Genomic DNA, 42,491 nt, shown 5'->3' with positions numbered 1-42,491 from the left:
TGCATTAACATTAAGTGAAAAATACATCCAAATATATAACCGTGTTCAACGTTCAGTAAAAAAACTGATTAAGTGTTTAATAATCTAAATTTCACGTAACATATTTTTAGTTGTTATTTAAATTTTGAAATTGTTTGATACTTATCAAAGTTAAAAAAGGCTCTAAATAAATAATTATTTAGATGCTTATAAGTTTACCTTTTATTTTTAAAGAAAGTATTAAATATGTTAATCATTAAACATCAGTACTATTTATTAATACAAATTATTTTCATTTCAAATTATAATTATTAAAACCAATTAGTTAATCAAATGGATTATTTTATTATAAATCGAAATAATTCTTTAAGCATTAAAAATAATAATATATCTTAAATATATAAGGCTTTGATAACAAATTATTTTGTTTAGTTAATTAGCATTTATTACTATAATGTATTTTACTTATTGTAGAAATTAGATTCCAAATATATATATATAAGTTCTTTTAAACGTAGATCTATGTAGATCTATATGGTCAAAAAATACTATTATTAAATAATAAGGCATAATAATTTAAAAAATATAGTTTTATCACCATTTAAATATTCAAATAAAGTCAGTGAACCAATTATTAATATTTAAAGTCACGTTCTTTGTTAAAAAATACATAGCAGAAGCTTCTTGCTTAATTTTCACACAGGATAAGCAAGTTGCGGATATCTATTCTTTTTCCAACATTGGTTTCATGCCCAAATACATATCAATTAAATGTTGTACTTTTTATGTAAACGTTATAAACTAGCATCTGTAAACATATAATTATCGCAAAGGGGAGCCTATCTGTGCTGAGAATGATGAAAATCAGACCCTTCGAACCTGTTTTGTTAAGACAAACGTAGGAATTGTGATCAATTGAAAGTATTCTTTTTGCGAAATTGTTGCTGAATCGTAAAAGAATACTTTTTTATTGCCACAACCAAGTATTTATTCGGAAAGTGTGTGCAAAATGCAACAAACAAAGTTGAGTAGTTTATTTTTATTGTGGCTGGGAACAGCAATCTCAATTGCTGAAATTGTTACTGGAACCTTAATGGCTCCCCTAGGATGGGGAAAAGGTATTAGTGCCATTATTATCGGGCACTTGATTGGCTGTTTTTTATTTTTATTACCTGCAGCTTATCTTTCAGCAATTAAACAACAACCAGCTATTGCCGTCACGCAAAGTATCTTTGGTAAGGCTGGAGTTGAAATTTTCTCTGGTTTAAATGCGTTACAGTTACTCGGCTGGACGGCAGTGATGATCGTCAATGCGCAATTGGCTTTAAATAGTCTGGCACAGAAGTTATTTAATTATCATAATACCGTGGTCATGGCAGTAATTGTAGCGGGATTAATTATTATTTGGCTATTATTGAACCATCAATGGCTCTTTCGAATCAATAATTTAGTAGTTATTCTCTTAGCTATCGGGATGCTTTTAGTAGCAGGAATTTTGCTGACACATTCTTTCCCTCATGCACAGCAGCTAAAACTCACTCCGATCAGTTTTGGCAGTGCGGTAGAACTCAACGTGACGATGGTCTTATCTTGGCTACCATTGATTGGTGATTATACCTATCAAGGACAGCAGCCAGTGAAGGAAAGTTTAGTGAGCGTCCTGGGTTACTTTCTCGGTAGCTGTGCCATGTTTGTCCTAGGATTATTAGCCGTTTTAAAGTCTGGACAAACTAATTTTAACCAAACCCTAGCACAAACCAATTTGGGCATCATCGCTTTATTAATTATCATCTTCGCGACCGTTACCACAACCTTTATGGATGCTTACTCTGCAGCAACCAGTTTAGATAATATCTGGCATTTAAACCATGTCAATTATTGGGCTGTTGGTATTACGATCTTAGGCTTATTAATTGCACTCAATGTTTCTTTAAAGTACTACCAAAACTTTTTAAACTTTATCGGTGCTATTTTTACGCCATTATTTGCCATTTTATTTGTCAGTGTCTTCTTAATTAAACAAAGGCTCAACTTTTTCTGGAATTTCTGGTGGTGGTTAGTGGGCGTTGTAGCATATTACTTGCTGCAAAAATTAGACTTCATTGGCGGCACTACCTTATTATTACTGGTGATCATCACCAGCGCACTGCTCATCACGGCTACTTTCAGTAAAAAGTATGATTTTAAATGATTAATGCTGTTACATTAATTAATAGTAGCATTTTTCAAAAGTAAGATTTCTATCAAATTTAATCTCAATTTTTGATTAGTTGTTGCGATATCTATTAAATTTTATTAAAAATTAATTAAATAATAGTCATTATTTGCAATCACTAGTACTGATTTATGCTATATTTAAATTAATCTTTATGAACAAAGCTAAAGGAGTTGATATCATTAAAAGCCAGATCACACACTGAAAGAACCAAGTTAAGATTTCAACATAAAATTTAATTTGACAAGGATGAAAATTAAAAATGAAACTAAAGTTATCCAGTAGCAGCTTCTTACTTGCCCTAATCGGCTGTTTAATGTTAGCTGTACAACCAGTTCAAGCAAAAAACTACGTGACATCAGCTACTAATTTACAAGTTAGTTCCGGCAATACTGCAGTACCCTTATACAGTGATGCTGATTGCACGCAACCAACCGGGGCCACTTTATCAACTAAAATCAACAATTGGCAAGTCTTCGCCATTGGCCAAGCTAGTCCAGCAGCCAATGCTCAGCGCTTATCTTATAAACTAGGGGCCAAGGCCTGGGTCAAAAGTAGCGATGTCTTTTTAGGTGGTGTCGTTAAAAATCAAAAGCCAAATAACTTATTAGAAGCCTATTCTAACTACCAACGGGTGCCAATTTATGATTCGCCACAACTTTGGCACATTACCGGTTATTTGAATTCCAACATTGCTGATTGGAAAATCAGTAAGTATGCTAGTAACAGTGCCACCGGAAATCCCATTACGCGGGTGGACTTAGGAGCTAACCAATGGGTGGATGCCACTAATGACGTAGTGGCCGTGCGTTCGCTATATATTTTTGAAAAGGGGACTCAACTGTTTAACCAGTTTGGAACACCAACGACTAAAATCCAAGCTGACGACTTTTACAAAGTTTATGGTATTAAAAACATCAACGGACAAAATTATGTCAAATTAGGAACCAACAAACAATGGGCTAACTTAAGTGAAGCTCACACTAACTAATTATGTAAAAAACAGTCTTTATATATCAATATATCGCTTTGAATTATCAAGTTAGTATATTGATATGTAAGACTGTTTTTGGCTTTTAAAACAACTTCATTTTTAATTTGTACGAATTATAACCTTTAATATAATAAACTCCGCAATATCATCCGCACGATGATCAAAGAGTTTGTTTAAAACATCAACTGCTAATTGAGGATAAACTTTAAAAGATCCATGCTACTGATAATCGTTTTGAGCCTGCTGTTCGCCCATGGCAAAATCTGTCATTGATGCATTATTCTTGTGGGCTTTTTGTTGCTGCCAAGCCATATATGCCAATTGCACATCATCATAATTGCCAGCTTCATAGTTTCCTTTGACATAATCATAAATTTTCTTGAACATTTTTTACTTTCCTTCCGTGAACTACCTCAGCTCTATAGTAACAAATTCTTTGGTGGCAGTTTAATCATGTTCCAAAGCCAATATTAGCACATTTCAACTGAGCAGCGAGGTGATTTTTTCCCAATTCAATTACTCGTTAATCTATGCCATCAGTTTCAATTTAAAATTTGACATTTCAGCTTGATAATGTTTTAATACAAATCGTTAATTCGATATTTCCAAAAATACAAACAAGGAGTAAAAAATGAATTCTGACGAAATTAGAGTAAAAATTCTTAAAGCTTTAGCCGACGAAGGACGCTTAAAAATTATTCGAATCCTGTCTAACAGTCACCGTGAAATGACCTGTGGTGAAATTGCAGCGCATTTAAACTTAAGTGATTCCACCGTTTCATATCATTTACGAGCTATGCGGGAGGCCGGTTTAACCAAGACCCGTAAAGATGCACAAACACGTTTGATTAGCATCAACGAAGCCACCTTTGCGCAGTACTTGCCCGGATTTTTAACAACTTTGACAGACCACTAAAAAATTTTAGAGCTAATTTCGATATATTTAGAAATAGCGAATTACAACTTGATTAAATGAAACGGAAGTCTTCAATAGATGAAAAAATATGCTAGTTTATTCTTTTTAACAATGTTTTTAATTGGTACGGATACATTTTTAATTTCGCCATTATTACCTACTTTGAGCCACATTTATCATATTCCAACTGCAATTTCCGGTTGGTTAGTGAGTGCCTATGCCATTGGTTATGCAGTCTTTGCTTTAATTTCCGGCCCTATTTCTGACGGCCATGATCGCAAAAAAGTCATGTTATGGGGCTTATTAAGTTTTGCCCTCGCAACTTTACTCTGTGCGTTTGCTAACAGTTTTCCTTTAATGCTAATCTTTCGCTTTTTGGCTGGCGTCAGTGCTTCTTTTGTGACACCACAAGTTTGGGCCTCAATTCCCGTAGTGATTCCGCGAAAACAAGTAGTAAAAGTCATGGGTTACGCCACGGCAGGGATCTCTGTTGCGCAAGTCATTGGGATTCCCATTGGCAGTTATTTAGCCGCTAGTTCTTGGCACACTCCATTCTATGTTATCTCAGGAGCAGCTTTCTTGTTATTACTATTGTTATTTTTCACCTTACCCGAATTAGAAATTAAGTCCCGCCAACATCTCTCCTTTATTCAAATCTATCAACAAATTTTAACTAATCACCAAGCTCTAAGCCAATTAATCGTTTACTTAATTTTCCAAACAGGCGCGTTTACGGTCATGACCTTTGTTTCAACTTGGTTTCAGACTACCTTTCAGCTCTCTTTATCAACAATTGGTACAGCACTCTTGGTCGCTGGCCTGGGTAATTTAATTGGCTCTCTCATCAGCGATAAAATCGTTCAACATTTTGGTCTGAAAAAATCGTTCATGAGTATTGCATTACTTTTAATCATTGTAGATTTACTAACCATTACTGCCGCTAACTTTTGGTTCGCAGAAATTATTTTAATCTTAATTTATTTGTTAAACGGACTAATTTTGCCCTTATTCATGACCATGTTTCAAACTACGGTGCCCAATGCTGGCAGCACTATTTCTTCATTATCCAATTCTGCTATGTATTTAGGCGAAACCTGCGCTGGTATAATCGGGGGCCTCTTATTCAAAGCCTTTAAAAACTATCTCGGTATTGGTTTATTTGCCGCCATGATGATCATCATAGCCTTAACTATCCGTTGGGCCTTAAAATTAAGAACAGAACGTTGAGTGAAGACCTGAACATCAGCACTATTTATTTTTACTACTCAAGAAGTGTTTATAATTACGCGGGCTTCATTACTATCCGTAACCGGAATGGTAGCAGCACCTCAGCTTATAAATACAAACCGCTGAAAAGTAATGTTCGTATCTATACGAACATTTTCTTTTTACATAAATTTCTTAATTAGTCTTTATATAATCAAAAGACACATTTTAAAGCGTTTGTGCCTTTTGATTACCTTTGATAACGCTTGTAATGGTCATTATAGTATACTATTTGAACTAGCAACCTACAATCCACCAATTAAATCATGTGAAAGGATATAATAACAATGACTCAAGGAAAAACTCCATTACACTTAGCCAAAAGTACTGCAGAATACCGTTTATTAGGACAAGCAAAAAATAAAATTAATCCGTGGGAAGAGCACGTTCATTTCGACGGCTTAAAAGGATCATTTGAATGGTTTTTTACTAAAGTTGATACCACCGAAGCTAGTGTTGTGATTGGCATTACGACGGCCCCCTTTTTTCAAGGTGAGTTAGGTCTGAAACCCACTTTAGATGTGATGATTAATTTTCCTAACGGTAAAAATATTATGAAACACCTTGAATTCGATCCTGCAGACTTTTCCATTTTAAAAAATAACTCTGGGGTGGCCATTGCTCAGAATTACTACCAAAGTACTCAACTGCAACAATTTCATGCACACGCTGAAGTTGATGATCTTGTGATTGACTTAGAGGTTACACCACAAGCACCAGTCTGGCATCCTGAAACAGGACACTTTCTTTTCGGACAAGAACAAGAAAATTATTTTGGCTTTTTTGTAGTACCACCAACTCCCACAGCTCATGTAACAATTCACAGTAAAGAATTAAACCTGGATACTGATGGAACCGGCTACGTCGATCGGGGTTGGATGAATAAGCCCTTGGGGGAAATCTTAAATAACTGGAATTGGTATTACTGGAATTTCAACGAGTACACTGTGATGGCTATTAACATCACTTTTGAAAAAGAATACGGCTATCCTGAATACCCACTTTTTATGGTATATAAAAATGGTGAACTATTAGCTGGCGGGCCAGACACTCAAAATAATGAGCATTTACAATATACTGTTAATCAACAACATTACGATGCAAGTATCCAACGGAACGTGATTGATGCATTCACTTATTCCTATCATGAAGCAAACAAAAACTTTACTTTAAAAGTCCACAATGATCAACAAATCGAAGTACAAAAATGGTTTAATGTCTTACCAGGATCATTGACACAAAAGCAAGCTTCATCAGTTTGTGATGGTGCGGAAGCTCGTTTTACTGGCCGCGCAACTTTTACTTTTGAAAAGAATGGGAAAGTCATTGATCAAATCTCAATTGCTAATGGACCATTTGATGAACTGCAATATATGGGGCATCCTAAAAAATAATCCTCTGACGACCAACATATTTCTCTAAATTATACGGCTTTTTAACTGGAGCTCATCTACGCATTGTTATCTTGTTCTTATGATCCACATTGAACAGGAGACAATGCTTTTTTTATTCAAAGTACTAATCAAATGAATATTCAACGTTTTAAAATTTTCAAATTTATGCTTTTTTACAAATTATATCAAGATTTTAAATTTCTACTTTGATAGTGTACATCAACTATTTTTTTCAGCTGGAGATTATCATAATGAACTACTGGATTAAAACAACATTGTTTCCACAAACTATCGTCAATGCTCCCTAAATTAGCATCAATAGTTTCGTTTCTGATCGGAAACAACAGCGTTCCTACTGGTGAGCCAGAGACATTACCTACTAATTACTTGATAAAACTCTACAATTGATTAGCAAGCGCAAGCACGTACGCCCGAAAATCGGTTTTGAATTGCGACTGATTTAAAATTTGAACTCCCTGTCCCAGACCTAACAAAAACCGGAAACTTTCTTCATTATTAGGCAGGCTTATAGTTGCATGAAAGATCTGCCCATCCGTTTCGTTGATTACCTCCGGACCAAACCGTTCCACAAACACGTCCCGAAAACGTTCCGCAACAGCTAACCAGACTATCGTTTCCCGTTGCGGTTTAACCCCGCTATATAAGACAAGCTTCTCAGCACTAATAGATCGCGGTTCAAATGTTTCTGCTGAGTACTCGATCATGGAGAGTTTTGCAAGAGTAAAAGTTCGAAATGCCTGCCGAGTCATGTCGAAACCTTGAAGATACCAGCGCTGGGCTTTGAAAACGATGCGGTATGGTTCCAAGGTTCGCCGGCTCATTTGACCACTTCGGTCCGTATAGGTAAACTTCACGATATGATGTTGCCGAATCGCAATTAATCATGCGGTTGCTCGTCTCCGCAGGACGACCGTTTCTGGCCAGCCTTGATATTCAATGACCACTGGCATCAGTCCTTCAGATACAGTAGATAATCCCTTAATCCGATTCAAAGTTTCTCGCAGTTCTGAGGTTGCTAGTAGCGTAGTCGTATCAGATAGTGCAATGAGCAAATTATCAAGATCCGTTTGAGTCAACAACTTTTTGTCCACCTTATAATCTGACATGATGCCAACGCCACCATAACGACCCTGTTTGGTAAAAATCGGAATACCAGCCTCATTTAACGTATCCAAATCTCGATAAATGGTACGAACACTGACTTCAAATAACGTTGCCAACTTGGTTGCTGGGACTATTTCTTGTCGCAGCAGTAGGAAAACTAGACTAATTAAGCGACTTATTCTCATTCTTTCTCCAATCCTGACATAACTGTGTCATATTTTACTTGCTATACTACGTTTGTTAAATCAATTAAACAATTGGAGGTTGTAAATATGACAAAAACAGAACTAATTCCTTTTCTATCGTTAAATGGACAAGCAAGTAAAGCAATCGCCTTTTACGAAAAAGCACTAGGAGCCGAAGTCATTTTTAAAAAGACACTGCTTGAGGTCCAACAAATGGGTGCTCCCCTGAAGCTGACGCCTGAAATTGAAAATCAGGTCAGTCACTGCGTATTGGTATTTCCTACCGGTGGCAAATTAATGTTGAATGACACACCTGTTGATAAGGCACAATTTGTGATTGGCAATAATCAGAGTATTTGCCTACAATCAACGGACAAAGACCAGATTACGACCCTTTACCAGGGATTAGTGACAGCCAGTGACCAGGTTGACATCATCACACCGCTGACCAGTAACGTCTTCAGCCCCGCTTATGGGATCGTGAAGGATCCCTTCAATATTGTCTGGCAACTGACAACTTCAATTCACAATGATTTCTAATTAATCAAATACAGTATTGTATTTATACAACTGTGAAGACCGTCTTCCTTATAGAATAGAGCGGTCTTTTTTTAAACTGACTATGCTGCAAAATCGTTAAAATAAAGTACACCAATGTCCACGCATGGTTCTTAGTTAAAAATTAGTTGAAATAAAAAGCATGGCTATGATACACCCTAAAAATACACTTAACTAAAAAAATTAGAATTTTAGCTTCCGTAAATTATTGTCTTTTGAACGCTAATTTGCTATCATAATAAATATGAAGAAGATAGAGTTTGGCTATTATGATTATGACGAATTTGAATCGTTTCTAGACAGTTTAAATTATAAGATGCTGCTAAATTAGTTACTACTATTCAAAAAATTGAACAATACGGATTAAGCATTGCTATTCGTCAAGAATGGATTAAAAAATTAGAAGACAATTTATATGAAATACGTTCTAAAAGAGCTTCTAATATTCAAAGGGCAATCTATTTCCAAGTAAAAGACGACCATTATATAATTACTAACGTTTTTACTAAAAAATCTAAAAAAACTCCAGAACGTGAAAAAAAGATTGCCAAAAATAGAAGAAGGAAATTTTTAGGAGAGGAATAAATAATGACAAAAATTGATGAATATATTGAGAAAAGAAGTACTACCGATCCAAAATTTGCAAAAGCAGTAGAGCAAGAAGATATTAATTTAGAAATTGCTGTTAAAGTTTGTAGTTTGCGTGATAGTTTTGGCATGAGTCAACGAGAATTTGCTAAATTAACAAATAAACCGCAATCCACGATTGCTAGAATTGAAAGTGGCAATATGAACGCTTCAACAAAATTATTAGCAGAAATTGCTCAAGCTACAAATCAGCGATTATCAATTCAGTTTAATCCAATGTAATTAAATTTCATTATGTACAAAGCTTTCCCATAAATTAAATTAAGGAAGGCTTTATTTTCACCTTATATAAATTAAAAGGACTAACACCGATAGAATATCGGAAATTAGTCCTAAGTTAAAATTTTAAAATTGTCTTACTTTTTTGGGTTCATATCATGGCGCGACTAAGGACAGCTATTTTTTTTGATTCATGCATGGCCATCCAAACGAAACTTGCGACATCGATAATCGTAGTGATTATCTGGCAAAGATCGTGGACGTTCAAATGAAACAATTTGCTACTCCTTTCTTTAGGATCTGGGTTTACAGTTTTTACATCATAAGCACCACTCCCCTTCTAGGAATAGCCACCGCCTTAGCATTTAACTTCACTCAATAATTATACCATAAAAAAGTGGCTAAATCCTTGATTTACAAGGCTTTAGCCACTTTATTTTGTTGCTTAAAATTGTTTTGATTAGCTATTTTTGACCAAATAGTAATTCATAAAAGCAATCACTATGGTTAAAACTAAAAACACTGCTATTATTACTTGACCAAGGATTTTAGCAATATAGCCGTTGGCTATTAACAGGAACCACGCGCTGGCAGCCATTAATGTTATGTTCAAAGTATTTAAAACGAAACCTAATTTTCTATTAACTTTAATTCTAGCCACAGACAAAACGGTTGCTATGACCAAGCTAGTTGTGCTCAAAATATAAAAAATTGTCGCTGAATTGCTTGCCGTTGGATTAAGTAACGATTTTACCAACGAACAAACACTCAAAATTACCATGGCAAGATAAAGTAAGACGTCTAAATAATAAGACATTTTCTTAAGCATATGAATTCTCCTTATTCTGTAATTAACTATTCAGCAATTTAAAACGTCGTTGTTGAGTACGTTCACGATAATTTTTTTACGCTCAATCATTTTATAGGTCATACCCTGCTGGCGTAATTCATAAGCAAAGCGAATTTGCTCGTCAGTATAAGTTTTGAGGCGTCATTCTCTAAAATCCGGATCATTCTTTTTAGCGTAAGCTTTCCTTTCTTGCGTCCTTGTTACAATCATATCACGTTCGAACTGAGCAAACGCACTAAAAATAGTAAAGATTAGTTATCCTGTTGGTGTATTATCAATAGTTCCCATATTCAAAATTTGCACTTTAACACCTTGGTCGAAAAGTTTTTGAATGATTTCTAAAGCTTCTCTTGTATTTCTGGCGAAACTATCAAGCTTGGTAATGATTAACGTATTGCCAGGGACTAATATTTTTAACAGTTCATTAAACTTTGGGCGTTGAGTAGTTGTGCCGGTAAATTTTTTCAGCACCTGCTTCTTTTAATTGCTGGATTTGATTTTCTAATTTTTGGTCAGTTGTACTCACTCGTGCATAGCCTTATTTCATGTTATAAATTATTTTCTGTTATATCCTGAATAATTTGCTTAAAAAAAGTTTTTGTGTCGCCATTTGTCAAACGGCGGTCATTATATTCTAGATAATCATTATCCCACCACCATTTTTTCAAACTTGCTATTGGAAAGGGAAAATCTTTTATTTGATTATGTTTAACTGTCAGAGAAAAAGGTACGTCCAAGTAATAGACAAAAGTCCCACCACCATTTTTTCACGACCAAAAAGTTGGATTAAATTTTCTAACATTTCACCATAAACATCTTTGCGTAAAATACCCTCTAAAATAATTACATGATAATGTTTAGCCCCGTATTCGACTAATTCTTTTATTTAACTAATTGCTGGTGTACCTGGACGGTCGTTAGCATGCAATATATCACGGCGGATAACATCTTGATGAAGCAAAAAACAATTATCATAACCTAAATATTTTTGTAGATTATCAGCTAAAACTGTTTTGCCACTTCCAGAATTTCCTCGGATTAAAATAAAAATAGTTTCCATACTTTTAACTCCATTCCAAAAATATAGCAGCGTTTATGTCGGTAAGTTATGACGTATTTTAACTAGCTTAATCATAAGACAAGTAAAAAAGCGACACAACCATAAGTTATGTCGTTTTTTTATTGAATCTTCTTCATTCCTTAGCAATCTAAATTATCCATCTCCAACTTCTTAATATAATTACTAGGAATAGCCTTTAATTAACTAATCGTCATCTTTTCTTAATTCTTTATATATCAGAATTTTTCTTCAAAGAAGAATAATTCTTTGTTGAAGGTATTTTTTAAAAGATCTTTTGGGGACAGTCACTATCTTCAAATTTGGTAATCAAAATCCTATATTCTCTTTGACCAGAATATTCACTTGTATTTGTAAAGATAGCTTCTTTAAGAATTTCATTAACCCTTTTAACTTTCTCATCTTTTTTCTTTGTATCACTAATGGTCACATACTTCATAAGATCTTTATATTTATAATACTTAAAACAATCAGTATAATCAATTTTACTAGCATAAAGAGTAGTAATTGGTTATTCATATTGTTAAAGTAACTGTTACCTATCTTGGCATCTTTTAAATTGCGTGCAGTAATAATTTCATTACCATTGTTATCCAAAACGTTTCAACGAGTTATGACAATCATCAATTCCCCTGTCTTAGTAATTTACAACTATTATTAGGGAAACAGGCTGATAATTTAGCCGGTATATGGTTTAAAATTATAAATAATGATGGCAGGCTGAAACAATTAAAATTATAAATAATGATGGCAAAACAATTCGTTATAATCGACGCTATAACCAAAAAACACTCCATATAATATCTGCTCATTCTAAAGATGATGGCGTTTGTTTAGAACAAACCAGTACTGCTACTAAGTAGAATTAGATTACATAAATTCCTAATTTACTTGAAATGTTTAACGTAGCTGGCACGGTAATTACTATTGACGCCATAGTTATACAAAAAGAAATTGTCAATAAGATTAGTTCTTTAAATGTCAATTACTGCTTGGCAGTCAAACGTAATCAAAAATATCTGCAAGAAGACCTACAAACACATTTTCAAGATGTTCGTACTATAAAAGACATCAAAAACTAAAGACAATGGTTATTATAAAGTTGTCGAACAAGCAAGTAGTCAAAATTGAAACTAGGGAATATTACTACAGTAATGACATTGAATGGCTAATTGAACGTCAACCAGGTTGGAGAAACCTACAAGGTATCGGTATGACTTGTAATACAATTGAAAAAGATGGACAAATTATTCAAGAACATCATTACTATATTTCGAGTCTTAAAAATCCAGATATTAAATTTTTTTCGAGGTATGTCCGATAACATTGGGCAATTGAAAGTTTATATTGGACACTAGACATAACATTCCATGAAGATCAAAATAAAACTGCGGAACAAAACGCCGACTTAAATTTAAATATTATTTTATCCTGAAACAGCTGCAATTCAAACAAAAGTGAATAAGCTAGATTACAAATAACTATGCAAACATCAAAGTATTTTGCCCAAGTGGTTGATTTATTTCCAACAGCATTAGCAAGGAGCAATTAATAAGCAAACGTTTTATAGTTTGATGCGTTTGACGTGGCGAAATGGCTAAAATTCTTGACTACATCCAAATAACTTTTTTGTATCATCTTTAAAAGTGATAAATTTCTCATTTGGATCATAAGTTTTATCATTTTTATTACCTTTTAAAAAAGATTGAATACAAGACAAGCAAATTGTTCCTTTATAAAGATCCTCTGCATGATTATTAAATTTTATAAGGGCAATAGGTTCCTCTTCTTTTTGAGACATACTTATTTTATTCTCCTCTAAAACTGTGTCAAAAACATTTAAGTCAATAAATACTTACCTAACGCGTGGTGCTTGTTAATTTTTCTCCAAGTATCTCCCCATCTATGCCAAGAGTTTTAAAGCAAGAACAGTTAGAATGATACAGTGTTCGTTGTTTAGGGAGATTCAAAAGTAGATTAGAACAATTTTTATTTGTAAATACTTGAATAAAAATAACTAGTACAATGAATGTATATTTACTTTGACAGTTAATTTTTACTGTTCATAAAACATAGTAGAGCTCTTTTTAATTGTTTGATCTGTCAACTCTTTAATTCATTATTAGTTTCCTTATCCTAGACAGATATACTACAGTGTAAGTACAACCAAATTCTGTTTCAGTTAAACAGTGACCTTTAATTGAATTTATGTTAAACTATTCTCAAACTAAGGTAAAATCTTTCTTCATTATTTTAATTTTACACAAGATTAGTGATGCTTGGTTTTTTATCTTAGTATCTCTTATTTAAACTACTTAGATAACTTAATTTCAAAACTAGTATTAAACCAAAAAATGGAGAAACAAAAAATGATAGATGAAATACAGTTACAGAACTTTATAAATTCACATAACTATGATCTACGCAAAACGGGTAATGGTCGATGGATAGATCAAAAGTGTACGCCTGACGTAATAAGCTTCATTGCCGATTGTATTATCCAATTCATAAATGATACTAACACACCTGAAGAGTTCACAAAAAACAGTTTGTGGAATTATGACTATTCAGAAGAATTTATTACATCTTTTTTCGGCAAACCTAGCACTAATAATTCTCAAACCAAAAATGAATATGATAAATTTTTTGCACAACCGCTAAAATTATTTGCGGCCGCTGATATTTTATATGAAAGTAATAGTGGTCGACAAAACGTGTATTCAATTAAAAGCTTTGACGTTTTAGAATATATTTCAATAAATGATCGTGCCGCATTGACTTTTCTGTATTATTATTGTGAAAAAGTAATAACAGATAGTGGGATGAAAAATTTATTTGATTCTTTCTTTCTGTTTCAAGATAAAGATTCATTTAGCAAATTAAAAGAAGGATATGAAAATTTTATACGTCAATATACCGATATTAATGGTATTGACGAGCCGAGAAGAATTTTTACTAAGGTTATTAACCCGCTTGCATTTAAAAAACATAAATTTGGTACACGGAAAGGCAGTTTATCTACTAGCGTTATCTCTTATCCTGAGTTAATGTATAATAGAGAAAATTTTAGAGATTTATATGCTAAAAAGCCAAAAGATATAGCTAGGGTTGAGTGGGAAAACGATCATCCACGAGATGTAAATCCTAACTTTTATAAATACGAATCTAATCGTGCAAAAAAATTTGTACGTATTTACAATAAGACTTTTAATTTTGGACTTTCTGAAGTTACTTCTGAAAATGACAATACACCTGCAACTCAAATTCATCACATTTTTCCTGAACATACTTTTCACGAGATATCTATGTATCATGAAAACTTAATTGCACTAACACCAAATCAGCATGTTACCAAAGCACATCCTTTAAATAATACTAGAAAAATTGATAAACAATATCAAATTAAACTATTATTATCCAAAGCCGACACAATAAAAGAATATATCAAGCGATCGCCAGATGGAGATTTATACTCATTAGATAGATTAGTTGAAGTAATTAATATTGGCTTAGACAAGGATTATAACACAGAAAATAACGACTATAATTCAGTTATTCAAATTATCAATTCTCTAAATAATTAATGAAAAAGATTGTGACCAAATTATTAGCTTAAAAAATAACAACATGACAATTTTCTCTTTGATATCAGTTGTACAATCCGAAAAAATAAACTGAATTTGAATCAATATTTAAACTTCTTGTACTAAAGTTTCTAGCAATACTATAAAATTTTTCAAACACGGGACCACTGAGAAATTTTAAATTTGATTCCGTTATTGATTGACTACCAATATTTTGTAATATGGCTACTGACCCATTAGCAATCGTATTTTTGGGCTTTTTGATTACTCTAGGATAATATGTCATATTAGGACTTAAATAGACATCATCACGTTCATAATATTTTGATACAGCAAATTTATCTAAATCCGCCTTGTCTATGAAACTGTCATATCCATCTATAGAAATTAGACTAGTTCCATCTCTCAAAATATTACGACTCTTTATAACTCTGACATTACCCTTTGATTTTAACACTTTATTAGTTAATTGACGATCTCTAAAAACTTTAAAAATACCAAAATTCATATGGGAGGCTACTTCATTAAAAAAATCATCTCTATACAGTAACCAATATGGAAATTCACCGCTTGTCAAAATAGATTGTTCTTGTTTATTATATAAATCTTTTGTTACAGAATAACTAAGTGTATTTTGTGGGTTTAATTGTGTATTAATTATGATTGCAATAGTCTCGATTAAAACACCCTTAAATCCTTTTTCACCAAAATCAATTATTGACTCAATTCTGTATTTTTCAATTCTTCTTCTGGTCTCAGAAAAATCAGGATTGCTTAAGAAATATTTTGGTAATATCATAACTACTTTATCGGCAATCATCATTGACTTTTGCAAAAAAAATCCTGAAATATTCGTTGTAACATTATCACTAAAAGTAATTGAATAATCTTGTAAGCCGTTACTTCTAGTTAATTTTAAAAATGGAGGATTTCCAATAATTAAGTCGTAATTATTTTGAGGAATGTTAAAAAATGGACTTAAAAAATCCTCATTGTGATAAATAATATCAACATTTTTAGGAAATTGTCGATATTTATTTAAAGCTAAAAGTAATTTCAAACTTTTTGTATCAATATCGTTCACTTCAATAATTAATTTATCGGCAGATTTATATTTTTCAATAATCATTGGAATAAAATTTCCTACTCCTACAGAAGGCTCAAGAATACGGATTTCTTTTTTATCAATATCCGGAAGAAACTTAATTAATGTGTTTAAAATTGTAGAATCAGTATAATATGCTGCTGTGTCTACCCTATCGTTGTTGACTAATTCAGCGATTCTTGAAAGTTCCATTACATCAAGATTTTCAGGATTTACCTCGATAAAGTCTATTACCTGTTCTCTATGTTGTATGTTATAACTCTTTATTATAGTTTTTAACTTTTTTTCATTCAATCTCATTATCAGTTAAAACCACCTTTATATTTTTCGCTATTTTCTTCATAATAATGGTCGGAACTGCTTCGCCTATACTTTGTCTGATATTTATTTCGTTTTTCTTAAGATATTCTTCTTTATCTTTTATTGGCATACTATTTAGTTTTTTTTCAGACATAGTAGTCCATTTAAACGAACTCGGAATATTCATCATTAACATTAATTCACGAATACTAAATACACGATCATCAACTGGATGAACTGTATTTTGACTAGCCATAATATCATTTCGAGTATGAATACACGGAGCTACGTCTTCCCAACGTTGTCTAGTATATTTATCACCATTTTTTTGGACATTTGGAATCAAAGTACCATTTATAATTCTGTGAGGCCTTTTTTGAACATCTTCATTTTCAAAAGCTGAATGTCCAGGTTTAACATCATGAATCCAGCTACGCATATCTTTTCTATATGGTTTAAAATTATGGTAAATGTCAGTTGGATAAATTTCTCCCATATATTTTAACGATGGTAATTTACCAATTACTTGTTTCAAATTTTTGGTTTGTGAATGAGAGGGATAAAGTTGTTCAGGATTAACAATTTCATCCAAGTCTTTTCTAACTCCAATCACTAAAGTTCTTGTTCTACTACTATTTGCACCGTAATCTTTAAAATTTAAAATTCGTGAATCATAAGTATAATCAGCAGAAAGCCAATCAGCAAATGATTGTGAAATCTTTTTTTCATTATTATGGTCAATACATTTAGTATTCATAAATGATCGAACGTTTTCAGCAATAAAGAACTTAGGCTGCAATTTTTTCACAATTTCCAAAGCTTCAACTACAAGAGAATTTCTCTCAATCGTTCCACCATTCTTTTTATGATTAGCAATTGACATTCCTTGACAAGGTGCTGTAAAAATTACAACATCAATATCTTCAACTTTTTCTTCGCATTTAAAATGATTCACAGCTGAAAAAAGTTGTCGTTTAGTAGATTCTTCGGTAATATCTCCAAGGATATAACCATCCGAATATTTAACTTTTTGATTTGCTTTCTGGATATTTAATCTGCGTTCAATTAATTCCGATGTTGCTACACCATCAAAACCTTCTTGTTTAAAACCGTAACAACCGACACCTGCAGAGCTAAACAAACTTATATAATTCATAGCGGACTGACCTCTTTTCTGTACTCAACAATATCTCCCAATTCGCAGTCTAAACAATTACAAATTCTTGCCAGAGCCTCCATTGACACTGTTTGGTTTTTTGACAGTCTTGATAAGGTTGAGTTTGTTAAACCAGCTTTATCTCTTAAAGCAGTTTTATTTAAATGCTGGGAATATGCTAAATTCCACAGCCTATCGTAACAAAATGACATTTTACACCTCATTCAACAAAAGCAGAATATTTATTCTACAAATACAGAATTAATTGTACCATACTAATTTTGTTTATGGAAAGATACTTCATTTCGAATTTACCAAAAATTTTCCGCTCTGATAAGTAAAACTTGTAATTTATTTTCACCTTATATAAAACGACAAAAAAAACGATCGCTGATCGTTTTTTTATTTCCATTATTTTATTTTTCCTTGAAAAAGTTCTTTATGCGTTCCTATTCGAATTAACCTAATTACTGGATTAGTATTATGCGGCAGATAAATGATTACAACGTCTACTTTGCCTTCTGATAAGTGAAAGTCTAAAGTATCATTATATAAACCACCCCTATTATCCAGTTTATGTGGACTGTAAGAATCAGGAACACGGCCATGAAGCTGTAACTCACTTAATGCAATCCTAAACTCTGAAATTAATTCTGGATAGTGTTTTTTAAATTTTTGATAATCCTTTTGAAACTGCGGTTCGATTTTGATCTTGTAATTAACATTATTCATTGTTAGCTATCACTATTCAAAAAATCCATAATCTGACTTGTCTCCTCAAATTCAGGAGAGTTATCCGGTATTAAACCAATTTCCTTAGCTTGTGCTTCAATCAAAGCTTTATGAGTTGTATCATTGGGTATTTCGTCAGGAACTATAATTTCAAATGGAATTTTATTTTGAATAACGAACTGTTTAATTGCCATGTTAATGTAACCATTTAATGTTAATCCGGCAATTTCTAGACGCGGTTCTACAGCTTTTTTTAACTGGTCATCTATCCGAATAGTAGTTGGAGTTGTTGTCATTATAAATCCTCCTTTGTATATTTGTATTCATTATAACATACTTAAGAATACAAAAACATAAATAACAATTATAATGAACAGTACAGGCTTCGTTTTTCAATTAAAAACCAAAACGATTTTATTGACATAGAAATTATTGATTACTATGGGACCGTTTTGTAAATAACCTTGAAAAAGTAATTCTTCCAGAATCCGTCCTAATTTTTGGGGTCGGATAAAATAAAACACTAAAGAAAGAAGTAATACTGAGTTATTCTGAAATTCAATAACTACTCCAACAATTGCTAATTATTGTTTGATTTTCGTAAATAAACATATAACAAGCTATAACCTATTCCACAAACTATTGTCAACACTCCGTAAATTAACAGCAACAGTTTAGTGCCTGTTTGTTGAAACAGCAACGTTCCGACTGGTGAACCTAAGGCATCACCTACCAAAAAGCCCGACTGAGCTATGCCTAAATACAGAAAGCTTTCAGTTTTGGGAAACATATCGTATTCCATCAACTCTTTAAAGATAAAAAAGCCGGCGATACCAATTGCCATAATTGTATAAGCAATTAACGAAATATAAATGCCCTTGTCAAATTCTAAAAATGCTACCAACATACTACAACCAACAATGACTTCATTGATAAGAAAGGCCCATCCTGCAGACATCCGAAAATGTCGCCGTTGATAAAAAAGCGATGTTAAAACCGTTAAAATACTAAATATCGTCGTCCAAACAGTTACGGCACTAATTTTGAGACCAGTCTTCCGTAAAATCGCTGGTAAAATAGGATCAATCAAGGCGTTAGTTAATCCCAATAAGAACACCAACAAAAATAATAGTACCCCCGCTAACCGATTCGTTGGTAACGCCACAAACAGACTATGCGGCTTTTTTTGAACTCTACCGTCAGGAATGCTATTAGTCACTGACAGACTGCCCATCAATAAGGCCGCTATAACAATCAAAAACCAGTACATATAATTTGCAGCATGCACTACAGAAATCAACCAGCCAGCAACAATAGTGGCCATCAAAGTAGCAATTTGCATAATTGTATACCGCGACGAAACCAATGCTTCTTTAGCTGCTTCATCTTGGTCTGATTCAAAATAAATCCAAGAGCGAATTACTAGTAACGTAATACTAGCTCCGAGACCGGCAATAATACCCGAAATCAACGCTATAAAAGCGTTATTAGGAATCACTCTCAACAACATGCCCACAGCATAGATTGGCAAAAAAACTTTGACAATCTTTTTTAACCCCCAGTTGGCCAAATTGTTACTGATTAAAAAGGAAAATGATCCCGCCACTGCCATCGCCGAATAAGAGATGGAATAATTCAGCAGACCATGATTTTGTTGAAAGAACAAGATTTGAGCGTATTTGGAGACGCCCATTGCTAAATAGAAAATTAAAATAAAGACAAACATCTTCTGATATTTGTATTCATTATGGAAAAGACGTTGAAATAGTTTCACTGAACAATGACTCCTGAATCTTTAATTAACGGTATTAATGCATAACTTCAAGGCGAACATCAACCAAAAATACTTTTTTAGAAATCAAGACACTTTCTTTTGTCTCAAATCTGCTGACAAAGAATTTATTAATATCATAATCTACAAAATTAATTTTATCTATAAATCACAAAGAAATGCTCAGATAGTTTAACAACTTATCGTATGTTGCTGTTCAATTATTAAAAATGGTTAGCTAATCATAAATAATTTTTTGTTGTGCAAAACTATTATGTTGGATCACTAACGTTAGAATAGTAGTTCAAGATGTTTCTTCATTGGTGTCACCTACTATCTACATATTTAACGCACAAAAAGATAATCAATATAACTTTAATAGAACCTAGTCAACTATTGAATGAAAATGACCTCGGATCAAACTTCATGAACGCAATGTCACTGAGCGCAAACCTAAATTTTAAAATCAATTCCAGCTGGTGTTTTCGAAATTTCTAATAACCTTTTCGTGCTACACTTAATATGTCAGAGAGAGGGTTAAACGATGCAAGCAAAATTAGCGTTGATTGGCAGTTTAATTATGACCGTATTTGGTTGTTTATTGATAACTGGTCATTCGGTTAATGCCCAAGCCTATGTCACATCAGCCGCAAATTTACAAGTTAGCTCTGGAAAGGAAGCGGCACCAATCTATCGTGATGCTGCCTGTTCCCAACCAACCGGTACAACTTTAGCCACCACCATCAATGATTGGGCAGTCACTGCTGTTAGTCAAAGTAATCGTCCTACAAATGGTACAACGTACGTTCCCTTTAATTCCTTTGACCTAGGGTTTAATCAATGGGTTAAAAGTAGTGATGTCTTTTTAGGTGGCGTCGTCAAAAACAAAAAGCCCAATAACTTAATAGAAGCCTATTCTAACTATCAACAAGTTCCCATCTACGACTCGCCACAACTATGGCACATCACTGGTTATTTAAATCCTCAGATTGCTGATTGGAAAGTCAGTCAGTATGCCAGCAATAGTTCAAGTGGCGATCCCATTATCCGGGTTGATTTAGGAGCTCATCAATGGGTGGCTACATCGAGCAACGTCCTTGCCGTACGTTCGATCTATGCCTTTGAACAAGGAGCCCAATTGTTTAACCAGTTTGGAACGCCAACGACTAAAATCCAAACTGACGACTTTTACAAAGTTTATGGTGTTAAAAATATCAATGGACAAAATTATCTTAAATTAGGCAACAACCAGCAGTGGGCTAATTTAAATGCCGCTCATATCAATTAATTTAATTCAAATTATATATTTGGGAAAATTGCTAACGAAAGGGTGCAATTATTATGAAACCAACTCTAATATCTTTCAGTAGTCAATTATTGGCAACAATAATTACTGTAGCTAGTTTACCAATATTATCGACTCAAGCCGCTGTCGTTCCCAGTCATGATATTTATTATTCACATGGACAGATGAACATGACTTACCAAGATCCACAGTTAAGTCAACCCATTGGTACGAGGCTCGTTCCTCAAATTAGTGCCTGGCAAACTTATGAAAAAAAAGTCGATAATACTGGAAAAACAACGGCTTATGATTTAGGTGGTCATCAATGGGTGAGCGCACAATTTAATGCTGTCAGCCATGAAGTTAAACCCGGATCATACATCTATCAAGAAGCTTTTTCGGCTGGCCAACCTATTCCCGTGTACAAAGATCCCCAACTGACCCAACCCATCGGAAAGTTAAGTAATAAAGTAGCCGATTGGCAAATCAATCGCGTCGACTTTGCCAATCAATCTGAATATGTTTATGCCGTTGATTTAGGCAATAATCAGTGGGCAGCAGCAGACGCTTTATATCTTTTACCCAAAGCCGTGACTGTCCATGCTAACAACACTTTAGTCAACCAAAACGGTCAGCCCACTGGCCAGATCACTAACCTCAACGTGCCTTATGCAACTTATGGCGTTAAATCCATTAATCAACAAACCTATATCCGACTTGGTAGTAATCACCAGTGGTTATTAGCCAGTCAAAGCGATCCCGCACTTAATTAGTACTATAACTTCAAAGTAAATGACGCTAATAATAACTATATAAAATAAATTAAGATAGTATTGCCATCTATGTCAAAAGTTTTAAAGCAAGGACAATTAGATAGTTATACTATTTTTTAACGATAAAAACTACATAGAAGTTCATGAACGGCAGAGCAATAAAAAGAGCTTTAACAAAAAGATTTTTAACGAGGACCTAACAAAACACACCCACTGCTACTGCTCATAATTTTTATGGTTCTTATTTTTTAAAGAGAGCTTTTTTAAATAGATCAATGTATCCTTTTTTACTAATACTGTCGTTGGTTTTACTCTCACTGGACCAATATAAAATCCGAGTGTTCCAAAATCACGGTGGTCATAATTATATCTTAAATTGGCATGTCGTTCATGAATTATCATTGTACTTCTTCCCTTTAACCAGTCCGTTAAATTACAAACACTTATTTATAGTTTCTACTGTTTTCAACCTCTTATTTTTTAGATTAAACTTGTGTTTATTACAAGCTGGATTTATTATGAATGTAATACAATAGTAAACAACAATAAGGGGGGCGTATTTTCTTGAGCAATTCTACTCTTAAAGATAAAACTGTTTCCACTCGTGTTAATAGCACAATTAGTGAACGTGCTAAATCAAATTTAGCTAAACAAGGTTTAACTGTATCAGAATATATTCGACTATCTCTAATAAAGGCAGCTAATAACGAAGTCCGCTTGGTCAGCTTTTTAGATTCCTCAGAAGCTATAGCTGCTAAGCGTGAAGCTGAAAACAACGAAGTAACTGAGATTGGTTCAGTCGCAGATTTCAACGATTGGATTGACAAAATAGATGAAGATTAAGATCACAAAATCCTTCGAACGAGAATTAAAAAGACTAGCTAAAAAACATTTTCCTATTAGGATATTAAAACCATGTCTAAAAGCTATCATCGAACAAGATTCTCATATTCTTCACAAGATTAAGGATCATGCTTTAAAGGGTCAATGGCAAGGATACCGGGAATTTCACCCGTCGAGGTATGGCAATTATGGTAAAACATATGATAACTGGATCGTTATTTACAAACTAGACCACACACAATTAGTTTTGTTATTAGTAACTACTGGCTCACATCAAATTTTAGACAAGTAATCAAAAGTTACCTTATTTTTATTGCAAAGCTGTTGCGCTAATTGCGGTTAAGCCCATTTTACAAGCTGGCTTAATTAAAGCATAAAGCTAGTTTAAAAAATTAAAATCATATAAAAACCACTTAGCACTTATGACTTGAAGTCAAAACACTGAGTGGTTTTATTTTGCTGCTATAGCATTCAAAACTTTAGTTACAAATATAAAATAATCATTATTGGTTTGTTATTGGTTTACCGAAACGAATTTGCGACCTTGGTATCTGCTGCTTCCAACTCACGGGATACCTGAGAATACTCCACTGTATCGTGTTCCGCAATTGTCCCATAACGTTTAATAACTTGTTCCAATTCTTTTTCTAATTTGATTGCTTGAACAAAAGGTTTTAAATTCGTTCCAGATATATTGGTAGCTGTTAAGGATTGGGCTTGTAATTGTTGAACTGAACTGCTTGCTTGGCTCACATTTTGATTATAGTTAGCTTGAACAATTTTAATAGTAGTCATTATTTTTTCTCCGCACTCTGGGCTAATGCCAATTGGACTTCTAGTTGAGTAATTTCGACTTCTAATTGGCTAATTCTTTGTTGGATGGCACTTAAATTCTCGTCATTTTTACTTGCATTATTTTTTGTAATGGATAAGTTATTCGTCTGTAACTGTTCAAATTTATTCTTTCTCTGACCGTGCCATGGTGCTGCTGTTGCTTGACCTATTTGAATGTCTCTAACGATTTTTTGTAAGTCATCCACCTCCGCCTTAGCTTCTTGTTGTGCCTGGTGCAATTTTCTTAATAAGGCTTGCTTCTGCTTAATTGCTTGTAAAATAGCGGCAACATCCATTTCAAATTATCTCCTATCTTAAAGCTTATTATTAGTAACTACCACTTTCTTTTTAATAACTACCGCTGGCTCGAAACTTGTTGATTAAGTCTTCTGATACTGAATCAGGAATTGGGTAAACATGATCATACTTGTGAAGATAACCGTCATAATTAAAATCTGTCTTATATTTTTGTTTGCCTTCTCCTAGAAGAATTTTAGGTTCTTTCACACGCCAATTTTGATTCTTTTTTTCCAGAATGTAATCACCCGAACCAATCAAAAAGTCAGAATATTTTTTTGGAAATTCTCTTTTTACTTTATTTTTTGATGGATAATTATTCTCAATTTGATCAGGTGAAATCTTTTGTTGTATGTCTGTTGGTAATTGATTATATAATGTGGAATTTAGAGTTAAAGATTCTGGAATTATAGGCCAACTATTAATTCGTTTCAAAATAGTTGATTCATCTACATCCTTATAAGTCGAAAAATAATCTTGAATAAATAACTTAATCTTATTTTTAGTTATTTTATAATTCCCTGCATCTATTTCAACAATCATATAATCATCTCCTCCTTCTTGAGGTGTACGAACTTTAAAAGCATCGTTGTATACCAAGACAAAGGTTTGATCAGATTTTAATTTTAAAAAATATTCGCCATCTAAAGGAGAGGTAAAGGAAAAAGATTTACCGATTAAATCTTTAGTAGTTTTAATTTTAATTGCTGGCGTTAAAACCTCACCTTGATTTTTGAGCGCTTGCAGTTTCTTCGCACTCATTTTTTGATATTTCGGTGTCATTTCCGCTCTACTAGGTGGATTATTGCTCATGCCCATGGTGAAAATACTTAATCCTGCTATCATCGCCAAAAGAAAACTTTTATATATTTTTTTCATCTTATTTACCTTGATTTTTGCGATGATAATCAAAATAGCTGTCTACAGGTTGATATTTATTTTTACCTTCTTTGTCAGGAGTTAAATATAAATTATATTTAGGATTTTTATTTTTTAACATACTATTACGATTAGGCATATCCATATTTCCATAAGAGTAGTCATAATTAAAGTGTGAGCTATTTTCATTGGATAAGTTCATATCATTTTGATCAGCATAATTATACGATGGACCATTCACAAAGCCCGCTAAATCATTCGTTTGCCATTCAGCTAAATTTTGTCCACTCTTACCAATGGTCGTTGCCGGATCAACATGTAACAATTCATTGTCAAACAGATTTAAGACGGGAAAGCCATTTGTTAACTTCAAATAACCATTTTCTATGATAGAACCTACGTTTACCTTTATTAATAACTACCACTTTCCTTGAATTTATTAATTAAATCTTCTGAAACCGAATCCGGAATTGGATAAACATGATCATACTTGTGAAGGTAGCCATATTTATAAGGATTATTGTAATACCTTTTAGATCCCTTAACATGCTTCCTTTCTCCAATCATGGGCTTCTGAACTTGCCAAGTATTTCCCTTCTTTATCAATACATAACTACCAGCATTTGCTAACCTTTTAGCGTATCCTCTAGAATAGACACTTCGATAATATTCATATGAATTATATAGTTGCCTAATTTGATCAGGTAAAATCTTTTGTTGTATGTCTGTTGGTAACTGATTATATAATGCTTGATTTAAACGAATAGATTTTGGCATTATTAACCAACTATTAATACGCTTTAATGGATCAACTTTTTCTACATACTCATCTACTCCCATAGAACTTGCCCAATAATCTTGAATAAATAATTTAACTTTCTTTTTGGATGTCTTGTAATTTCCCGCAAAGGTTTTAATCATTAAGGAGTCATCCCCTCCCTCTTGTGCTGTGCGTACTTTAAAAGCATCGTTATATACTAAAACAAAGGTTTGATCGGGTTTTAACTTAAAAAAGTATTCGCCATCACCTTCTCTCGGAAAATATTCAAATTCTGACGAGTTAAAGGAAAAAGATTTACCGATTAAATCTTTAGTCGTTTTGGCTTTTATTTTGGGTGTCAAGACACCACCTTCATCTTTGCGGGCTTGCAGTTTTTTATCACTCATCTTTTGATATTTGGATGTCATTTCTGCTCTACTAGGTGGATTACTACTCAGTCCCATCGTAAAAACACTTAATCCGGCTATCATCGCCAATAGAAAACTTTTATATATTTTTTTCATCTTATTTACCTTGTTTTTTGCGATGATAATCCGAATAGCTGTCTACAGGCTGATATTTATTTTTACCTTCTTTTTGAGGAGTTTTATATAAATTGTCATCTTTATTCTTATTATGCAACATCGAATTGCGATTAGGTATGTCCATATTTCCGTAGGAGTAATCATAATTAAAGTGTGAACTGTTTACATTGGATAAATTCATATCATTTTGATTGGCATAATTATACGATGGTCCATTCACAAATCCTGCTAAATCATCCGTTTGCCATTCAGCTAAATTTTGCCCACTTTTACCAATGGTTGTTGCTGGATCAACATGTAACAATTCATTGTCAAACAGATTTAAGACGGGAAAGCCATTTGTTAACTTCAGATAACCATTTTCCACGGTAGCACCTACGTTTACACTCATTAATAACTACCGTTGGCTCGAAACTTGTTGATTAAATCTTCTGACACTGAATCCGGAATAGGGTAAACATGATCATACTTGTGAAGATAACCATATTTATCAGGAGAATTATAATATCTTTTAGATCCTTTAACATGCTTTCTTTCGCCAATCATCGACTTTAGAAATTGCCAATTTCTTCCATCTTTTTTAATTACATAATCTCCCATATCACCTATTTGCTTAATGTATTTCTTTGAATATTCTTTTTTCAACGATTCAATAGATGGATAATCATGATCAATTTTATCAGATGGAATCTTTTGTTGTATGTCTGTTGGTAATTGATTATATAATGCATGATTTAAACCTATCGATGTTGGTGTTATCGGCCAACTATTCACTCTTCTTAAAGGATGAATTTCGCTTGCGTTTTCTATCGTTATCCAATAATCTTGAATAAATAACTTGATCTGCTTTTTAGACATTTTGTAATTACCTGCATAAGTTTCAATACTGATTCCATCTCCTCCCCCCTCTTGCACTGTCTGTACTTTAAAAGCATCGTTATATACTAAAACAAAGGTTTGATTGGGTTTTAACTTTAAAAAGTATTCGCCATCGCCTTCTCTTGGAAAATATTCAAATTCTGACGAATTAAAGGAAAAAGATTGTCCTATTAAATCTTTAGCAGCTTTGGCTTTAATTTTGGGTGTTAAAGCGGCCCCCTCATCTTTGCGCGCTTGCAGTTTCTTCGCACTCATTTTTTGATACTTGGGTGTCATTTCTGATCTACTGGGGGGATTACTACTTAGTCCCATAGTAAAAATACTTAATCCTATTATCATAGCCAACAGAAAATTCTTATAATTTCTTTTCATCGTCTTATTTACCTTGCTTTTGGCGATGATAATCCGAATAGCTATCTACAGGCTGATATTTGTTCTTACCTTCTTTTTGAGGAGTTTTATAAAGAACTTTCTTATCTTTAGTTTTATCTTTTACTAACATATCATTCCGATTAGGCATATCCATATTCCCATAAGAGTAGTCATAATTAAAGTGTGAGCTATTTTCATTGGATAAGTTCATATCATTTTGATTGGCGTAATTATACGATGGTCCATTCACAAAACCGGCTAAATCATCGGTCTGCCATTCAGTTAAATTTCGCCCACTCTTACCAATGGTCGTTGCTGGATCAACATGTAATAACTTACCCGTTTGATTATTGATAATGAACTCCACATGAAAGTTAGATAATAACTTGTAATTGTTTTGCTTCAATTCATATTGATTATCATTAATTGCATATTTATTATGCGCTCTTGCACTTTCACTGCCGACTTTAAACTGCCCGGTTTGACTTAAATCATCTAAATATTCGCCAGGGGTCACGTGCAACTTCTTAGCTGTTTGTTCGACATACTTAGCGTTGGCATCCGAAATATAATAGCGCAATTGGTGAATCTCGGTAGCTAACGTACCACTGGCGTTGGCTAAACCTCCTTTCGTTCCCTTAGTAAACGGAAAAGCGGTTTGCACAACTTTAGGCAACAAGGTTTGTAGCAATTCATTGTCAAAGGGATTCAACATTGGAAAACCATGTTCCAATTTCAAATAACCCTTTTCTACGGTCGCACCTACGTTTACCCTATTAATAACTACCACTTTCCTTAAACTTATTGATTAAGTCTTCTGATACTGAATCCGGAATGGGATAAACATGATCGTACTTGTGAAGGTAACCATATTTATAAGGATTATTGTAATACCTTTTAGATCCCTTAACATGCTTCCTTTCGCCAATCATCGACTTTAGAAATTGCCAATTTCTTCCATCTTTTTTAATTACATAATCTCCCATATCACCTATTTGCTTAATGTATTTCTTTGAATATTCTTTTTTCAACGATTCAATAGATGGATAATCATGATCAATTTGATCAGGTGAAATCTTTTGTTGTAAATCTAACGGTAACTGATTATATAATGCTTGATTTAAACCTATCGATGTTGGCGTTATTGGCCAGCTATTCACTCTTCTTAAAGGATGAATTTCGTCTTCATTTTCCACTGTTATCCAATAGTCTTGGATAAACAACTTGATCTTCTTCTTACTTATTTTATAATTACCCGCAAATGTTCGAATACTTATTCCATCTGGACTACCTTCTTGATCAGTCCGTACCTTAAAAGCATCGTTATATACTAAAACAAAGGTTTGATCGAGTTTTAATTTTAAAAAGTATTCGCCACTACCATTTCTCGGAAAATATTCAAATTCTGAAGAATTAAAGGAAAAGGACTTTCCTATTAAATCTTTAGTCGTTTTGGCTTTAATTTTGGGTGTTAAAGCGGCTCCTTCATCTTTGCATGCTTGCAATTTTTTAGCACTCATCTTCTGATATTTGGGTGTCATCTCTGAACTACCGGGGGGATTACTACTTAATCCCATCGTGAAAATACTTAATCCCGATACCATAGCCAGCAGAAAACTTTTATATATTTTTTTCATCGTCTTATTTACCTTGCTTTCTGCGATGATAATCCGAATAACTGTCTACAGGCTGATATTTATTTTTACCTTCTTTTTCAGGAGTTGTATAAAGATCATATTTATTTTGAGACTTATCTGTAGTTAACATATCATTGCGATTAGGCATATCTAGCGCTTTTTCATAACCATAATCATAATTAAAGTGTGAGCTATCTATATTTGATAAGTTCATATCATTTTGATTGGCGTAATTATATGATGGTCCATTCACGAAACCGGCTAAATCATCGGTTTGCCATTCAGCTAAATTTTGTCCACTCTTACCAATGGTCGTTGCCGGATCAACATGTAACAATTGCCCCGTTTGATTATTAATAATGAATTCCACATGGAAATTAGACAGTAGTTTGTAATTATGCATATAATTCAAACCATACTGCTTTTTATCACCTATCTTACCAACGTACTTTTTATTATGCGCTCGGGCACTTTCACTGCCAACTTTAAACTGTCCAGTTTGACTTAAATCATCTAAATATTCGCCAGGGGTCACGTGCAACTTCTTAGCTGTTTGTTCGACATACTTAGCGTTGGCATCCGAAATATAATAGCGCAATTGGTGAATCTCGGTGGCTAACGTACCGCTGGCGTTGGCTAAGCCACCCTTCGTTCCCTTAGTAAAGGGAAAAGCTGTTTGCACAACTTGGGGCAACAACGTTTGTAACAATTCATTGTCAAAGGGATTTAAGGCGGGAAAGCCATTTATTAACTTCAAATAGCCATTTTCTACGGTCGCCCCTAAGTACTTCAGCATAATCGTTAACGCTGAACTGGCCGCTTTTTGACTAACTCCGGTTTGCGCATACGGGCGAAACAATGCATTAAAGGCAGAAGAGCCGACTTGACGAGCCTGCTTAAATAAATGATTTAATTGTTTTGATAATTTATTTCCTTTTAAGTTCTTGATACTATCATTCAAAAAGTGTTCATAACTGGTTAAGGCCGCAGTATTCCAACCATCGCGTCCTAACTCTGTTAAAAAAGCCGCCATCTGAAAGTGATCTTTACCTTGACCTTTAATTCCCGCCGTTACTGTCAAATCGCTTTTAACATGTACCAGATTATGACTTAAATCTTTTAACGCTAATGGCAGGGTACGATTATTGTAATTTAATACTTTGCGCTTCGTTTGTTGCACCAATTGGATCGTTTTGCCCAGTGCTTCGTCAGCTTGATCATCGATTAATTGACAATCCGCGCCAGCTTCAAGCGCTAATTGGTAGGCTTTGTTCAGTCGAGCCACTGTTCTACTATTTAACTCTTTGGCCTTTGTCAGTATTTTTTCCAGATCGTCTAAGTTCTCAGTGTCAATTTTAGCTTGGCTACTACTATCAACATCCGCCTTAAAGTCATTAATTAAACGTTCCATGCCTTGAGCCAATTGATCTAACTCACTTGTTAATTGTTGCGGTTCACGACCATGCGCTGCTTCGACATACTCAGCCATTTGTTGTTGCGTTTTCCCGCTGAAGCCTTCAGAATTCGGCACAGCTTTCATCTTGACACTGGTATCTTGTAACGCACTTTTTAAAGCTTGAACTTGTGTTTGTAAATGATAGTTATTTTCTTCTAACTTACTCATGTCAATTTTAACCATTAATTTCTCCATGTTCTGTATTATTTCGAAATTAATATATTATATTTATATATAATAATTTTTAATTTTAATGGCAATATATTAATTTGATAGTAAAATAACATATCCATCAAACATAGTAAAGCAGTAGTATTATGCCAAGCAAAAAATAGATAACAGAGCATACAATTAATATAAAACCAACAATTGAGTAATGTTTTTAGATATATTTGTATCTAAATTAGCCAAGCAAAATAAATTTAATTGGTTTTAATTAATTTATTAATTTCTGCAGCTAAAGATTGATCATTTAAAAATTCTGCAATGGTTTTAATTTGTATTACCTGCTGAACATTTACATCAGCCAGATAATTTTGAAAACAAAAACAGCCAACCCCCAAATCAAATCTTTCTCTCAATTCAATTTAGAAATTAGACTGTTTATTTTTACTTTTTAGCTATTTCAGATAAGCCCGCGTATAATCGTCTTCACCCACTGGATGACGTAAAACTCCTTTGAGCTTGGGATTAACCAAATGACTTTCCACCATTTGATATAGTGGAATGACCGGCATAGTTTGGTTTAAATGTTGTTGTAATTGCCGCATGGTCTGCCAATATGCTTGATCATTATTGCCACTGTCTAAACTAGCCTGCTGGTATAACTGATCAAACTGAGCATCATGATATTGTCCATAATTTTGAGGATTGGCACTCTGTAAAATGCCCATAAAACTAATAGGATCGGCAAAGTCTGCTAACCACAAGGTCTGTCCTAACGAGAACTTACCACTATGCATTTCACTCGAACTCGTTTTCTCCGGAACATTCCGCAAATTAACTGTCACGTCTGGTAAATTCTTTTCTAAAGAATTTTGTAAAAATTGCGCTACATTCTTTGTAATAGTTTGATCATCACCTAACAATTGCAAAGTCACATGCTTTTTAAGATGAGATTCTTGCAAACCTTCTCGCCACAAAGTCCGAGCTTGCTTAACATCATAAGTAGTCTTGGGCGTGGTCTCGGTCGCAAAGTCCTTATTCGTTGTCGGATCCATCGTTAAATCCTTGGCCGTGTAAGTGTCCGCTGGTTTGGAGCCGTCTGCTAGAACATTTTTCGTTAAGGCTTGACGATTAATTACCAAACTAATTGCTTGACGCATTTTAGCATTAGTTAACGGCTGATGATTGCGTAAGTTAACTCGTAAATAATAGTTTCCCGCGCGGCGTTCATGAATTAACTTTTTTGACTTTTGAAGACCTTTCGCCGTTACTCCGGTAATAGTCGCATCATCCAACTTGTTTTGACTAAATAATTCATTCGCCGTGTTAGCATCTTTCACGACTAAATAATTAATCGCTTTTAGGTGAATTTGCTTTTTCGCATAATAATACGGATTAGGCTTTAAAGACCATGTATCACTATTTCCATTCCACCGGGTAACTTTAAAGGGACCATTATAATACAAATACTGAGATTTAGTACCATACTTGGATTTAAATTTCGTTAACGCGGTCCGATTTTCCGGAAAGAAAGCAGGCATCACCATCATCTTATTAAAATACGGCATCGGGTGCTCTAGCTGTACTTGTAAAGTATGTGCATTTAATGCCGCAACGCCTAACGTTTGGGGCTTTTTTTGTCCCTTGGCAATCGCCGCTGCATTTTTAATTCCATCAAAAATATAACTATAACCCGATTTAGCATTAGGGGAAGCCGAACGGCGCCAAGCAGTCACAAAATCTTGAGCGGTAACTTTTTGTCCATTACTCCATTTAGCATTGGAACGTAAGTGAAAGGTATAAGTTAACCCGTGATTAGTCGGCTGTACTACTTTGGTCGCCATTGCCGCTTGTGGTTGATTATGCTTGTCCGCACGATATAATCCCTCCATCGAATTCTCTAAAGTATTCCAAGTTTGTAAATCTGCATGCTCCGAAGTATCTAAAGATAACAAATCACCCGTTTGCATCAAGTTAATTTGTTGCTTCGTACCAGATGAAGAAGATTGTGTATGCTGAGAACTACAGCCAGTTAATAAAACCACGCCCAAGCCACTTAAAACTGCGACCCAATTTAATTTATTTATCATCTGTTAACCCTTCTTTCAAGTTGACTTGCGGATTACGTTCAACAGTAGTTAAGAACTGTCCTAAGGTTTGGAAAAACGCTGAAGGATTATCAACACTATGGCAATGACCACCATCAGGTGTAAGCACTAAGCGCGCATTCGGCAGCGTCTGTTGCATCCGCTGCGCCACTGTTAAAGGCATCGTATCATGATCACCAAACGTTAATAACGTTGGTGTGGTAATTTTATGCAGGTCACTTCGACAATCCCAGTCCTTGAGCGTTCCAGTCATCACAAATTCATTATTACCCTGAAAGTGGTTGTAAACTGGCGTAGCATTTGTTTCAACAGTATGATGTCCCCCATTTTCTGGATGACGACAAACATAGACCTTATACAACTGCTGCACTAAATCATTATACTTGGGATCATCAAACCGCTCTTGGACTTCAACTTGTTTCATATAATTAACCCAAAATGGTGAAAATAATTGTTCCCGTAAGTGATTAATGTGGGTAATATATTCGGGAATATTGTCAATCATACTCATAATGATTAAGCCTTTGAGATGTTGCGGATATTTCAAGGCATACTCTTGCGCCAATAAGCCGCCCCAAGAATGCCCCAATAAATAAAATTGGTCTAAGCCTAATTGTTGGCGAACTTCTTCTAATTCTGATAAATAGTAATCAATTGTTAAATATTTTTGATTCTGAGGATCAGTAAAATCTGGTTGATCTGAGTAAAAAGAACCCAACTGATCATACATTGAGATCTGTACGTTACTGAGGTGTTCATTAAAGTTTTCAAACTCTTCATGGTTACTACCTGGACCACCATGCACACATAATAATTTAACGGGTCCTTCACCGACAGTCCGCGTAAATAAATGAAAACCATTTTCTAATGTTAAAATTTTACTACCTGTCATATCTGTATCTTTCCTTTTAATCTCAGCTGCTCGCAAAGTTGGTAAGTCTTTAGTTACTGATTTTGCAAGCGTAATTCCAATATTCTGTGCCCAAAAGCGCTGAGCAACTAAGAACTTCCTTACAACTCTAGTGCTTAAACAACTAACTCTAACAATAAAAAAACACCCTCTCTAAGCAATAAATTTCTTAGAAAGGGTGCGTTGAGCACGGTACCACCTTATTTTTAAATTCCAAGCCAAAAACCAATCCACTCTTCAATAAACGCCAGTATGACAACAGCTATTATTGATTTTTGATTTGTTAACTAAATAACGGTAGTAACCGATCTAGCTTACTAATTTCAGCTGATAGCTCAAAAGTGATTTTCATAATTAAGATTTTGTCCCTGCTTGCACTCGACCAGGTTCGCTGTCCGCAATCTTAAAACTACTTACTTCGTCATCACTATTTTAATTTTATTGTCATTTCAATTTAATCTGAATGTTAAAACTTTAATCTTACTTTGTCAAGGATTTTTTAATTTCACCAAAAGAAATTTTTGAACCTGCAAGTTCTGTTTAGCTCCTAAAAGTAAAACTCATGATTTTTTCTTAACTTTTGCAAATAAAAAGGAAACGTTCGCCTAATTTTTAATAATTATCGAATCGCTTCCTCAATCAATGTCTGGAATAATCTGTTGCTTAAGGATGGGCCCACAAAAATTTTCCAATGGCTTGATTAACTTGGTAATTATTTTCGTGTAATTGACTATGTTGACCCTTTCGGCCTTTAATCTCTAACTCTTGATAACTTTGATAACGCCCGCGTAACAAGTACTTGAGTGACCGTGCGGAAACGTTGGTAACATCACCATCAGAATTAGTTCCGTTATTCAAATTACCATAAATATTCAAAATTTGAACATGTTGCGGATAAGAACTACGTTTACTTAACAAATAGCGATAATAGCGATCTTCATATCTAGGCCGGCCGTTGGCTAAAAAATAGTTCTTATTTGGTCGATCATCAATGCCAATAATCCCATCAAAGTGTCCCGCAATATTCACTTGCTTATTGAGCTGGGGCAAATCTTTACGTTGACCATATTTAACTTGATAATACATTGTCGTTAAATTGCCCATCGAATGAGCGACCGTATTATACCGCCGAATCTGATACTTTTTCTGTAACAAAGTAATTAAATTATAAAACCACCGACTAGTTTCTTGATAATTACTATTCTGATTATCTTCCATTAAAACTTGAATTAAGGGATGTTTGACCCCTTTCGGCCAATGACCACTTAACTTAACTTGACCTTGTGGCGAAATTTTGGCAACTAACACTTTGGTCGCTCCTTGATGTGCTTGAGCATAAGCCATCATACTTTTAGCCGAGTTAGCTCCAGCACCATAACCGTGTAAATATAAAGTTGGCACACTAGCTGAACGATCACCGTTAGTGGGTCGATTCATTTTAATAAATAAACCACCACCCAGTAGTAATAACACAATAATGACTCCTAACCACCAGAGTAAGGTTTTTCGCTTTTTAGTTAACACTGTCATCACCGCTCCTTCAAAAAAGCTTGCGTACCCTGACTTAAGCGCTCTAAGCCGTCAGTTAACATTGCTGGTGGACAAGCACTATTTAGCCGGATAAAATGAGCACCATTGCCACGATAAATAGCCCCATCATTAACAATTAATCCTGTTTGGCGTCTTAAATACTGAACTAATGATGTCGTCGTTGCCGTAACCTGCTGCACATCTAACCATAACAAATACGTGGCATTTTCTGAAACCAATTTGACCTGCGGTAAATTAGCTATTAAATATAGTTGAACTAAATCTCGATTTTGTTGTAGTTGCTGCTTTAATTGTCGTAACCACCGGCTTCCCTGAGTATACGCCGCAATGCTCCCCGGAATAGCCACCAAATTCGGTTCTGTTAGCTCATCATTATTGAGACCGCGACTAACAATTTGTCGCAGGTTAGAATTAGGAATAATAACTGTGGCCGCATGCAAAGCCGCCAAATTAAAAGTCTTACTGGGCGAAGTCAACACAACAATATAACTAGTCATACTCGTTATACTCCTTAATTTTCTCAATAAGCCTTTAGCTTCAATGATCCTAATGATCTGTTAGATTAGCTTGAATGGCCGCTATGATTTGTTCAGGTAATAAATTATTTTGTTGATAAAGTTGCTGTAGCGGCGTTTGATCAGTGTAAACCCGCTTTTGGCCAAAGTTTAAAACTTGAACATCAAACTTACCTAAATAAGATGCTACCTTTTGGCCAAAGCCCCCGTCTAATAAGTTATCTTCTAAAGTGACAATCAATTGATGATCAGCGGCCAATTGTGTGAGCGTCTGATCATCTAAAATATTGGCCGCCACCGGATTAACTAATGTAGCACCTACTTTGTCCGCGACTTGACGCCCTAATTCATAAAAATCACCCAGTGCTAAAATGGCAACCTTTTGCCCCGCTTGCACTTGATAATGAATCGTTTGATAATCACGCGCTGGGTGATTATGAGTAGTCAGCGGTACTGCATTGGTTGGTAACTTAATAGCAACTGGTTGTTGGCGTTGCTTAATGGCCCAAGTCAACATTGCTTGTTCTTCAGCTAAACTAGTTGGTGCTAAATATAGCCAATTAGGTAAATTAGATAGCATTACTTGATCAAAAACTCCCAAATGCGTTTTTGATTGTTCCGACATTCCTCCACCAGCTACGAGCATCACTACTGGCAAGTTATTAGCCGCCACATCATGTGATAATTGATCAAAGGCACGTTGTAAAAAAGTCGAATTTTCAAACAGAATGGGAATCGCACCTGCTTTGGCAAAACCAGCCGCCAAGGCGACGGATTCTTGTTCAGCAATCCCCACATCAGTGTAATTATTCGGATAATCATTTTTAATACGATCCAAACCAAATACTCCCGGAATCGCCGCATCAATTGCCATAATTGGTTGTCCAGCATCAATTTGTTGCGCTACGACATCTAAAGCGGTTGAATTGGCAGTAACCGTCGTGGGGCCTGGAGCTAAAGGTTGATCCGTGGCTAAGTTAAACGGCGCTACCCAATGATGCGCTTCTTCTTGCGCTACTGCGGGTTGATAGCCTTTGCCTTTTTAAAGTATTAATATGAACTACAATCGGATGATCAATATCTTTCACAGCGGTAAAAGCCGCAATCATTTGTGTTAAATCATTACCATCGGCTACGTAACGATAATCAAAGCCTAGGGCTTTAAACAAGTTATCACTAGCTTGACCATGAGAATCTCGTAATTTTTGTAAGGCTTGGACTAGCCCACCAACATTTTTATCAATGGACCATTGATTATCATTAATTACAATCACCAAATTGTTCGGTTCAATGGCTGCATTATTCAACCCTTCATACGCTAAACCGCCGGTCAGGGATCCATCACCAATTAAAGCCATAATATTTTCATGTGTGCCTTTTAAATCACGAGCTTTGGCCATGCCCGTTGCTAAAGCAATTGAGGTTGAGGTGTGCCCAATCGAATAGTAATCATACGGACTTTCCTCCGGATTACTATACGGCGTAACTGTATCATAAGCCTCAGGATCTAGCCACGCTTGCGCGCGCCCTGTTAACATTTTATGGGGATAAGTTTGATGGGAAACATCCCAAATAATTTTGTCAGTCGGAGCGTTGAACACATAATGATAAGCGATCGCTGCTTCGACAATTCCTAAATCTGGTCCTAAATGACCACCCTGTGCGGCATCTTTTTCTAAAATTAACGTTCTAATCTCTTGCGCTAATTGTTCTAAATCTTGTAATTGCAGTTGCTTCAAATCTTGAGGTCCGTTAATTTGGTTTAAAAGATAATCTGGATGTTGATTCATAAAATGACCTTCTTCTTATTTAATTTTAATCTTGCAAAAGCAACTATAATACTTAAAGTGCTGTTTAAGTCAAATGATTTTCACCATTTATTACTCAACATACGCCTAAACAATTTTTTAGCTGCCCAGAAAACTGTTTCTGTGCCCCCAGTATAGATATCCTCTTAGCTACTGTCTAATACTTATTTTTAATAGCCAATTATAACCAAAGAGCATACTCAGTTAGCTTGACTTACAGTTAACTCTAGGTTTTATGCTACAAATAATTATTATTAAATCTTATGAAAGTAGGTGACTAAATTGCGTTCCAAAATCACACTTCATATTTATACTTCCCTCGATGGGCGGATTACTGGTAATTTTAGTACTGCTTTGTCAGATCATAGTGCAACAAAATTCTTTCAAACCATTGGTTTTCAAAAAAACAATCCGCATAGTTTTCATTTTCAGGGTTGGATTTATGGTAGCAATACCTCCAAATCCTATTTGGCGCCAGGTCAATTTATTGCTGACCACAATACTTCTAGCATCGTTCCTGCCGGCGATTATCTGATTAACCAACAACAAAGTTGCTATTACATTGCATTTGATCGTCACGGTTGTCTTAATTGGTCCCAAAATACTACTGCTTATGCTGGGCAAACTGCGTTTGTGATTGAAGTCTTGACTGACCAAGCATCCAATTCCTATAAAACATTTTTACGGCAAAAACAGATTCCCTATATCATTGCGGGAGAACAAGAAATTGATCTAGCACTGGCGTTGCAAAAATTAGCTGCTGAATACGGCTTAGACAATTTGATGTTGGGCGGTGGTGGACTGTTAAATTGGAGTTTTCTTACCGCTGGTTTGATTGACGAAATTAGTTTAGTCGTGGCGCCAGCGATTGATGGTCAAGAACATACTGCTCGCCTATTTAATTCCCAGTTTAGCCACGATCCAAAACCCATTGGTTTTAAATTGCGTTCAGCACAAGTCATCGCTGATAATGTCCTATGGTTAAGATATATTCCTCTAAATGTTAGCCAAAGAACTTGAATAACCGACAGTTGCGACAAAAGTGCTTAGAAGCGGGGTTTAACCTTCCAGTATGAATAATAAATATCAGCCTAAATTTACAAAATTTGTTGTTTCAACTCTTCTCTTTGTCAGCACCTCAGACGATTTGCGTCACTATATATCAAAATTTTAATTTGAAAGGATTTTCAATGACTACAACAATCAAAATTACTATTAATAACGATGCTTATTTTGCACAAATTAATGATTCGCCAACCGCTCAGGATTTTCTTCAGCTGCTCCCACTAACACTAACTTTAAAAAATTATGGTCAGACTGAAAAAATAGCTGATCTCCCGACCACATTAAATACTCAAACAGCACCGAGTGGTAGTGCCGCTCAAGTTGGCGATATTACTTTATATGCACCTTGGGGCAATTTAGCCATTTTTATTCAGAATTTTGGTTATGCAAAAGGTTTAATTCAACTAGGCCATATCCAACAAAATGGCGCTCAATTAGCTAATTATCCTAATAACACCATTGCTTACTTTGAACGGCAATAGTACCAATTAATTTGGAATAACTTCTTAAACCAAAATACTCTATTATTATTAGGTATACGCCTAACTATAATGGAGTATTTTTATTAATGAATAAACATCTTGACGCCAAAAGAATTATACTTAAATTTATTAAGCACTGTTATTTTAAAAGGAAGCGTAAAATTAGTGAACTATCCAAAAGCTTTAATTAACGCAGTTAACCGGCGCTCACAAGCATTTCAGCTAGAAGGCCTGAACGAAGGTGCCGGACCACAGCACCCTACTTTAATGTTAGTGGGCGAGGCCCCGGGCAAAGACGAGATTGTAACGCATATTCCCTTTCATGGTCGCTCTGGACAAGAATTAATGAAATCTTTAGCACTACTGCAATTAACTCGCGATGATGTTTATATAACTAGCGTTGTACGTAGTCGTCCCTACAAAGTGGTGCAAGCTTTAGACAAAAAGACTCACCAACTAGTCACCAAATATCCTAACCGCAAGCCAACCCAAAAAGAAATCCTAGCGCAAGCACCATTTTTTGATTACGAAGTCAATTGGGCTCAACCCCAAATAATCGTCACTTTAGGTAGTACCGCAGCCCAACGTATTTTAGGTACTCACCAAAGTTTAACTGCCATTCACGGGCAAATCTTTAATCACCCCATTCAACAATTAAATGCTGCTAAAGATGCTTATCAATGGTCCGCCAAAAAATACCAAGTTTATTGTACCTATCACCCCGCCGCCATTTTTTATAACCCACCCCGGATTTTTTATATTAGCAACTCAAATTAAACACGATTGGGAACAATTAACATCATATATTAAGTAGTTATTGCGCTTCAAAGGCTCAGTGTACGGGTGGGTCTCCAAATATTAAAATGGGTTAGAAAGACAATTTTAATCATGCTCAGCTTTTATTGCTGGTATGATAATTGTTTGTTATATAATTTAAATTAATCTTGCCAGCGACTATTGAAATAAAACTTATTTTTAATTATGACGTTTATCAAATACTATTTAAATAGTATTTCTTGTTCACAGGTTAAATTCTAAATATTATTAATCTAGTAAAATATAAAACGCTTTCTTCGCGATTTAATATTTAGGTTGCAGCCCTGACACAGCAACATGAGGATGGTACTTTTGTTTGCTAATATTATAGTGCCGATTGTTGTCGGAATTGCTATTGCCACCTTTACATGGTGGATCAATAAACATTAATTGACGCAAAATAAAAGACGTCTAGTCACTGTCCGGGTAAACTAGGCGTCTTTTTTGTGTTGCATTCATGTTCTCTAATATCCTTGCATGTTTATAATAACACATTTATTTCTGAAATCCCACAATTTGATTATGTATTAGCTCCCGCATTGGGAGCATTTTTATTACTTACCACTGCCAACCCGTATATAAAGCTGGTAGATATTCATCAGCAGCTACATGATAGCATCAAAATTATTAATCTAACAACTATCTAAAACGTGTCCGGGTGCTGGGCAAGCAGTCCAAGAGTTCTAAATCTAATTGATCTAACAACTATCTAAAACCAGATGACGACTTGCCATTTTAAAAACCTGGTTCTAAATCTCATTGATCTAACAACTATCTAAAACATGGCATATGTCGGAGTTGCCGGCTGGTTAGTTCTAAATCTCATTGATCTAACAACGATTTAAATGTTATTGATAAATCAACGTTTGTAAGACTTTTGTTAACCATTTGTTCTCCATAGTTAGCGAAACTACTCTTTTAATTTAACAACATTTAGTTAAAAGTAAAACACTTTTGCTATGCTATAATATTTAAGTTGCAGCCCCAACACAGCAACATAAGGGGGGTGTACTTATGTTTACCAGCATTATAGCGCCGATTATTGTCGGAATTGTTATTGCCATTTTTAAATGGTGGCTTAATAAACATTAATTGACGCAAAATAAAAAGGCATCTAGTTACTGTCCAGGTCAACTAGGTGTCTTTTTTTGTTGCAGTTATGTTTACCAACATCTTTACATACTTATAGTAACACAATTATTTCTGAAATCCCACAATTTGATTATGTATTAGCTCCCACTTCGGGAGCTTTTTTATTACTTGCCACTGCCAACACGCATAAAGCGCTGGTAGATATTCATCAGCAGCTACATGATAGCATCAAAAATATTAATCTAACAACTATCTAAAACGGAATCTGATGTATCTTTTCAGCGATTATAGTTCTAAATCTCATTGATCTAACAACTATCTAAAACAAACAGCGATGAGATGTTAAAAGCCCAAGTGTTCTAAATCTCATTGATCTAACAACTATCTAAAACCTATCAGTAAGGGTAAAGATTATAATGTGTGTTCTAAATCTCATTGATCCAACAACTATCTAAAACTACAACATTTATAGATATTGCCCTGATTATGCCGTTCTAAATCTCATTGATCTAACAACTATCTAAAACGGATTCAGGTCCTGTGTGAAAAAAGCAATTAGTTCTAAATCTCATTGATCTAACAACTATCTAAAACAATGTCGCCAGCAAGAGAATTACTAACCACGTTCTAAATCTATATTTTTCTAACAACTATCTAAAACACAGCAACGATAGACCAAGAGCTACGTTTAGAAAGTTATATATATATCATTGATCTAACAACTATCTAAAACACGCCGACTTTGACTTGCTAACGAGCGTTTGTTTCAAATCTCATTGATCTAACAACTATCTTAAAACTTTCCGATTCAAAACACAAAAAAGCGATTAACTAATTGGACAAGTTCTAAAATCTATAATTGATCTAACAACTATCTAAAACCTTCCAACGTAGCAGGACGTTTAACCTGAAATATTCTAATACTTTCTTTAAAAATAACAACTATCTAAAACCTTAATCAGAACTTTCGGCCGACCGCTTTTTAAATCTCATTGATCTAACAACTATCTAAAACTCTTTTGATTGAACACTTTGAATTCGATTTGTTCTAAATCTCATTGATCTAACAAACTATCTAAAACATGTTTTGTTTAGCTTCATTGTCGCAAGCCGTTATAAATCTCATTGATCTAACAACTATCTAAAACCCACTATCTAGCAAGATAAATCTTGAAAATGTTCTAAAGTTCAGTTTCTATAAAAAATCTAAAACATAATCTAAGTCGGTTTAAAATGAAGCGCTTGGTACAAGTCCTATGAGCTATAACTATCTAAAACTCATCACTGTAATCATCATTTTCAAAAACAGTTCTAAATCTCATTGATCTAACAACTATCTAAAAT

Annotated in this window: 44 protein-coding genes, 4 pseudogenes, 1 CRISPR repeat array and 1 riboswitch; of the genes and pseudogenes, 19 read left to right on the top strand and 29 right to left on the bottom strand. The window is 34.4% G+C overall.

Features of this window, described 5'->3' with window-relative positions:
- The first annotated feature begins 800 nt into the window (after window positions 1-800).
- Window positions 801-901: riboswitch (TPP riboswitch) on the top strand.
- Window positions 902-988: 87 nt separating this feature from the next.
- On the top strand, window positions 989-2,170 hold the full coding sequence (gene cytX, locus AC3B5S_RS09010) for a putative hydroxymethylpyrimidine transporter CytX (RefSeq protein WP_489758050.1): 1,182 nt from the start codon (window positions 989-991) through the stop codon (window positions 2,168-2,170).
- Between the two features lie 286 nt (window positions 2,171-2,456).
- On the top strand, window positions 2,457-3,185 hold the full coding sequence (locus AC3B5S_RS09005; RefSeq protein ID WP_489758049.1) for a hypothetical protein: 729 nt from the start codon (window positions 2,457-2,459) through the stop codon (window positions 3,183-3,185).
- A gap of 222 nt (window positions 3,186-3,407) precedes the next feature.
- On the opposite strand, the gene AC3B5S_RS09000 is transcribed toward AC3B5S_RS09005, so the two are convergent.
- Window positions 3,408-3,575 carry a hypothetical protein gene (locus AC3B5S_RS09000; RefSeq protein ID WP_489758048.1) on the bottom strand — a complete coding sequence of 56 codons (168 nt, stop codon included), beginning with the start codon at window positions 3,573-3,575 and terminating at the stop codon, window positions 3,408-3,410.
- A gap of 244 nt (window positions 3,576-3,819) precedes the next feature.
- On the opposite strand from AC3B5S_RS09000, the gene AC3B5S_RS08995 reads away from it, so the two are divergent.
- The 3 genes from AC3B5S_RS08995 (at window position 3,820) to AC3B5S_RS08985 (ending at window position 6,764) form a co-directional block, all read left to right on the top strand.
- On the top strand, window positions 3,820-4,104 hold the full coding sequence (locus AC3B5S_RS08995) for an ArsR/SmtB family transcription factor (protein WP_489758047.1): 285 nt from the start codon (window positions 3,820-3,822) through the stop codon (window positions 4,102-4,104).
- 78 nt (window positions 4,105-4,182) lie between these two features.
- Entirely contained in the window at window positions 4,183-5,331 is a 1,149-nt protein-coding gene (locus tag AC3B5S_RS08990; protein WP_489769837.1) for an MFS transporter, read from the top strand.
- 326 nt (window positions 5,332-5,657) lie between these two features.
- Window positions 5,658-6,764, top strand: a complete 1,107-nt coding sequence (locus tag AC3B5S_RS08985) for a hypothetical protein (protein WP_489790408.1) — start codon at window positions 5,658-5,660, stop codon at window positions 6,762-6,764.
- Between the two features lie 398 nt (window positions 6,765-7,162).
- Here the strand turns inward: AC3B5S_RS08985 and AC3B5S_RS08980 are convergent, their stop codons facing one another.
- From AC3B5S_RS08980 to AC3B5S_RS08970, 3 genes and pseudogenes are all read right to left on the bottom strand, one after another.
- Entirely contained in the window at window positions 7,163-7,489 is a 327-nt protein-coding gene (locus tag AC3B5S_RS08980; RefSeq protein WP_489790407.1) for a WYL domain-containing protein, read from the bottom strand.
- A gap of 9 nt (window positions 7,490-7,498) precedes the next feature.
- A pseudogene (locus AC3B5S_RS08975) lies at window positions 7,499-7,657 on the bottom strand (helix-turn-helix transcriptional regulator); the annotation flags it as partial.
- A 9-nt stretch (window positions 7,658-7,666) separates the two neighbouring features.
- Window positions 7,667-8,074, bottom strand: a complete 408-nt coding sequence (locus AC3B5S_RS08970) for a helix-turn-helix transcriptional regulator (protein WP_489790406.1) — start codon at window positions 8,072-8,074, stop codon at window positions 7,667-7,669.
- A gap of 87 nt (window positions 8,075-8,161) precedes the next feature.
- On the opposite strand from AC3B5S_RS08970, the gene AC3B5S_RS08965 reads away from it, so the two are divergent.
- From AC3B5S_RS08965 to AC3B5S_RS08955, 3 genes and pseudogenes are all read left to right on the top strand, one after another.
- Complete coding sequence (locus AC3B5S_RS08965; RefSeq protein WP_489790405.1) at window positions 8,162-8,614, top strand: VOC family protein; 453 nt, start codon at window positions 8,162-8,164, stop codon at window positions 8,612-8,614.
- Between the two features lie 262 nt (window positions 8,615-8,876).
- Window positions 8,877-9,217 (top strand): annotated as a pseudogene (locus AC3B5S_RS08960) (type II toxin-antitoxin system RelE/ParE family toxin).
- Window positions 9,218-9,220: 3 nt separating this feature from the next.
- On the top strand, window positions 9,221-9,502 hold the full coding sequence (locus AC3B5S_RS08955) for a helix-turn-helix domain-containing protein (protein ID WP_489790404.1): 282 nt from the start codon (window positions 9,221-9,223) through the stop codon (window positions 9,500-9,502).
- 457 nt (window positions 9,503-9,959) lie between these two features.
- Here the strand turns inward: AC3B5S_RS08955 and AC3B5S_RS08950 are convergent, their stop codons facing one another.
- The 4 genes and pseudogenes from AC3B5S_RS08950 to AC3B5S_RS08935 all read right to left on the bottom strand — a co-directional run bounded on the left by AC3B5S_RS08950 (window position 9,960) and on the right by AC3B5S_RS08935 (window position 13,228).
- On the bottom strand, window positions 9,960-10,328 hold the full coding sequence (locus AC3B5S_RS08950) for a hypothetical protein (protein WP_489790403.1): 369 nt from the start codon (window positions 10,326-10,328) through the stop codon (window positions 9,960-9,962).
- Window positions 10,329-10,350: 22 nt separating this feature from the next.
- A pseudogene (locus AC3B5S_RS08945) lies at window positions 10,351-10,875 on the bottom strand (recombinase family protein).
- A 360-nt stretch (window positions 10,876-11,235) separates the two neighbouring features.
- The gene (locus AC3B5S_RS08940) at window positions 11,236-11,409 is read right to left on the bottom strand and encodes a zeta toxin family protein (protein ID WP_489790436.1); all 174 of its coding nucleotides are present in this window, start codon (window positions 11,407-11,409) and stop codon (window positions 11,236-11,238) included.
- Window positions 11,410-13,024: 1,615 nt separating this feature from the next.
- Window positions 13,025-13,228 (bottom strand): hypothetical protein, encoded by a 204-nt coding sequence (locus AC3B5S_RS08935; protein ID WP_489790400.1) that lies wholly within the window; start codon window positions 13,226-13,228, stop codon window positions 13,025-13,027.
- A gap of 568 nt (window positions 13,229-13,796) precedes the next feature.
- Between AC3B5S_RS08935 and AC3B5S_RS08930 the strand changes: the two genes are divergently transcribed.
- Window positions 13,797-15,011: a restriction endonuclease gene (locus AC3B5S_RS08930; protein ID WP_489790399.1), complete on the top strand. Its 1,215-nt coding sequence runs from the start codon at window positions 13,797-13,799 to the stop codon at window positions 15,009-15,011.
- A 64-nt stretch (window positions 15,012-15,075) separates the two neighbouring features.
- Here AC3B5S_RS08930 and AC3B5S_RS08925 read toward each other — a convergent pair whose 3' ends face one another.
- The 6 genes from AC3B5S_RS08925 to AC3B5S_RS08900 form a co-directional block, all read right to left on the bottom strand.
- Entirely contained in the window at window positions 15,076-16,416 is a 1,341-nt protein-coding gene (locus AC3B5S_RS08925; protein WP_489790435.1) for an Eco57I restriction-modification methylase domain-containing protein, read from the bottom strand.
- Entirely contained in the window at window positions 16,403-17,572 is a 1,170-nt protein-coding gene (locus AC3B5S_RS08920) for a DNA cytosine methyltransferase (RefSeq protein WP_489790434.1), read from the bottom strand. Before AC3B5S_RS08920 ends, AC3B5S_RS08925 begins: the two co-directional genes overlap by 14 nt.
- On the bottom strand, window positions 17,569-17,784 hold the full coding sequence (locus AC3B5S_RS08915; protein ID WP_489790433.1) for a helix-turn-helix domain-containing protein: 216 nt from the start codon (window positions 17,782-17,784) through the stop codon (window positions 17,569-17,571). Before AC3B5S_RS08915 ends, AC3B5S_RS08920 begins: the two co-directional genes overlap by 4 nt.
- Window positions 17,785-17,983: 199 nt before the next feature.
- Complete coding sequence (locus AC3B5S_RS08910; RefSeq protein ID WP_489790432.1) at window positions 17,984-18,304, bottom strand: type II toxin-antitoxin system RelE/ParE family toxin; 321 nt, start codon at window positions 18,302-18,304, stop codon at window positions 17,984-17,986.
- A 2-nt stretch (window positions 18,305-18,306) separates the two neighbouring features.
- A complete protein-coding gene (locus tag AC3B5S_RS08905; RefSeq protein ID WP_489790394.1) occupies window positions 18,307-18,600 on the bottom strand; it encodes a type II toxin-antitoxin system RelB/DinJ family antitoxin in 294 nt (97 codons plus the stop codon).
- A gap of 284 nt (window positions 18,601-18,884) precedes the next feature.
- Entirely contained in the window at window positions 18,885-20,078 is a 1,194-nt protein-coding gene (locus AC3B5S_RS08900) for an MFS transporter (protein ID WP_489790431.1), read from the bottom strand.
- 541 nt (window positions 20,079-20,619) lie between these two features.
- On the opposite strand from AC3B5S_RS08900, the gene AC3B5S_RS08895 reads away from it, so the two are divergent.
- The 4 genes from AC3B5S_RS08895 (at window position 20,620) to AC3B5S_RS08880 (ending at window position 23,268) form a co-directional block, all read left to right on the top strand.
- Window positions 20,620-21,363, top strand: a complete 744-nt coding sequence (locus tag AC3B5S_RS08895; RefSeq protein WP_489790389.1) for a hypothetical protein — start codon at window positions 20,620-20,622, stop codon at window positions 21,361-21,363.
- Window positions 21,364-21,416: 53 nt separating this feature from the next.
- Window positions 21,417-22,133: a hypothetical protein gene (locus tag AC3B5S_RS08890; protein ID WP_489790430.1), complete on the top strand. Its 717-nt coding sequence runs from the start codon at window positions 21,417-21,419 to the stop codon at window positions 22,131-22,133.
- Window positions 22,134-22,697: 564 nt separating this feature from the next.
- Window positions 22,698-22,976, top strand: coding sequence for a RelB (locus tag AC3B5S_RS08885; RefSeq protein ID WP_489775335.1), 279 nt, complete (start codon window positions 22,698-22,700; stop codon window positions 22,974-22,976).
- A complete protein-coding gene (locus tag AC3B5S_RS08880) occupies window positions 22,966-23,268 on the top strand; it encodes a type II toxin-antitoxin system YafQ family toxin (RefSeq protein ID WP_489790429.1) in 303 nt (100 codons plus the stop codon). The genes AC3B5S_RS08885 and AC3B5S_RS08880 overlap by 11 nt, the downstream gene beginning before the upstream one ends.
- 230 nt (window positions 23,269-23,498) lie before the next feature.
- On the opposite strand, the gene AC3B5S_RS08875 is transcribed toward AC3B5S_RS08880, so the two are convergent.
- The 15 genes and pseudogenes from AC3B5S_RS08875 to AC3B5S_RS08805 all read right to left on the bottom strand — a co-directional run bounded on the left by AC3B5S_RS08875 (window position 23,499) and on the right by AC3B5S_RS08805 (window position 37,674).
- On the bottom strand, window positions 23,499-23,771 hold the full coding sequence (locus AC3B5S_RS08875) for a DUF5344 family protein (RefSeq protein WP_489790386.1): 273 nt from the start codon (window positions 23,769-23,771) through the stop codon (window positions 23,499-23,501).
- Window positions 23,771-24,106, bottom strand: a complete 336-nt coding sequence (locus tag AC3B5S_RS08870) for a hypothetical protein (RefSeq protein WP_489775338.1) — start codon at window positions 24,104-24,106, stop codon at window positions 23,771-23,773. Before AC3B5S_RS08870 ends, AC3B5S_RS08875 begins: the two co-directional genes overlap by 1 nt.
- Before the next feature lie 52 nt (window positions 24,107-24,158).
- Entirely contained in the window at window positions 24,159-24,986 is an 828-nt protein-coding gene (locus AC3B5S_RS08865; protein ID WP_489790428.1) for a hypothetical protein, read from the bottom strand.
- 1 nt (window position 24,987) lies between these two features.
- Entirely contained in the window at window positions 24,988-25,359 is a 372-nt protein-coding gene (locus AC3B5S_RS08860; RefSeq protein WP_489757673.1) for a hypothetical protein, read from the bottom strand.
- A gap of 38 nt (window positions 25,360-25,397) precedes the next feature.
- The gene (locus tag AC3B5S_RS08855; RefSeq protein WP_489790382.1) at window positions 25,398-26,270 is read right to left on the bottom strand and encodes a hypothetical protein; all 873 of its coding nucleotides are present in this window, start codon (window positions 26,268-26,270) and stop codon (window positions 25,398-25,400) included.
- Between the two features lies 1 nt (window position 26,271).
- Window positions 26,272-26,682, bottom strand: coding sequence for a hypothetical protein (locus AC3B5S_RS08850; protein WP_489775544.1), 411 nt, complete (start codon window positions 26,680-26,682; stop codon window positions 26,272-26,274).
- Complete coding sequence (locus AC3B5S_RS08845) at window positions 26,682-27,542, bottom strand: hypothetical protein (protein ID WP_489790427.1); 861 nt, start codon at window positions 27,540-27,542, stop codon at window positions 26,682-26,684. The genes AC3B5S_RS08850 and AC3B5S_RS08845 overlap by 1 nt, the downstream gene beginning before the upstream one ends.
- Before the next feature lie 4 nt (window positions 27,543-27,546).
- Window positions 27,547-28,281, bottom strand: coding sequence for a DUF3114 domain-containing protein (locus AC3B5S_RS08840; RefSeq protein ID WP_489790426.1), 735 nt, complete (start codon window positions 28,279-28,281; stop codon window positions 27,547-27,549).
- 37 nt (window positions 28,282-28,318) lie between these two features.
- On the bottom strand, window positions 28,319-29,179 hold the full coding sequence (locus AC3B5S_RS08835) for a hypothetical protein (RefSeq protein WP_489790380.1): 861 nt from the start codon (window positions 29,177-29,179) through the stop codon (window positions 28,319-28,321).
- A gap of 4 nt (window positions 29,180-29,183) precedes the next feature.
- The gene (locus AC3B5S_RS08830) at window positions 29,184-30,818 is read right to left on the bottom strand and encodes a DUF3114 domain-containing protein (RefSeq protein WP_489790425.1); all 1,635 of its coding nucleotides are present in this window, start codon (window positions 30,816-30,818) and stop codon (window positions 29,184-29,186) included.
- 437 nt (window positions 30,819-31,255) lie between these two features.
- Window positions 31,256-32,890, bottom strand: coding sequence for a peptide ABC transporter substrate-binding protein (locus AC3B5S_RS08825; protein ID WP_489757668.1), 1,635 nt, complete (start codon window positions 32,888-32,890; stop codon window positions 31,256-31,258).
- Window positions 32,880-33,800 carry a proline iminopeptidase-family hydrolase gene (locus AC3B5S_RS08820; protein WP_489790424.1) on the bottom strand — a complete coding sequence of 307 codons (921 nt, stop codon included), beginning with the start codon at window positions 33,798-33,800 and terminating at the stop codon, window positions 32,880-32,882. The genes AC3B5S_RS08825 and AC3B5S_RS08820 overlap by 11 nt, the downstream gene beginning before the upstream one ends.
- Before the next feature lie 681 nt (window positions 33,801-34,481).
- A complete protein-coding gene (locus AC3B5S_RS08815) occupies window positions 34,482-35,348 on the bottom strand; it encodes an alpha/beta hydrolase (protein WP_489775549.1) in 867 nt (288 codons plus the stop codon).
- The gene (locus AC3B5S_RS08810; protein ID WP_489775550.1) at window positions 35,348-35,866 is read right to left on the bottom strand and encodes an aminotransferase class I/II-fold pyridoxal phosphate-dependent enzyme; all 519 of its coding nucleotides are present in this window, start codon (window positions 35,864-35,866) and stop codon (window positions 35,348-35,350) included. The genes AC3B5S_RS08815 and AC3B5S_RS08810 overlap by 1 nt, the downstream gene beginning before the upstream one ends.
- A 49-nt stretch (window positions 35,867-35,915) precedes the next feature.
- Window positions 35,916-37,674 (bottom strand): annotated as a pseudogene (locus AC3B5S_RS08805) (1-deoxy-D-xylulose-5-phosphate synthase).
- A 300-nt stretch (window positions 37,675-37,974) separates the two neighbouring features.
- Here AC3B5S_RS08805 and AC3B5S_RS08800 point away from each other — a divergent pair.
- The 6 genes from AC3B5S_RS08800 (at window position 37,975) to AC3B5S_RS08775 (ending at window position 41,404) form a co-directional block, all read left to right on the top strand.
- Entirely contained in the window at window positions 37,975-38,712 is a 738-nt protein-coding gene (locus AC3B5S_RS08800; protein WP_489790423.1) for a dihydrofolate reductase family protein, read from the top strand.
- A 170-nt stretch (window positions 38,713-38,882) separates the two neighbouring features.
- A complete protein-coding gene (locus AC3B5S_RS08795) occupies window positions 38,883-39,239 on the top strand; it encodes a cyclophilin-like fold protein (protein WP_489775552.1) in 357 nt (118 codons plus the stop codon).
- A gap of 165 nt (window positions 39,240-39,404) precedes the next feature.
- Complete coding sequence (locus AC3B5S_RS08790) at window positions 39,405-40,016, top strand: uracil-DNA glycosylase (RefSeq protein WP_489790422.1); 612 nt, start codon at window positions 39,405-39,407, stop codon at window positions 40,014-40,016.
- A 336-nt stretch (window positions 40,017-40,352) separates the two neighbouring features.
- Window positions 40,353-40,445, top strand: coding sequence for a type I toxin-antitoxin system Fst family toxin (locus AC3B5S_RS08785; RefSeq protein ID WP_489757660.1), 93 nt, complete (start codon window positions 40,353-40,355; stop codon window positions 40,443-40,445).
- Window positions 40,446-41,069: 624 nt separating this feature from the next.
- Window positions 41,070-41,147, top strand: coding sequence for a type I toxin-antitoxin system Fst family toxin (locus AC3B5S_RS08780; protein ID WP_489775560.1), 78 nt, complete (start codon window positions 41,070-41,072; stop codon window positions 41,145-41,147).
- 56 nt (window positions 41,148-41,203) lie between these two features.
- Entirely contained in the window at window positions 41,204-41,404 is a 201-nt protein-coding gene (locus AC3B5S_RS08775) for a hypothetical protein (protein ID WP_489790421.1), read from the top strand.
- A 32-nt stretch (window positions 41,405-41,436) separates the two neighbouring features.
- A CRISPR array of direct repeats spans window positions 41,437-41,741; the repeat unit is 36 nt; unit sequence GTTCTAAATCTCATTGATCTAACAACTATCTAAAAC.
- Window positions 41,742-42,491 lie beyond the last annotated feature (750 nt).

This window comes from Bombilactobacillus sp. ESL1094 (genome assembly GCF_058107425.1).
Note: the sequence above shows the minus strand (reverse complement) of the source record. Positions and strands in the feature narration are given on the sequence as shown.

Excerpts from the sequence above, each read along its gene's own strand:
- AC3B5S_RS08890 (WP_489790430.1), top strand. The coding sequence starts at position 21,417 with ATGAAACCAACTCTAATATCTTTCAGTAGTCAATTATTGGCAACAATA.
- AC3B5S_RS08985 (WP_489790408.1), top strand. The coding sequence starts at position 5,658 with ATGACTCAAGGAAAAACTCCATTACACTTAGCCAAAAGTACTGCAGAA.
- AC3B5S_RS08845 (WP_489790427.1), bottom strand. The coding sequence starts at position 27,542 with ATGAAAAGAAATTATAAGAATTTTCTGTTGGCTATGATAATAGGATTA.
- AC3B5S_RS08970 (WP_489790406.1), bottom strand. The coding sequence starts at position 8,074 with ATGAGAATAAGTCGCTTAATTAGTCTAGTTTTCCTACTGCTGCGACAA.
- AC3B5S_RS08955 (WP_489790404.1), top strand. The coding sequence starts at position 9,221 with ATGACAAAAATTGATGAATATATTGAGAAAAGAAGTACTACCGATCCA.
- AC3B5S_RS08905 (WP_489790394.1), bottom strand. The coding sequence starts at position 18,600 with ATGACAACAACTCCAACTACTATTCGGATAGATGACCAGTTAAAAAAA.
- AC3B5S_RS08785 (WP_489757660.1), top strand. The coding sequence starts at position 40,353 with ATGAGGATGGTACTTTTGTTTGCTAATATTATAGTGCCGATTGTTGTC.
- AC3B5S_RS08910 (WP_489790432.1), bottom strand. The coding sequence starts at position 18,304 with ATGAATAATGTTAATTACAAGATCAAAATCGAACCGCAGTTTCAAAAG.
- AC3B5S_RS08855 (WP_489790382.1), bottom strand. The coding sequence starts at position 26,270 with ATGAAAAAAATATATAAAAGTTTTCTATTGGCGATGATAGCCGGATTA.
- AC3B5S_RS08950 (WP_489790403.1), bottom strand. The coding sequence starts at position 10,328 with ATGCTTAAGAAAATGTCTTATTATTTAGACGTCTTACTTTATCTTGCC.
- AC3B5S_RS08925 (WP_489790435.1), bottom strand. The coding sequence starts at position 16,416 with ATGAGATTGAATGAAAAAAAGTTAAAAACTATAATAAAGAGTTATAAC.
- AC3B5S_RS09000 (WP_489758048.1), bottom strand. The coding sequence starts at position 3,575 with ATGTTCAAGAAAATTTATGATTATGTCAAAGGAAACTATGAAGCTGGC.
- AC3B5S_RS08825 (WP_489757668.1), bottom strand. The coding sequence starts at position 32,890 with ATGATAAATAAATTAAATTGGGTCGCAGTTTTAAGTGGCTTGGGCGTG.
- AC3B5S_RS08935 (WP_489790400.1), bottom strand. The coding sequence starts at position 13,228 with ATGTCTCAAAAAGAAGAGGAACCTATTGCCCTTATAAAATTTAATAAT.
- cytX (WP_489758050.1), top strand. The coding sequence starts at position 989 with ATGCAACAAACAAAGTTGAGTAGTTTATTTTTATTGTGGCTGGGAACA.
- AC3B5S_RS08870 (WP_489775338.1), bottom strand. The coding sequence starts at position 24,106 with ATGGATGTTGCCGCTATTTTACAAGCAATTAAGCAGAAGCAAGCCTTA.
- AC3B5S_RS08930 (WP_489790399.1), top strand. The coding sequence starts at position 13,797 with ATGATAGATGAAATACAGTTACAGAACTTTATAAATTCACATAACTAT.
- AC3B5S_RS08990 (WP_489769837.1), top strand. The coding sequence starts at position 4,183 with ATGAAAAAATATGCTAGTTTATTCTTTTTAACAATGTTTTTAATTGGT.
- AC3B5S_RS08880 (WP_489790429.1), top strand. The coding sequence starts at position 22,966 with ATGAAGATTAAGATCACAAAATCCTTCGAACGAGAATTAAAAAGACTA.
- AC3B5S_RS08895 (WP_489790389.1), top strand. The coding sequence starts at position 20,620 with ATGCAAGCAAAATTAGCGTTGATTGGCAGTTTAATTATGACCGTATTT.
- AC3B5S_RS08865 (WP_489790428.1), bottom strand. The coding sequence starts at position 24,986 with ATGAAAAAAATATATAAAAGTTTTCTTTTGGCGATGATAGCAGGATTA.
- AC3B5S_RS08875 (WP_489790386.1), bottom strand. The coding sequence starts at position 23,771 with ATGACTACTATTAAAATTGTTCAAGCTAACTATAATCAAAATGTGAGC.
- AC3B5S_RS08820 (WP_489790424.1), bottom strand. The coding sequence starts at position 33,800 with ATGACAGGTAGTAAAATTTTAACATTAGAAAATGGTTTTCATTTATTT.
- AC3B5S_RS08810 (WP_489775550.1), bottom strand. The coding sequence starts at position 35,866 with ATGACTAGTTATATTGTTGTGTTGACTTCGCCCAGTAAGACTTTTAAT.
- AC3B5S_RS08980 (WP_489790407.1), bottom strand. The coding sequence starts at position 7,489 with ATGATCGAGTACTCAGCAGAAACATTTGAACCGCGATCTATTAGTGCT.
- AC3B5S_RS08940 (WP_489790436.1), bottom strand. The coding sequence starts at position 11,409 with ATGGAAACTATTTTTATTTTAATCCGAGGAAATTCTGGAAGTGGCAAA.
- AC3B5S_RS08830 (WP_489790425.1), bottom strand. The coding sequence starts at position 30,818 with ATGGTTAAAATTGACATGAGTAAGTTAGAAGAAAATAACTATCATTTA.
- AC3B5S_RS08850 (WP_489775544.1), bottom strand. The coding sequence starts at position 26,682 with ATGAGTGTAAACGTAGGTGCTACCGTGGAAAATGGTTATCTGAAGTTA.
- AC3B5S_RS08915 (WP_489790433.1), bottom strand. The coding sequence starts at position 17,784 with ATGTCATTTTGTTACGATAGGCTGTGGAATTTAGCATATTCCCAGCAT.
- AC3B5S_RS08835 (WP_489790380.1), bottom strand. The coding sequence starts at position 29,179 with ATGAAAAAAATATATAAAAGTTTTCTGCTGGCTATGGTATCGGGATTA.
- AC3B5S_RS08995 (WP_489758047.1), top strand. The coding sequence starts at position 3,820 with ATGAATTCTGACGAAATTAGAGTAAAAATTCTTAAAGCTTTAGCCGAC.
- AC3B5S_RS08815 (WP_489775549.1), bottom strand. The coding sequence starts at position 35,348 with ATGACAGTGTTAACTAAAAAGCGAAAAACCTTACTCTGGTGGTTAGGA.
- AC3B5S_RS08795 (WP_489775552.1), top strand. The coding sequence starts at position 38,883 with ATGACTACAACAATCAAAATTACTATTAATAACGATGCTTATTTTGCA.
- AC3B5S_RS08920 (WP_489790434.1), bottom strand. The coding sequence starts at position 17,572 with ATGAATTATATAAGTTTGTTTAGCTCTGCAGGTGTCGGTTGTTACGGT.
- AC3B5S_RS08965 (WP_489790405.1), top strand. The coding sequence starts at position 8,162 with ATGACAAAAACAGAACTAATTCCTTTTCTATCGTTAAATGGACAAGCA.
- AC3B5S_RS08780 (WP_489775560.1), top strand. The coding sequence starts at position 41,070 with ATGTTTACCAGCATTATAGCGCCGATTATTGTCGGAATTGTTATTGCC.
- AC3B5S_RS09005 (WP_489758049.1), top strand. The coding sequence starts at position 2,457 with ATGAAACTAAAGTTATCCAGTAGCAGCTTCTTACTTGCCCTAATCGGC.